This is a genomic window from Bacillus sp. 5w2, assembly GCF_054353775.1.
This window is the reverse complement of record NZ_JBTIWT010000021.1, coordinates 1-54,934: the sequence shown is the minus strand read 5'-3', so window position 1 is coordinate 54,934 and position 54,934 is coordinate 1. Positions and strand designations below refer to the sequence as shown.

The 54,934-nt window shown below is 36.5% G+C and carries 67 protein-coding genes and 1 pseudogene; 37 read left to right on the top strand and 31 right to left on the bottom strand.

What is annotated here, in order from left to right; genetic code table 11:
• Positions 1-2 precede the first annotated feature (2 nt).
• The gene (gene glpX / locus ACXY7N_RS25575) at positions 3-974 is read right to left on the bottom strand and encodes a class II fructose-bisphosphatase (protein WP_016085706.1); all 972 of its coding nucleotides are present in this window, start codon (positions 972-974) and stop codon (positions 3-5) included.
• A 147-nt stretch (positions 975-1,121) separates the two neighbouring features.
• On the opposite strand from glpX, the gene ACXY7N_RS25570 reads away from it, so the two are divergent.
• The 4 genes from ACXY7N_RS25570 (at position 1,122) to ACXY7N_RS25555 (ending at position 3,791) form a co-directional block, all read left to right on the top strand.
• Complete coding sequence (locus ACXY7N_RS25570) at positions 1,122-1,562, top strand: DUF86 domain-containing protein (RefSeq protein ID WP_016085707.1); 441 nt, start codon at positions 1,122-1,124, stop codon at positions 1,560-1,562.
• A 79-nt stretch (positions 1,563-1,641) separates the two neighbouring features.
• On the top strand, positions 1,642-2,274 hold the full coding sequence (locus ACXY7N_RS25565; protein ID WP_016085708.1) for a helix-turn-helix transcriptional regulator: 633 nt from the start codon (positions 1,642-1,644) through the stop codon (positions 2,272-2,274).
• A gap of 108 nt (positions 2,275-2,382) precedes the next feature.
• Positions 2,383-3,147 carry a TIGR01457 family HAD-type hydrolase gene (locus ACXY7N_RS25560; RefSeq protein WP_088084547.1) on the top strand — a complete coding sequence of 255 codons (765 nt, stop codon included), beginning with the start codon at positions 2,383-2,385 and terminating at the stop codon, positions 3,145-3,147.
• A 113-nt stretch (positions 3,148-3,260) separates the two neighbouring features.
• Positions 3,261-3,791 (top strand): DUF5673 domain-containing protein, encoded by a 531-nt coding sequence (locus tag ACXY7N_RS25555; protein WP_088084546.1) that lies wholly within the window; start codon positions 3,261-3,263, stop codon positions 3,789-3,791.
• A 34-nt stretch (positions 3,792-3,825) separates the two neighbouring features.
• On the opposite strand, the gene ACXY7N_RS25550 is transcribed toward ACXY7N_RS25555, so the two are convergent.
• Positions 3,826-4,407, bottom strand: a complete 582-nt coding sequence (locus ACXY7N_RS25550; RefSeq protein ID WP_000683428.1) for an NAD(P)H-dependent oxidoreductase — start codon at positions 4,405-4,407, stop codon at positions 3,826-3,828.
• Between the two features lie 617 nt (positions 4,408-5,024).
• On the opposite strand from ACXY7N_RS25550, the gene ACXY7N_RS25545 reads away from it, so the two are divergent.
• Entirely contained in the window at positions 5,025-5,504 is a 480-nt protein-coding gene (locus ACXY7N_RS25545; protein ID WP_016085711.1) for a GNAT family N-acetyltransferase, read from the top strand.
• Between the two features lie 20 nt (positions 5,505-5,524).
• Here ACXY7N_RS25545 and ACXY7N_RS25540 read toward each other — a convergent pair whose 3' ends face one another.
• Positions 5,525-6,016, bottom strand: a complete 492-nt coding sequence (locus ACXY7N_RS25540; RefSeq protein ID WP_000665100.1) for a phosphatidylglycerophosphatase A family protein — start codon at positions 6,014-6,016, stop codon at positions 5,525-5,527.
• 120 nt (positions 6,017-6,136) lie between these two features.
• Between ACXY7N_RS25540 and yutH the strand changes: the two genes are divergently transcribed.
• Positions 6,137-7,138 carry a spore coat putative kinase YutH gene (gene yutH / locus ACXY7N_RS25535; RefSeq protein ID WP_016085712.1) on the top strand — a complete coding sequence of 334 codons (1,002 nt, stop codon included), beginning with the start codon at positions 6,137-6,139 and terminating at the stop codon, positions 7,136-7,138.
• A gap of 58 nt (positions 7,139-7,196) precedes the next feature.
• Here yutH and ACXY7N_RS25530 read toward each other — a convergent pair whose 3' ends face one another.
• Positions 7,197-7,412 carry a hypothetical protein gene (locus ACXY7N_RS25530; RefSeq protein WP_016135939.1) on the bottom strand — a complete coding sequence of 72 codons (216 nt, stop codon included), beginning with the start codon at positions 7,410-7,412 and terminating at the stop codon, positions 7,197-7,199.
• Between the two features lie 194 nt (positions 7,413-7,606).
• Positions 7,607-7,843, bottom strand: a complete 237-nt coding sequence (locus ACXY7N_RS25525; RefSeq protein ID WP_000431159.1) for a NifU family protein — start codon at positions 7,841-7,843, stop codon at positions 7,607-7,609.
• Positions 7,844-8,038: 195 nt separating this feature from the next.
• Here ACXY7N_RS25525 and ACXY7N_RS25520 point away from each other — a divergent pair, with 195 nt between their 5' ends.
• The 4 genes from ACXY7N_RS25520 to ACXY7N_RS25505 all read left to right on the top strand — a co-directional run bounded on the left by ACXY7N_RS25520 (position 8,039) and on the right by ACXY7N_RS25505 (position 10,802).
• Positions 8,039-8,347, top strand: coding sequence for a YuzD family protein (locus ACXY7N_RS25520; RefSeq protein WP_000248590.1), 309 nt, complete (start codon positions 8,039-8,041; stop codon positions 8,345-8,347).
• A gap of 52 nt (positions 8,348-8,399) precedes the next feature.
• Entirely contained in the window at positions 8,400-9,197 is a 798-nt protein-coding gene (locus ACXY7N_RS25515; protein ID WP_141533937.1) for a nucleotidyltransferase domain-containing protein, read from the top strand.
• 121 nt (positions 9,198-9,318) lie between these two features.
• Entirely contained in the window at positions 9,319-9,987 is a 669-nt protein-coding gene (locus tag ACXY7N_RS25510) for a hypothetical protein (protein WP_016135937.1), read from the top strand.
• An 11-nt stretch (positions 9,988-9,998) separates the two neighbouring features.
• Positions 9,999-10,802: a leucine-rich repeat domain-containing protein gene (locus ACXY7N_RS25505; protein WP_488592681.1), complete on the top strand. Its 804-nt coding sequence runs from the start codon at positions 9,999-10,001 to the stop codon at positions 10,800-10,802.
• Positions 10,803-10,804: 2 nt separating this feature from the next.
• On the opposite strand, the pseudogene ACXY7N_RS25500 reads toward ACXY7N_RS25505, so the two are convergent.
• Positions 10,805-10,987, bottom strand: a pseudogene (locus ACXY7N_RS25500) (DUF4304 domain-containing protein); the annotation flags it as partial.
• 150 nt (positions 10,988-11,137) lie between these two features.
• Between ACXY7N_RS25500 and ACXY7N_RS25495 the strand changes: the two are divergent.
• The 3 genes from ACXY7N_RS25495 (at position 11,138) to phnA (ending at position 13,137) form a co-directional block, all read left to right on the top strand.
• Positions 11,138-11,512, top strand: a complete 375-nt coding sequence (locus ACXY7N_RS25495; protein ID WP_016135934.1) for a hypothetical protein — start codon at positions 11,138-11,140, stop codon at positions 11,510-11,512.
• A 254-nt stretch (positions 11,513-11,766) separates the two neighbouring features.
• The gene (locus tag ACXY7N_RS25490; protein WP_048894609.1) at positions 11,767-12,561 is read left to right on the top strand and encodes a DUF2628 domain-containing protein; all 795 of its coding nucleotides are present in this window, start codon (positions 11,767-11,769) and stop codon (positions 12,559-12,561) included.
• 234 nt (positions 12,562-12,795) lie between these two features.
• The gene (phnA, locus tag ACXY7N_RS25485; RefSeq protein ID WP_000212737.1) at positions 12,796-13,137 is read left to right on the top strand and encodes an alkylphosphonate utilization operon protein PhnA; all 342 of its coding nucleotides are present in this window, start codon (positions 12,796-12,798) and stop codon (positions 13,135-13,137) included.
• Positions 13,138-13,243: 106 nt separating this feature from the next.
• Here the strand turns inward: phnA and ACXY7N_RS25480 are convergent, their stop codons facing one another.
• The 4 genes from ACXY7N_RS25480 to ACXY7N_RS25465 all read right to left on the bottom strand — a co-directional run bounded on the left by ACXY7N_RS25480 (position 13,244) and on the right by ACXY7N_RS25465 (position 16,335).
• Positions 13,244-14,041, bottom strand: coding sequence for an ABC transporter permease (locus tag ACXY7N_RS25480; protein ID WP_016135932.1), 798 nt, complete (start codon positions 14,039-14,041; stop codon positions 13,244-13,246).
• Complete coding sequence (locus tag ACXY7N_RS25475; RefSeq protein WP_016085723.1) at positions 14,025-14,684, bottom strand: ABC transporter ATP-binding protein; 660 nt, start codon at positions 14,682-14,684, stop codon at positions 14,025-14,027. The genes ACXY7N_RS25480 and ACXY7N_RS25475 overlap by 17 nt, the downstream gene beginning before the upstream one ends.
• Positions 14,685-14,858: 174 nt before the next feature.
• A complete protein-coding gene (locus ACXY7N_RS25470) occupies positions 14,859-15,032 on the bottom strand; it encodes an aspartyl-phosphate phosphatase Spo0E family protein (protein WP_001054621.1) in 174 nt (57 codons plus the stop codon).
• A gap of 232 nt (positions 15,033-15,264) precedes the next feature.
• Positions 15,265-16,335, bottom strand: a complete 1,071-nt coding sequence (locus tag ACXY7N_RS25465) for an NAD(P)/FAD-dependent oxidoreductase (protein WP_016135931.1) — start codon at positions 16,333-16,335, stop codon at positions 15,265-15,267.
• A 352-nt stretch (positions 16,336-16,687) separates the two neighbouring features.
• On the opposite strand from ACXY7N_RS25465, the gene ACXY7N_RS25460 reads away from it, so the two are divergent.
• The 3 genes from ACXY7N_RS25460 to ACXY7N_RS25450 all read left to right on the top strand — a co-directional run bounded on the left by ACXY7N_RS25460 (position 16,688) and on the right by ACXY7N_RS25450 (position 18,431).
• The gene (locus ACXY7N_RS25460) at positions 16,688-16,927 is read left to right on the top strand and encodes a YuzB family protein (protein WP_000595027.1); all 240 of its coding nucleotides are present in this window, start codon (positions 16,688-16,690) and stop codon (positions 16,925-16,927) included.
• A 243-nt stretch (positions 16,928-17,170) separates the two neighbouring features.
• The gene (gene dapF, locus ACXY7N_RS25455; protein WP_016085725.1) at positions 17,171-18,037 is read left to right on the top strand and encodes a diaminopimelate epimerase; all 867 of its coding nucleotides are present in this window, start codon (positions 17,171-17,173) and stop codon (positions 18,035-18,037) included.
• 40 nt (positions 18,038-18,077) lie between these two features.
• Complete coding sequence (locus ACXY7N_RS25450) at positions 18,078-18,431, top strand: HesB/IscA family protein (RefSeq protein WP_000573830.1); 354 nt, start codon at positions 18,078-18,080, stop codon at positions 18,429-18,431.
• A gap of 106 nt (positions 18,432-18,537) precedes the next feature.
• On the opposite strand, the gene ACXY7N_RS25445 is transcribed toward ACXY7N_RS25450, so the two are convergent.
• Positions 18,538-19,101 carry a GNAT family N-acetyltransferase gene (locus ACXY7N_RS25445; RefSeq protein ID WP_016135930.1) on the bottom strand — a complete coding sequence of 188 codons (564 nt, stop codon included), beginning with the start codon at positions 19,099-19,101 and terminating at the stop codon, positions 18,538-18,540.
• A 167-nt stretch (positions 19,102-19,268) separates the two neighbouring features.
• Here ACXY7N_RS25445 and ACXY7N_RS25440 point away from each other — a divergent pair, with 167 nt between their 5' ends.
• Both ACXY7N_RS25440 and ACXY7N_RS25435 read left to right on the top strand, forming a co-directional pair.
• Positions 19,269-19,409 carry a methyltransferase gene (locus ACXY7N_RS25440; protein WP_088084560.1) on the top strand — a complete coding sequence of 47 codons (141 nt, stop codon included), beginning with the start codon at positions 19,269-19,271 and terminating at the stop codon, positions 19,407-19,409.
• A gap of 105 nt (positions 19,410-19,514) precedes the next feature.
• A complete protein-coding gene (locus ACXY7N_RS25435; RefSeq protein WP_016085727.1) occupies positions 19,515-19,868 on the top strand; it encodes a YxeA family protein in 354 nt (117 codons plus the stop codon).
• Between the two features lie 27 nt (positions 19,869-19,895).
• Here the strand turns inward: ACXY7N_RS25435 and ACXY7N_RS25430 are convergent, their stop codons facing one another.
• Entirely contained in the window at positions 19,896-20,357 is a 462-nt protein-coding gene (locus tag ACXY7N_RS25430; protein ID WP_016135929.1) for a 2-thiouracil desulfurase family protein, read from the bottom strand.
• A gap of 79 nt (positions 20,358-20,436) precedes the next feature.
• Between ACXY7N_RS25430 and ACXY7N_RS25425 the strand changes: the two genes are divergently transcribed.
• Positions 20,437-21,318 (top strand): helix-turn-helix domain-containing protein, encoded by an 882-nt coding sequence (locus ACXY7N_RS25425; RefSeq protein ID WP_016135928.1) that lies wholly within the window; start codon positions 20,437-20,439, stop codon positions 21,316-21,318.
• A 17-nt stretch (positions 21,319-21,335) separates the two neighbouring features.
• Here the strand turns inward: ACXY7N_RS25425 and ACXY7N_RS25420 are convergent, their stop codons facing one another.
• From ACXY7N_RS25420 to ACXY7N_RS25410, 3 genes are all read right to left on the bottom strand, one after another.
• Complete coding sequence (locus ACXY7N_RS25420) at positions 21,336-22,583, bottom strand: MFS transporter (protein ID WP_016085730.1); 1,248 nt, start codon at positions 22,581-22,583, stop codon at positions 21,336-21,338.
• A 328-nt stretch (positions 22,584-22,911) separates the two neighbouring features.
• The gene (locus ACXY7N_RS25415) at positions 22,912-23,388 is read right to left on the bottom strand and encodes a GyrI-like domain-containing protein (RefSeq protein WP_016135927.1); all 477 of its coding nucleotides are present in this window, start codon (positions 23,386-23,388) and stop codon (positions 22,912-22,914) included.
• A gap of 125 nt (positions 23,389-23,513) precedes the next feature.
• The gene (locus tag ACXY7N_RS25410; protein WP_367888565.1) at positions 23,514-24,503 is read right to left on the bottom strand and encodes an NAD(P)/FAD-dependent oxidoreductase; all 990 of its coding nucleotides are present in this window, start codon (positions 24,501-24,503) and stop codon (positions 23,514-23,516) included.
• 462 nt (positions 24,504-24,965) lie between these two features.
• Between ACXY7N_RS25410 and ACXY7N_RS25405 the strand changes: the two genes are divergently transcribed.
• The 5 genes from ACXY7N_RS25405 (at position 24,966) to pepA (ending at position 29,459) form a co-directional block, all read left to right on the top strand.
• Positions 24,966-26,174, top strand: a complete 1,209-nt coding sequence (locus ACXY7N_RS25405; RefSeq protein WP_016085732.1) for an NAD(P)/FAD-dependent oxidoreductase — start codon at positions 24,966-24,968, stop codon at positions 26,172-26,174.
• Positions 26,175-26,296: 122 nt separating this feature from the next.
• On the top strand, positions 26,297-26,803 hold the full coding sequence (locus tag ACXY7N_RS25400) for an NUDIX hydrolase (protein WP_488592680.1): 507 nt from the start codon (positions 26,297-26,299) through the stop codon (positions 26,801-26,803).
• A complete protein-coding gene (locus tag ACXY7N_RS25395) occupies positions 26,800-27,117 on the top strand; it encodes a YuiB family protein (protein WP_000027007.1) in 318 nt (105 codons plus the stop codon). The genes ACXY7N_RS25400 and ACXY7N_RS25395 overlap by 4 nt, the downstream gene beginning before the upstream one ends.
• An 85-nt stretch (positions 27,118-27,202) precedes the next feature.
• Positions 27,203-27,829 carry a 3D domain-containing protein gene (locus ACXY7N_RS25390; RefSeq protein ID WP_016135925.1) on the top strand — a complete coding sequence of 209 codons (627 nt, stop codon included), beginning with the start codon at positions 27,203-27,205 and terminating at the stop codon, positions 27,827-27,829.
• Positions 27,830-27,974: 145 nt separating this feature from the next.
• A complete protein-coding gene (gene pepA, locus ACXY7N_RS25385; protein ID WP_488592679.1) occupies positions 27,975-29,459 on the top strand; it encodes a cytosol aminopeptidase in 1,485 nt (494 codons plus the stop codon).
• Positions 29,460-29,510: 51 nt separating this feature from the next.
• Here pepA and ACXY7N_RS25380 read toward each other — a convergent pair whose 3' ends face one another.
• The 3 genes from ACXY7N_RS25380 to cdaS form a co-directional block, all read right to left on the bottom strand.
• On the bottom strand, positions 29,511-30,569 hold the full coding sequence (locus tag ACXY7N_RS25380; RefSeq protein WP_488592678.1) for an NADH-dependent flavin oxidoreductase: 1,059 nt from the start codon (positions 30,567-30,569) through the stop codon (positions 29,511-29,513).
• A 115-nt stretch (positions 30,570-30,684) separates the two neighbouring features.
• A complete protein-coding gene (locus ACXY7N_RS25375) occupies positions 30,685-30,996 on the bottom strand; it encodes an ArsR/SmtB family transcription factor (protein ID WP_033659982.1) in 312 nt (103 codons plus the stop codon).
• A 47-nt stretch (positions 30,997-31,043) separates the two neighbouring features.
• The gene (gene cdaS / locus ACXY7N_RS25370) at positions 31,044-31,649 is read right to left on the bottom strand and encodes a sporulation-specific diadenylate cyclase CdaS (protein WP_048894611.1); all 606 of its coding nucleotides are present in this window, start codon (positions 31,647-31,649) and stop codon (positions 31,044-31,046) included.
• 143 nt (positions 31,650-31,792) lie between these two features.
• Here cdaS and ACXY7N_RS25365 point away from each other — a divergent pair, with 143 nt between their 5' ends.
• On the top strand, positions 31,793-33,517 hold the full coding sequence (locus ACXY7N_RS25365) for a phospho-sugar mutase (protein WP_016085739.1): 1,725 nt from the start codon (positions 31,793-31,795) through the stop codon (positions 33,515-33,517).
• A gap of 108 nt (positions 33,518-33,625) precedes the next feature.
• A complete protein-coding gene (gene galU / locus ACXY7N_RS25360) occupies positions 33,626-34,513 on the top strand; it encodes a UTP--glucose-1-phosphate uridylyltransferase GalU (protein ID WP_016085740.1) in 888 nt (295 codons plus the stop codon).
• Between the two features lie 104 nt (positions 34,514-34,617).
• Here galU and ACXY7N_RS25355 read toward each other — a convergent pair whose 3' ends face one another.
• From ACXY7N_RS25355 to ACXY7N_RS25345, 3 genes are all read right to left on the bottom strand, one after another.
• Positions 34,618-35,454: a hypothetical protein gene (locus ACXY7N_RS25355; protein WP_016135920.1), complete on the bottom strand. Its 837-nt coding sequence runs from the start codon at positions 35,452-35,454 to the stop codon at positions 34,618-34,620.
• A 147-nt stretch (positions 35,455-35,601) separates the two neighbouring features.
• Positions 35,602-36,195 (bottom strand): biotin transporter BioY, encoded by a 594-nt coding sequence (locus ACXY7N_RS25350; RefSeq protein ID WP_016135919.1) that lies wholly within the window; start codon positions 36,193-36,195, stop codon positions 35,602-35,604.
• 50 nt (positions 36,196-36,245) lie between these two features.
• A complete protein-coding gene (locus tag ACXY7N_RS25345; RefSeq protein WP_098486569.1) occupies positions 36,246-36,989 on the bottom strand; it encodes a DUF3298 and DUF4163 domain-containing protein in 744 nt (247 codons plus the stop codon).
• Between the two features lie 96 nt (positions 36,990-37,085).
• On the opposite strand from ACXY7N_RS25345, the gene ACXY7N_RS25340 reads away from it, so the two are divergent.
• A complete protein-coding gene (locus tag ACXY7N_RS25340; RefSeq protein ID WP_016085744.1) occupies positions 37,086-37,469 on the top strand; it encodes a hotdog fold thioesterase in 384 nt (127 codons plus the stop codon).
• A gap of 40 nt (positions 37,470-37,509) precedes the next feature.
• On the opposite strand, the gene ACXY7N_RS25335 is transcribed toward ACXY7N_RS25340, so the two are convergent.
• Entirely contained in the window at positions 37,510-38,886 is a 1,377-nt protein-coding gene (locus tag ACXY7N_RS25335; RefSeq protein WP_000287155.1) for a glycine--tRNA ligase, read from the bottom strand.
• A gap of 346 nt (positions 38,887-39,232) precedes the next feature.
• Complete coding sequence (locus tag ACXY7N_RS25330) at positions 39,233-39,946, bottom strand: DNA alkylation repair protein (RefSeq protein WP_016135916.1); 714 nt, start codon at positions 39,944-39,946, stop codon at positions 39,233-39,235.
• Positions 39,947-40,064: 118 nt separating this feature from the next.
• Between ACXY7N_RS25330 and ACXY7N_RS25325 the strand changes: the two genes are divergently transcribed.
• Positions 40,065-40,532, top strand: coding sequence for a hypothetical protein (locus ACXY7N_RS25325; RefSeq protein WP_016085747.1), 468 nt, complete (start codon positions 40,065-40,067; stop codon positions 40,530-40,532).
• Positions 40,533-40,665: 133 nt separating this feature from the next.
• Here the strand turns inward: ACXY7N_RS25325 and ACXY7N_RS25320 are convergent, their stop codons facing one another.
• Positions 40,666-41,991, bottom strand: a complete 1,326-nt coding sequence (locus ACXY7N_RS25320; protein ID WP_016085748.1) for an ArsB/NhaD family transporter — start codon at positions 41,989-41,991, stop codon at positions 40,666-40,668.
• 290 nt (positions 41,992-42,281) lie between these two features.
• On the opposite strand from ACXY7N_RS25320, the gene kapD reads away from it, so the two are divergent.
• Entirely contained in the window at positions 42,282-42,905 is a 624-nt protein-coding gene (kapD, locus tag ACXY7N_RS25315; protein ID WP_016085749.1) for a 3'-5' exonuclease KapD, read from the top strand.
• Positions 42,906-42,946: 41 nt separating this feature from the next.
• Here the strand turns inward: kapD and kapB are convergent, their stop codons facing one another.
• Positions 42,947-43,330 (bottom strand): kinase-associated lipoprotein KapB, encoded by a 384-nt coding sequence (gene kapB / locus ACXY7N_RS25310; protein WP_016085750.1) that lies wholly within the window; start codon positions 43,328-43,330, stop codon positions 42,947-42,949.
• Between the two features lie 169 nt (positions 43,331-43,499).
• Here kapB and ACXY7N_RS25305 point away from each other — a divergent pair, with 169 nt between their 5' ends.
• Positions 43,500-43,676 (top strand): hypothetical protein, encoded by a 177-nt coding sequence (locus tag ACXY7N_RS25305; protein ID WP_000982763.1) that lies wholly within the window; start codon positions 43,500-43,502, stop codon positions 43,674-43,676.
• A 68-nt stretch (positions 43,677-43,744) separates the two neighbouring features.
• Complete coding sequence (sodC, locus tag ACXY7N_RS25300) at positions 43,745-44,284, top strand: superoxide dismutase [Cu-Zn] (protein WP_016085751.1); 540 nt, start codon at positions 43,745-43,747, stop codon at positions 44,282-44,284.
• Positions 44,285-44,411: 127 nt separating this feature from the next.
• Here the strand turns inward: sodC and ACXY7N_RS25295 are convergent, their stop codons facing one another.
• Complete coding sequence (locus ACXY7N_RS25295) at positions 44,412-45,563, bottom strand: MalY/PatB family protein (protein WP_088084539.1); 1,152 nt, start codon at positions 45,561-45,563, stop codon at positions 44,412-44,414.
• 117 nt (positions 45,564-45,680) lie between these two features.
• On the opposite strand from ACXY7N_RS25295, the gene ACXY7N_RS25290 reads away from it, so the two are divergent.
• Positions 45,681-45,932 carry a YugE family protein gene (locus tag ACXY7N_RS25290; RefSeq protein WP_000537644.1) on the top strand — a complete coding sequence of 84 codons (252 nt, stop codon included), beginning with the start codon at positions 45,681-45,683 and terminating at the stop codon, positions 45,930-45,932.
• 34 nt (positions 45,933-45,966) lie between these two features.
• Here ACXY7N_RS25290 and ACXY7N_RS25285 read toward each other — a convergent pair whose 3' ends face one another.
• Both ACXY7N_RS25285 and ACXY7N_RS25280 read right to left on the bottom strand, forming a co-directional pair.
• Positions 45,967-46,806, bottom strand: coding sequence for an alpha/beta fold hydrolase (locus ACXY7N_RS25285; RefSeq protein WP_016085753.1), 840 nt, complete (start codon positions 46,804-46,806; stop codon positions 45,967-45,969).
• Positions 46,807-46,915: 109 nt separating this feature from the next.
• Positions 46,916-47,908, bottom strand: a complete 993-nt coding sequence (locus ACXY7N_RS25280; RefSeq protein WP_016085754.1) for a 2-hydroxyacid dehydrogenase — start codon at positions 47,906-47,908, stop codon at positions 46,916-46,918.
• Between the two features lie 253 nt (positions 47,909-48,161).
• On the opposite strand from ACXY7N_RS25280, the gene ACXY7N_RS25275 reads away from it, so the two are divergent.
• The 3 genes from ACXY7N_RS25275 to yugI all read left to right on the top strand — a co-directional run bounded on the left by ACXY7N_RS25275 (position 48,162) and on the right by yugI (position 50,443).
• Positions 48,162-48,659, top strand: a complete 498-nt coding sequence (locus tag ACXY7N_RS25275) for an Lrp/AsnC family transcriptional regulator (protein WP_000255702.1) — start codon at positions 48,162-48,164, stop codon at positions 48,657-48,659.
• Positions 48,656-49,846, top strand: coding sequence for an aminotransferase (locus ACXY7N_RS25270; protein ID WP_016085755.1), 1,191 nt, complete (start codon positions 48,656-48,658; stop codon positions 49,844-49,846). The genes ACXY7N_RS25275 and ACXY7N_RS25270 overlap by 4 nt, the downstream gene beginning before the upstream one ends.
• 252 nt (positions 49,847-50,098) lie before the next feature.
• Positions 50,099-50,443, top strand: coding sequence for a S1 domain-containing post-transcriptional regulator GSP13 (gene yugI, locus ACXY7N_RS25265; RefSeq protein WP_000003765.1), 345 nt, complete (start codon positions 50,099-50,101; stop codon positions 50,441-50,443).
• Between the two features lie 112 nt (positions 50,444-50,555).
• On the opposite strand, the gene ACXY7N_RS25260 is transcribed toward yugI, so the two are convergent.
• Positions 50,556-50,789 (bottom strand): DUF378 domain-containing protein, encoded by a 234-nt coding sequence (locus ACXY7N_RS25260; protein WP_000105788.1) that lies wholly within the window; start codon positions 50,787-50,789, stop codon positions 50,556-50,558.
• 274 nt (positions 50,790-51,063) lie between these two features.
• On the opposite strand from ACXY7N_RS25260, the gene ACXY7N_RS25255 reads away from it, so the two are divergent.
• Together ACXY7N_RS25255 and ACXY7N_RS25250 are read left to right on the top strand one after the other, a co-directional pair.
• Positions 51,064-52,416, top strand: a complete 1,353-nt coding sequence (locus ACXY7N_RS25255; RefSeq protein ID WP_016085756.1) for a glucose-6-phosphate isomerase — start codon at positions 51,064-51,066, stop codon at positions 52,414-52,416.
• A 107-nt stretch (positions 52,417-52,523) separates the two neighbouring features.
• Entirely contained in the window at positions 52,524-52,937 is a 414-nt protein-coding gene (locus ACXY7N_RS25250) for a YugN-like family protein (RefSeq protein WP_016085757.1), read from the top strand.
• Here ACXY7N_RS25250 and ACXY7N_RS25245 read toward each other — a convergent pair.
• Together ACXY7N_RS25245 and ACXY7N_RS25240 are read right to left on the bottom strand one after the other, a co-directional pair.
• Positions 52,924-53,919 (bottom strand): potassium channel family protein, encoded by a 996-nt coding sequence (locus ACXY7N_RS25245; RefSeq protein ID WP_016085758.1) that lies wholly within the window; start codon positions 53,917-53,919, stop codon positions 52,924-52,926. The genes ACXY7N_RS25250 and ACXY7N_RS25245 overlap by 14 nt on opposite strands.
• 94 nt (positions 53,920-54,013) lie before the next feature.
• Entirely contained in the window at positions 54,014-54,694 is a 681-nt protein-coding gene (locus ACXY7N_RS25240; protein WP_016085759.1) for an MgtC/SapB family protein, read from the bottom strand.
• Positions 54,695-54,934: the final 240 nt, after the last annotated feature.

Genomic DNA, 54,934 nt, shown 5'->3' with positions numbered 1-54,934 from the left:
TATTAAATATCTAAGTTTAAGTGTGGTTTATGATCTAAATGGTGATGCGTTTTAATGAATCGTACCGTTCTTGTTTTGTAACGCATTACGATAGAGTATGTTTCAGCTAAATCTCCGCCAAGGAATTTAACACCGTCTAATAACTCACCAGCAGATACACCAGTTGCTGAGAAGATTGCATCATCCCCAGATACTAAGTCATCTAACATAAGAAGTTGACGAGGGTCTTCTAATCCCATTTCACGACAACGAGCTTCTTCTTCTTCGTTCATTGGAACTAAGCGAGCTTGCATTTCACCTTCAAGGCACTTTAATGCTGCTGCAGAAATAACACCTTCTGGAGCTCCGCCAATACCTACGAATAAGTCGATACCTGTTCCAGGTAGTGCTGTTGCAATTGACGCACCAACATCACCATCACCAAATAATTTTACGCGTGCACCTTTTGCACGAACACGGTCAATAATATCTTGATGACGTTCACGTTCTTGAATGATAACTGTTAGATCGCGAATCTTTTTATTGTTAGCTTCTGCTACAATTTCGATTGTTTTTTCAATTGGATCATCTAAGCTAATTTTGCCAGCTGCTTTTGGACCAACCGCGATTTTTTCCATGTACATATCAGGAGCATGAAGAAGGTTTCCTTTATCTGCGATTGCGATAACTGCCATTGCATTTGCAAGACCTTTTGCAACGATGTTTGTACCTTCTAATGGATCAACGGCGATATCTACTTCTGGACCGTTACCTGTTCCTAGTTCTTCACCAATATATAACATCGGTGCTTCATCAAGTTCTCCTTCACCAATTACAACTGTACCTGCCATGTTTACTGAATCGAACATATCACGCATTGCTGTAGTTGCTGCATCATCTGCTTCGTTTTTCTTTCCGCGGCCCATCCACTGTGCGGATGCTAATGCTGCTGCTTCTGTTACACGGACAATTTCTAGTGCGAGTTCACGTTCCAAGATTCCATTCCTCCAATTTCAAAAATCATACAAATATAACTATAACAAATAACGGAGAAAAGGTGAATTCGAAAAATTGTCGATTTTTTCAGAAGAAAGCGTTACAATTAAAATGTAAATGCTTTAATTTCCAGGTAGGTGACATTCATGTATTTTGTAGACAGAAAGAAAATAGAACAAATGCTAGTATGTTTAGAACGAGCAACAAGTACATTTCAAGAGAAAAAGATATATGAAACCGAGTTTGAATTTTACGCATTAGAACGTATAGCTCATCTAATTATTGATTGTGTATTAGATGTAGGGAATGCGATGATTGATGGATTTATTATGCGCGATCCGGGAAGCTATGAAGATATTATTGATATTTTAATGGACGAGCGAGTGATAAGTGCAGAAGATGGACAAGGGATGAAAGAAATTATCCTTCTTCGAAAAATGCTTACGCAAGATTATATTCAAATGAATCATGATGAATTATATAAGACGATTCAAAAATATATTGCAGTGGTAGAAAAATACCCAGCAAATATTCGCAGTTATTTAGAGAAGGAATTAGGACCTGTATCTGCATTTGTACCAGAATAATTATGCTTATAAGATCCCCAGGACTACTTTTTGGGGGTCTTATATTGTATGTGAGAAAGAAAAGGGAGAAGGGTGAAGCATGGGGGAAGCACGTACGACGAAAGATGAAATTGTGCAATTGTTGAAAGTAAAGGGAGAGCACACGGTAGCAGAACTAGCTGACGTTTTAGAGATTACAGAAATGGCGATCCGAAGACATTTAAGTAATCTTGAGAAAGATGGTTTCATTTATTCCAAGATGGTAAGGCAACATGTCGGAAGACCTACTTATTTGTATGGATTAAGCGAAAAGGGAGAAGATACATTCCCGAAGGAGTATAAGCAATTCGCGATTGATATGCTAGAAGATTTAGCTCGAATGGGCGATGAAAAAATACTTCGTCACGTTTTAAAAGAGAGAACGAAGCGAATGGAAGAACAGTTGCAAAAGCGAGTGAGTAATCAAAAGAATTTAGCATATAAAGTGCAAGAGATAGCGGCTATGCAAGAGAAAAATGGTTATATGGTTCAAATCAAGAGAGATGGAGAGAATTCTTTCGTAATTGAAAAACAAAACTGTCCGTTAAAGGAAATTGCAGAGAGATTCTCGCAAGTATGTGAAGATGAAAAAGAGATGTATGAGCGTTTATTTGCAGGTGCAGATGTGAAAGCGTTAGCAAACATGTGCGAGGGCGATTGTAGTTGTTCTTACCAAGTAAAAGAGAAAAAATGAACGTTATGGGGCGCTTTAAGGTAAAGCGTTTTTTTCTTTGGAAAAAGCGGGTAATATAAGAGTGGTATGATAGATGAGAACGTTAGCATAGAAGGAGAGACATAATCGATGTATAAAGGTTACTTAATTGACTTAGACGGTACAATGTATCGCGGAGAAGAACAAATTGAAGAAGCGAGCGACTTCGTAAAAGCGTTAGGAGAGCGCGGCATTCCATATTTATTCGTTACGAATAATTCAACACGTAAACCAGAACAGGTGGCAGAAAAACTTGTGCGTTTCGATATTCCAGCGAAAGCAGAGCAAGTATTCACAACGAGTATGGCAACAGCGAACTTCATTTATGAACGTAAACAAGACGCAACTGTATATATGATTGGTGAAGAAGGGTTACATGAGGCACTTGTGGAAAAAGGATTTGAACTTGTGGATGAAAATCCGGATTTCGTTGTTGTTGGTTTAGATCGTGACATCACATATGAAAAATTAGCAAAAGCTTGTCTTGCTGTGCGTAACGGCGCAACGTTTATTTCCACAAATGGAGACATTGCCATTCCGACTGAGCGCGGATTATTACCAGGTAACGGTTCATTAACATCAGTTGTAGCAGTTTCAACAGGTGTGGATCCAATCTTTATCGGAAAACCAGAATCAATCATTATGGAACAAGCTTTGAAAGTGCTTGGCATAGAAAAGAATGAAGCATTAATGGTTGGGGATAACTACGATACAGACATTTTAGCAGGAATAAATGCTGGTATGCATACGCTTCTTGTCCACACTGGAGTCACAACTGTGGAGAAGTTAACAGAATACGAAGTTCAACCAACGCAAGTTGTGCATAACTTGACGGAGTGGATTGAGAAGATGTAATGAAATGCAGGTAACCGGAAGAGGTTACCTGTTTTTTTATGCATAATTGCATATGTACTATAAGTATATAAAATGTAAAATTTAAATGTAATGATGTAAGGGGGAGAATAAGAATGTACTGGATGTCATGTATTATGTTTGTTTTTACATTATGTGTTTTGTTTTTTGTTCTACGGAAGATATATAAAATAAATGAAATGAAAAAAAGCGCAGGAAAACTCATTGCAATGTATCCTCGGGTGAAAAGACGTTGGATTGCATTACTTGGACCAGCATATTTCATTGGACAATGTATGTATATATATGCTCGGTACGTAAGTGGTGATATTGATACAGTTGAACAGTTTCTCGTTCAGCTAGGTATTCATGCTGTAGCAAGTTGTTTTATGACTTTAATAGCCATCCATCTTATTAAAAGTGTACAAATATATGAAAAAGGTGTAGTAGACGGATTAAACTTTTATTCATATGAAGAATTGAAAGGCTATAAAACATCAACATGGGAAAATCCAAAAGAAAATATATTTTTATATCGCGGGCGAGAAAAAATGAATGACAATGTGAATTTACTTATTAGACAGGAAGATATGAATGAATTAGAAAGCATTCTTCAAAGATATATTCCGAAATTAATGATGAAATAAAAAAACTCCGGTTTTAACAACCGGAGTTTTTTTATTAAAATGCACGATTCACAACATCTTTAACCTCTTCAAGATATTGTTTACGCACATTATCATCCACAGAAGGGACACTTGTATAGAATGTATGCTCAATTGTTTCAATTCCTGTAAATTCAAAAATACCAACATCAGCTGTTTTCTTCATTGCGTCAAACATACCGCCTGCTGTGTATGCTTCTTTTGTATTTCCCATTGTAGATAATAATAAGCCTTTTTTATCGCTTAATAACTTCTCGATACCATTTTCACCGTAAGCATAAGCGAAGCCGTGGCTAAATACACGGTCAACGTATCCTTTTAAAATAGCAGGAAGTCCCGCCCACCAAACTGGGTAAATGAATGTAATGCTATCAGCCCAAGAGATATGCTCTTGCTCTTCTTTAATATCTTCTGGTGTGTTTCCTTGAGAAAATGAAATGAAATCGGAAGCGCCTAATACTGGATTGAAGTTTAATTCGTATAGATCGCGAACGCGTACTTCATGACCTTTTTCTTCTAATTCACTTTTTACTGTTTCTAAAATTGCATGGTTGAAGCTTTCTGTATTTGGGTGTGCATAAACGATTACATGTTTCATTGTTCTTCCTCCTATTTGTGGATATGTGAATAGTTTTTTTATTTATGTAACTATTATGGTTACTTCTTTTGTGGAAGTCAAATAATACATATGTATGTATAAAAAGACGGCTAAAATCGTCTTTCTATACCCCGCTCATACAAAGAACAAAGAAAACAAATAAAATAATAACAATACCAATACCAAAGTTAAATACGAGAGTACTATCCATATATGTAACCTCCTTATTTGAATGTAAAAAGCACTCTAATCAAGAGTGCTTTTTATTTTGAATCTACTTCACAACTTTTAGAAAGGGGTTCATGTGTGTAAAGAGTTACATTATTTTATGTGTTTATATTTTGAAATGAGTAAGTCCTTGTGAGATATAAAAAAAAGACACTCTTTCGAGTGTCTTTCATGATGACAAAATGTGCCAATTGCTTGAGTTTGATAAGGCGCTAATATCCGTTTTAACGCCTTTTCTTTGATCAAGAAGTGTAGCAACAGCGATTCAATTAAATTGTACCATTTGTTTCATAGGCGCGCGTATGTAATTATGCATAATTCGATTGAAGGGAAATGAGGCACGAAAAATGAATGAGTATATATAGAATACTTGATTAGGAGAGAGAAGGATGGATATACATAAGTTAACGGTAGAAGAAGCAAATGAGATAAATACATGGACGTATGAAGAACCTTATAAATTGTATAGTTTTTCAGGTGAGGAAGAAGTAATAGAAGAATTATTAGATGGGACGTATTACGGCTGTTGTGACGATAAGGGAGAGTTTATCGGCTATTTTTGTTTTGGGGAAAATGCACAAGTGCCGGGGGGAAGAGATGCTCATTTATATGGTGGAGAAGATGTAATTGATATCGGACTTGGCATGAAGCCAGCGTTAACAGGGAAAGGGCTTGGAAAAATGTTTTTTCAAGCTGGGATAGCGTTTGCTGTTAAAGAATGTAAGCCGAAAACATTTCGACTTAGTGTAGCGACATTTAATACAAGGGCGATTACGCTATATAAAAAAATAGGTTTTCAACAAGGTCCTATTTTTTTGAGCCGCGGAAGAGAATTTATGCTCATGGAATACAAAAGACCGTCAGTATGAAACTGACGGTCTTTCATATTTCATTCCGAATGCTCAGCTCTATGCGCTAAACGGCTTGAAGCAGCGGCAGCAATTCCGCCAACGATATCATCAAGGAATGTGTGTACCTTTCCAGATGATTTATCATTTAAGAATTCTAAAATACCAGGTTTTAATTTATCGATATATCCAAAGTTCGTGAAACCGATAGAGCCGTACACATTAACGATAGAAAGTGCGATCACTTCATCAATTCCGTATAAGCCTTCATCACGTTTTACGATATCTTGTAACGGCTCACTTAACATTCCTTTTTCAGCAAGAACATCGAGTTCGATACCAGTAATCAGTGCGTTTTGTACTTCACGTTTTGATAATACACGCTCAACGTTATAACGGCATTCTGACATCTCTAAATTTGGATGATATTTTTTTTGGAGAAAATGAACAAGCTCAGCAATATCGTCAATTGTTACACCGCGCTCTTGTAATAGTTGTAATGCTCTTTCTTGTAGTTGATTTGATTCTTTCATGTTTATCACCTTTTTTTCTTTTTAGTATTTGTATACGTTTCGTTGCTTTATCATGTGCATAGGAATGAAAGGCGAGCACAAGCTCATATATATAAAGAAAAACCATAGGTGGCGACTGCGATGATTCATCATATTTATGAGCATTATCATATGCATGTTAAAGAATTAATCCCCCTTGGCCCCTATAAAAGCTTTTGGATTCGCAACAAGATTTATGTACTTATTCCAATTGGAGAAATGGCGGAAGAAGTACTTGTAGAGATGAAAAAGCTCAGTGATTACATGAACCAGCAAGGGGATCTAACTGTAGCGACTTTCGTTCCGACTATACACGGCTACTATGTAAGTGAGATAGAAGAACAAAATTACTGCTTATTAAAAGGTATGCGTGCGTTAGAACGACATGCTACATCATTAGGAAGTGAGCTTTCTATATTCCATAAACGAGGTGCATTCTTTCCAGAAGAAATCGAGCAATTAAGCCGCATTGGTGAATGGAAAGCATTATGGGAAAAAAGGCTCGATCAATTAGAAAAGTTTTGGCAATCACAAGTGATGAACCACCCTACAGACGTATTCGATCAATTGTTTATTGAATCCTTCCCGTATTACTTAGGAGTTGCAGAAAATGCAATTCAGTATGTTGTCGATACAGAGATGGATGATACGCCGCAAATGACTGATGCAGCAACAATTTGCCAAGAACGATTTACACCCTTATTATGGCATCAAACGAAGCGTCTCAAACTTCCTTTTGATTGGGTGTATGATCACCCAACTCGAGATATGGCAGAATTAATCCGTTATATGATGATAGAAAAAAAGAAAGACTGGGAGAAAACAATCGTTCAATTTGTTACAGATTACGAACGAAATTATTCGCTATCCTCATTTGGTTGGCGCCTATTATTTGCAAGGCTCCTGTTCCCGCTTCACTATTTTGAAACAGTCGAACGATATTATCAAACTGGAAACGAAGAACAAAAAAGCATATATAGAGATCGCTTAGAAGCCATTTTACACGATGTGAACCGTTCTGAGCAATTTATGAAGCATTTTTATGGCTCACTTCGTTTACCGGTCGATAAGTTAGGAATTAGGAAATTAGATTGGCTGTCTTAAAATAAAAAAAGAGACCGATTGAGGTCTCTTTTTTTATACTACAATTGTATGTAATACATTATGCCCCTACCTGTTGATCTGCACATATATTTAAAACGAATTGATGCTTTTCGAGTTTTTCATTTACTTTACTCAATAATTCTTGCTGGATTTCTTTAAATAAAAATTGATAGCTCACATTCCATGTCGGTATAACGGATGAAAGGTCTAATAAATACTCTTTTTTCTTTTCTAGTTCTTGAATTGTTAAAAAAGTGTTCCCCATTTTTAGCATGTGTCGTCCCCCTATGTTTTTTACTTTATATGTGTGAACGATTCACTATATAGTATCAATTATCGCATTTTTTGAGAAGGATTTCCAATTTTGTTTTATGATGTTAACGCATAAGTGATATTTGAATAAAAAAAGAGACCCAAATGGGTCTCTTTCTAGCAAGCGATTCTGAACGAGCCGCGTCTGCTTTTAGATTAAAATACTTGTTCTACTTCGATAACGCCTGGTACTTCTTCAAGTAACGCGCGTTCGATACCAGCTTTTAGTGTGATTGTAGAACTTGGGCAGCTTCCGCATGCACCCATAAGGCGTAATTTTACGATACCTTCTTCAATGTCTACTAATTCAACGTCTCCGCCATCGCGAAGTAAGAATGGACGTAATTTATCTAATACTTCTAGTACTTGTTCTTGCATATGTGGGTTTTCCATTTTTATCGACTCCTTTCATCAGTTTTATTATAATCAAGATAGAGGGGAAAATCTATTTTTTCTCTTCTTGTTTTATTGTCGAAATATTTTTTCGTGTTTTTTCAGTATAGGGGTATGGAATAAGTTTGTAAAATGATGTGCTTATGTAATAAGACATCTGAATATGCTGTTGAAACAAGAAGTGGGGGAGAAGAAATGGTTAATGTGCAAGTGTATGGGACGAAAGTAATTTGTGCGAGCTGCGTTGGAATGCCATCTTCAACAGAAACGTTTGAGTGGTTACAAGCGGCGATTGGTCGTAAATATGAAGGACAAGAAAATAAATTTAATTTCGAGTATATTGATTTTCAAGAAGAACAAGAAGATGAAGATAAAAAAGCATTTGCAGAACGCGTAGTGGAGGAAGATTTATTTTATCCGGTCGTTCTTGTAAATGGAGAAATTGTTGGAGAAGGAAATCCTCGTTTGAAGGATGTTTACGAAGAAATCGAGAAATATTTATAAAGTAGGAAGTCTTTGCGAATTTGCAAAGGCTTTTTTCATTGGAGGGATAGATGTGGAGAATGTAGTAAAGCATGCGTTACCAAAAGAAGTAGAGCAGTTGATGGAGCAGTACATAGTAGGGTTAAAAGAAATTTTCTTAGACGAAAAAATAGTCGGCGTATATATTTACGGATCTATCGCGCTCGGTGCATTTCATGTGGAAACGAGCGATGTTGATTTTGTTACGGTAATAAGTGATTCCGTGAATGAGGCTGAAAAACAACAACTTGTAGAACTACATAAGAAACTTAGTAGTAGTAGTACGTTAGGTAAAAGAATGGATGGTATGTATATTCCGCTTGCTGATTTAGGGAAATACAATGATGAAATGAATGAGTACGTGTATTGTGCAGATGGCAAGGCGGATATAGGACATTGGGACATTAATGCGGTCACATGGTGGACATTGAAAAATCAAGGCATTACAGTTACCGGGAAAGAAGCGGGAGACCTTTCGTTTCAAATAGGGTGGGATGATGTAGTCAATACGATGAAATACAACGTAGAACAGTACTGGAGTGGAAAGGCCAAGCAGCCATATTTATTCTTTATAGAAGAATGGGTAGAATCAGCGGTCGTTACGATGGGGCGTATTTTATATACACTAGATCATAAAACAATTGTTTCAAAAGATAGAGGGTTACAATACTTATTAGAACATTCAGCGGAAGAATGGGAGCTTTTATTAAAAGAAGTAGCGAGAATACGGAAAAACCCAAAAGAAAAGCGAATGCTCTCAAGGTGGAGAAGGGCAGATATGACGAAGAGGTATTTGCTGCACTTAATTGAGACGTGTAGAGAGAAATGGTAGATGAATGTAAAAGCATCCTTTATGCAAAGGGTGCTTTATTATTTTGAAATAATGAAAAATCACTTTACAAGAAATGAGAAATCGAAAGATAATAGACAAAATATGTGCATGGAGGAAGATGATGAGTAAATATAAATTACATATAAATAAAGAACAATTATGGAAAGGATGCATTTTAAAGTCGATTGCAGGCGCAATTTTTGCAGCGCATGCTCCTGATTTCTCACATGAAAGTTCATGGGATGGATGTAACTATAGTATGCAAGATACTCAAGGCGGACAAGGGACAATTACGTTTTATCCGAATTACACGATTGTATGTCTTCAAGACGTGAATAGTGAGCGAATTGATGAGTGGATTGATGCAGCAAATTATTTTGAAGGAGCACCTTCTGAAGTGATAGAAATTGCGAAAGAAGAAGCACTTCAATACGTATTAGAAGAAGTAGAAGGCGAAACAGTTCCTTTCATTACAACAGCTTTTTGGATTGAGGATAGCGGTGCGTATTCAATCGATTCATTTGAAGAAATGGAAGAGAACGGTGGATTTTTATTAGAAATTCCATTACTGGATAGGGGATCTGCAATAGAAAGATTGGAAGAAGAGTATGAGCTAACAGAGGAACAAATAGAGCTTTTACAACTCGTGTATGAGAGAAAAATCAAAAATCCAAATGAGGAAATTAAGTTATCTAAAGAAGAAGTAGCGATGATTGGAACGGATGATAGTGAAGGGTTAGAAGTTAGTAAAGCGTCGTTTGAAGAGATGAATATTATTTGGGAGTTGTAGGGGAGGATAAAATGTTTCCGATTGGTGATCAGCCGAAGATTACGAAAGACTTAGCAAGTATAGCTGGTGATTTAGAAGAAGTAGCGATTGAGGGGAAAACAAAAAATATAGAACGACTAGCATCTTTGCAAGTTAAAAAGTTATGGGTGTTCGCAGTAAATCAAAAGCAGTTTGATCATATTCTTACGTATGTTTGTCCCGATATATTATATGTTTACGAAATGAGGGTCGAGGATTTAAGTAGCCTTCAGAAATTGTCTAATTTACAACAGTTACATATGTGCTGGAATACAAAAGCGAAGACGTTATGGGATATTGATTATAATAAAAAACTCAAATCCTTACTAATTGATGATTTTTCTAAGTTAGAAGATTTAAGTGCTTTAAGTAAGTGCACACAACTCAATACCTTCTATATGGGTGGTGGGATAAATGCAGCGATGAAAGTACAAACTTTAAAACCACTCGCTGAATTACAGCAGTTGCAAAAGCTTACTTTGATGAATTTAAAGGTTAAAGATGATTCATTAGAACCGTTAATGCAATTGGAAACTTTAAAAGAGTTAAGCATATCTAATCAATTTAAGGTAGAAGAGTATGCAAAATTATCTGTAGCATTGCCATATACGGAATGTGAGTTTTTTAAACCTTATGTACATATGAACGATGCAATAGAGGGGAAAAATATAATGGTGACTGGGAGAAGAAGACCACTCCTTAATTCGAAGACGGATATCGTAAAGATGCAAAAATATGAAGAACAATTTAAAAAATTACAAGAGGAATATAAAGCACTAGTAGAAAGCACAATGTGAAATTACATTGCGCTTTCTACTAGTTTTTTCATATACATATCAACTTCATGAAAGAATACGGGCTCTTTTTCCTCGGTATTTATTTTTGTTAAATTTTCATAAGATGCCCACGTTTGAAACCAGTCGAAAATAGTAGAAAGGTAATTCGGAATGTCGATAGTTTCATGTGAAACATTATGTAATATGGAACGTAGTGAAGTTTTGTGAAAAAACATCTTCTGTCCAAGCTATACACTTCATATTTAATCACCTGAAATAGTAGTTTTATGAACTTTATTTTATATATTATAATATGACTAGAGCTAGATTTTTTAAGAGAGAATGGAGAAAGTCTTATGATAAACCACAATAAAATTAAACAACTTTTAGAATATGTAGATCGTGCTGAGGATAATGAAATTGAGTTAGAGTATGAATTTGAACCAATGACAATAGAACTATTTAATAGTGAAGAAATAGAAGAAGGCCAACTTGGCTATAGCTTTGATGATGAAGGGCAAAGTTTAATCGGGAATGAAGAAGGAGATTGGAAAGAAGGATGGATTGTAATTGGGATAGACTCGTATCTTGGAGATCCGATTTTTGTAGATAGTAATGATGAGAATTGTCCAGTTTATACGGCTATGCATGGTGAGGGAGATTGGGAGCTGGAATGTATAGCGGAACGTATAGAGGATGTTATTGAAAAAGTTAAAGGTAGTTTAAAATAGTGGAAAATTAAGAGGATGTTTCAAAATGATTTTGGAACATCTTTTTTTATGCCTATGTAAAATGCTTAACTTAGTGTATTAAACGTATCATTCATAAGTATTTTAATATATTAAAAAGAAAAATGGAATAAGAAACGGGGAATTGTCGGAATATATTCGATTTCTGTTCATTTTTATGAAATATATGTCCTTTTTGTTAGATTCCTTCTTTTTCTTTCTATAAAATACATGTATGTAGAAAGAAGAAAAGGATGATGTACGTGAATGACACTGTTTTACAAGAAACAATTTCTCCGCAAGAATTACATAAAGTTGTTCAAAAGAATACAGCTTATTATGACTTTAAATGGGGCAAAGTAGAAAATCCAGCGCAAGGGAATACGTGGAATTGGGTAGCCTTTTTCTTCCCAACTTTTTGGTTAGCTTATCGTAAAATGTATAAGTTGTTTATTATACTTACGTTATTGGCGATACCTAGTATCGTTGTAACTCCTTTTATAGATATTCCAGATGGGGTTTATTTAACATGTAGTTTAGTTCTTCAGTTAGGAACGATGATATTTACTGGATGGCAAGGAAACCGTTTATATTATAAGCATGCTGTTCGTGTTTTACATAAGGGAGAAAATATGCCAGATCATGAGAAGGCGTATTACCTACAATCAAAGGGGAGCGCTAGTTTTGCTGGTATGGTTGGTGTCCAGGTTATAGTTGGAATCGTGTTTGGTGGAGCTATGTTCGGACTCTCCCTTTTACAAACTGAGCCGAATATTAAAAATGTTGTTCGTTCAAGTAGTGAAGGTGTTACTTTAGAGATTATGACGGATAATCCAACTTGGAAGTTTGTGAAGAAAGAACAAGATTATGATGTAGTAGAATTTACTGGTTATGATTATACAGAGAAGAAAAACGTGAAAATTAAATTTGCTGTTTATTTTAGTGAAGACTATTTTGAATGGCAAGAAGTATATGAGAATAATAAGAAGTTAAGTGAAGATGAGCTAGAAGAGTATCAATTTTATATTGAGGAAAATGGATGGGGGCTCTAGTGAGAATTCGTTCATTTTGAAAATGAGAATCTTGTGAAGGTTCTTCTTTTTTATTGGAAACACCATACGAATTGAAATTTTGTAAAATACAATAAAAAATGAGAATTCCAGGTAGGCTTGTCAATAACGTGAGAATATGGCACTATAAAGAAATGCTATACAAATTTTATTTATCGAGATGTAAACATCAATTTTGATTTTTACGTATAAATAATGAACGGAGGAAATGAATTTATGGCTACTTTACCAAATTGTCCAAAATGTAATTCAGAATATACGTATGAGGATGGCGTTCTTTTCGTATGTCCAGAATGTGCTCATGAGTGGGGCCAAGAAGCAGAAGCTGAAAATAATGATGGTGCAAAAGTTGTAAAAGATGCGAACGGAAATGTTCTTCAAGACGGCGATGCTGTTACTGTCATTAAAGATTTAAAAGTAAAAGGAACTTCTTCAGTTGTGAAAATCGGTACGAAAGTAAAGAGTATCCGTCTAGTTGATGGCGATCACGATATTGATTGCAAAATCGACGGTTTCGGAGCGATGAAGTTAAAATCACAATTCGTTAAGAAGGCGTAAGTAAAAAGAGGAGGCGAGTAGCCTCCTCTTTTTTATTGTCATTTTTTTTTCGGTATAATTTCATTCAGCGCGAACAGTGCACCATTTACCGAGCAAGTAGTACGACTTACCGCGCACCATAGTCAACTTCTTTCAACTGACACCGCTTATTAAAGAAGGTCTTATATCCAAGCTGTAAGAAGATAATGACAGCGAAAGCGGTACTTCCTGAAATACCGAGTATGATGGCGATTTGATATTGAATGGCTGTAAATGGTGAAACACCAGCTAATATTTGACCGGTCATCATGCCCGGTAAGCTTATAATCCCCATTCCGACCATAGAATTGATTGTTGGCAAAATAGCAGAGTCAAAAGCGTCGCGTATGAGTGGAGCAGTTGCTTCTTTCGGTGTTGCACCGAGCATAAGTGCTCCTTCAATTTGACCTCTTTGCGATTTCATGTTGTTTAAGAATGTATTTGCACCGAGAGAAACACCTGTCATTGCATTTCCAACTAACATTCCCGTAATCGGAACGATATATTGCGGCGCATACCAAGGATCATGCCCGATAATAACAAAGATAAATAGTAGAAGTGGCCCAATTGATCCGGCAACCATGGAAAGAGCGGCTACTCGTTTTAAGTCTTTTGACATCGGGATATTGACTCGTTTATAAATATTAAAAATTGCAAAGGTAGTAATAGAAGTAATAAGAGCAATTGTATAAAATGGATTACTATTTTCAAATACGTATGTAAGGACATAGGCAACAAGTACAAGCTGAATCGTCATACGGAATGTTGCGAGTGCAATTTGTTTTTCACGCGGAATACCTTTTAATTTTACAAGTCCAATTAAAATAAGAATGAAAATATATGCAGCGGCAAGTTGCCAAATTTGGAGTTCAATAACGCCCTTCAACTGAGAGCACTTCCTTTCTAGTTGCACCGTTTGCTTTACTAATTTCAATAATGTCGTCTGCAATTTCTTCTGGAAGTTGTTGCGAGTGTGTGATGAAGATAACTGTTTTTTTCTTTTCTCTTGCCAGTATAGTGAATTGTTTCATAACGCGGCGTTCTGTATCACTATCTAGCGCCGAGGTTGGTTCATCTAATAAATAGACAGGTGGATCCATAAGTACGATACGTGCAAAAGCAAGTCGTTGTTTTTCCCCGCCTGATAATGAATCAGCGTTGTCTTCTAAATTTTTTTCTAAGCTAACAGTCGCTAATGCGCTTCGCAGGGCATCATCATTTGGAAATGGTTTTTCAGAAAGACGAAGTCCCATTAATAGATTGTCTTTAATGGTTCCATCGAAAATAGGTGGCGTTTGCCCAAGCATAACTACGTCACGTCGTAATTGAATAGGGGGATAATCAGAAATTAGTTTTCCGTTATATTCAATTGTGCCAGATGTTGGAGATTGTAGATCATTTAACATGCGGAGCAAGGTGCTTTTTCCACTCCCGCTTTCACCGATAATACATGTGATTTTTTCTTTTTGAATCTGTAAATAAGGAATGTGTAGTATATCTTTATAGGTAACGTCTTTTAATATAAACATAAATTGCTCCTTTCAGATTCTAGTTATCCCGCTATTTGCGGGCAGTAAGCCCCCACCTCAAAATTCAGCGAAAGCAAAGAAGTTAGGTGGGGGGCGGGCTGCCCGTAAAAGCCCGATTGGTGAGGGCTGATTAAAGTTTCACTTTATATCGTATCAAAAAAGAGAAGAGAACGGTTATAAAGAGCAACGTTTTTTCTTCGTCTTGAGTTTTATTAATAAGTTAAGTAAACGATCTAATTCTTGGCTGAAAGAAATTACTTTATCATGAGTGAATCCGTACTTTTCAACGAGATAGATCAATTCTTTCTTCTTCGCTTCTATTCGATCGTTTAGTTTCGTTAAGTTCATAAGTGAAATGAAATGCCTCCTGTAAAAGTATTTACAACATAAAAAATAAGACCGAATGACTTCGGTCTTAAAGGAAATAATAAACAACTTATAAATAGCATACACTGTTTATCACTAGTTTTTAATATAAAAATGAAAAATAAATCATTATCCATGTTGAGAAAGATGTGTCTGATAATTATATTGTAACTAATAAAAGAGGCTGTCTACATAGTAGACAGCCTGTAAAGTATTAACCCTTATGATATTTGTACATCCAAAGAAGACCTGATTTTAACAATCTCGGTACACGCCCCATTAATGGTTGGTTTGCTAGTAAACCGAAGCCGTGCTTCTTACCAAGAGAACCGAGAACACCTTTTAATTTAATTACAGGTAGTTCATCAGGAAGTGGCTCATTATTCCAACGTTTTAATAATATTTGGACAATTTGTTCTCCTTGACCTTCAGCAAGTTGAGCAGATGGTGCATGTGGAAGTGCTGCACAATCTCCTACAACGTAAACGTGCTCGTTATTTGGAATATTGTGATATTTTGTTAAAACAACCCGTCCGCTACCATCTTGTTCAACTGGAAGGTTTCGAACAACTTCATTTGCTTGAATACCAGCTGTCCAGACGATTGCATCACATTCAAGTGGCTCATCGTGGTTGTACACAATATTTGGTTCTACTTTTGTAATGTTAGAGTTTCGTATAATGTTAACTTTATGCTTTACAAACCATTCTTCTACATATCTACTTAATTTCTCTGGATATGGGAATAAAATTCTATCTTTTCGATCAAATAAATAGATTTTTAAATCAGAACGGCTTTCGCGAAGTTCACTTGCTACTTCAACGCCACTTAAGCCCGCACCAACAACAGCAACTGTTGCATTCGGTTCTAGACTATTTAATTGTTCATATGTCTTACGTGTTTGTTCAATCGATTGTAGACTGTGCGTATATTCCTTTGCTCCAGGAACGTTATGATATTTATCTTCACAGCCAAGTCCGATAATTAAATCATCATATTGGATTGCTTCGCCGCCATCAAGATGAACAGCTTTTTCTTCGAGATCAATATTTGTTATTGTGCCGTATTGAATATTAAGGCGTGGGTGCTCAGGAAACGGTATGCGAATATGCGTTTCTGAAATTGTACCCGCTACTAATGCATAATATTCAGTTTTGAAACAATGGTATGGTACTTTGTCGATTAATGTCACTTGTACATCATCCGGAAGTTGGTTGTTTGGAAGTAGCCGTTGCAGAATTCTCATTCCACCGTAGCCGCCACCTAGTATTACGAGGTGTTTCATGATGGATTACCCCTTTTCTGTTGAAATATCCCCTAATCACACAATTTTATATTAATAAAATATTTCGACTTTACTCAATCAAATTATATCGAATTTGTGAACAAATAACAATGCATGAATGAATACTCTGTTGTACAATAAGAAGAAAAGTAAAGTAAACTGTTTTCATTTTTTAGTTACTATTTCATTATGAATAGCATGTTATATAAAATAAAACCATCTACTTTGAAGTGAAATAGTGAAGTAACTAAATAGTTTAGAATGTATAACGAAAACAACAAGAGAAAACTTAGTTTTATTCTTATAGATAAGGTCAGAAAGTAATTTGTTTTGTAGTACAGGGGGGAGAATTTTGATTAAACCGTTAATTGAATTTTGTGTGGGTAACCTTGCGAGTGGCTCACAAGCAGCTTTAGAGAAATTAGAAAAAGATCCGAATTTAGATGTAATGGAGTATGGTTGTTTAGGATATTGTGGTATTTGTTTTGAAGGACCATTTGCACTTGTAAATGGTGAAGTAGTACAAGGTTCTACAGTAGAAGAACTTGTCAATAATGTATATGAGTATTTGGATGAAAATCCAATGTTTTAAGGTGTTGCAATCGGCAGCACCTTTTTCTTTTTCTATTAGATAAAATCCTATTTCGCAGGGGAGGATAATATTGTATATAAATAAAAAAGGCCCTTTTAGAAGGGCTTTTTTCTTACACAATTTGCGCAAGAATGGCTCATCGCCAAATGTTGTCAAATATGAGAAACGGGGGACATTCATATTGTGTTCTAAAAGCATGCATTTTATACTTAAAATAACAAATTATTTTTGGAGTGAATACAAATGAGCCAATTTTCTTTTACAAAAATGCATGGTCTTGGCAATAGTTATATATATGTAAATATGTTTGAAGAACAAATTCCCGAAGAAGATTTAGCTCTTGTGGCGGAAAAGGTTTCAAATATTAATACTGGTATTGGAGCAGATGGAATGATTTTAATTTGTCCATCTGACGTAGCTCCGGTGAAAATGCGCATGTTTAATAATGATGGTTCAGAAGGAAAGAGCTGTGGTAACGGTTTACGCTGCGTAGCGAAATATGCGTATGAGCATAAACTAGTAGAAGATACAGTTTTCGCAATTGAAACGTTAGCTGGCATTGTAACGGCGGAAGTAACGGTAGTAGAAGGGAAAGTTACATTAGCGAAAATCGATATGGGAGCGCCTCGTTTAACACGTGCAGAAATACCGATGCTTGGTGAAGGTGAAACGCCATTTATTCGTGAAAACTTCTTATACAATAATCATCGTTATGCATTTACAGCTGTTTCAATGGGGAATCCGCATGCAGTTATTTTTGTTGATGATGTAGAACAAGCACCTCTTACAACACTTGGACCAGTTCTTGAGACACATGAAATGTTCCCAGAGCGAGTAAATGTTGAATTCATCGAGATTTTGAATGAAGAAGAGATGAACTTCCGCGTTTGGGAACGTGGATCTGGCGTAACACAGGCTTGCGGAACAGGGGCGTGTGCTGCGGTTGTAGCCTCTATTTTAAATGGAAAGATGGAACGTGGTAAGGAAATTACAGTTCATTTAGCTGGTGGCGATTTAATGATTGCATGGACAGAAGAAGGCAATGTGTTAATGAAAGGACCAGCGGAAGTAATTTGCCGCGGAGTGTATGAGTACAAGATAGAAGCGTAAAGATGTATAATAGAATGAGAACAGAAAGGATGTGTATTTCATGATTGAAGTAACAGAACAAGCAGCTTTTCAAATTAAAGATATGTTAAAAGATGCTGAAGATGGAGAGAAGTACGTGCGCCTTGCTGTACATGGCGGCGGATGTACGGGCCTTTCTTACGGCTTAGGATTTGAAGTAGAACCAAAAGAAGACGACACAGTTCTTGAGTTTTTCGGTGTTGAATTTGTTATCGATACAGAAAGTGCTCCAATTGTTAAAGGAGTAAAAATTGATTATAAACAATCTATGCTTGGCGGTGGATTCACAATCGACAATCCAAACGCAATCGCATCATGTGGATGTGGATCATCTTTCCGTACAGCGACGAATGCTGGTAAGCCAGAAGAGTGCTAAGTTTTTAGTAGAAATAGAGAAAGACCTTTTTAGCGATGAAATAAAATCGTTAAGGAGGTCTTTTCTTTTGCCATAAAAGCCTAATTGGCGAGGGCTGATTAAAATTTCACTTTATCTTTGCATAGATGCAAGTATCAGTTAGTTGTTTGCCGTCAGCTGAAAGATCTTCATTACGTAATATCCCTTCAAGCTCAAAACCTAATTTTTCAGGAATCGCACGACTTTTCGTGTTATTACGTTCACATCGTATTTCAATCCTTCTAAATTTGAATAACTGAAATCCAAGGTTTATTAACGCATTTACTACTTCTGTCATATATCCATTGCCACTAAATTGCGTGTTAATCCAATATCCAATTTCACATTTAGAAACCTTCCAATCAATGCCGTGAAGGCTAGCGGTTCCAATAAAATCATTCGTCTCTTTATGATAGATAAGATAGCGAAAGCTTTCTCTTTTCAAAAAATCTATATGCGCATTTCTCAGGAGAATTTCCGTTTCTTCAACAGTAGGAATGGACTGGAATAAAGACAACCACTGCTTTAATTCACTGATTGAATCTTTAATAGCTTCATGTACTACATTCCCTTCACCTGCTTGAAGGGGGGCTCGAAGAATGAGTCTGTCTGTTTCTATTTGTAACGGAACATCTAATAAAATAGGATTCATATTATTTCTCCTCTCGAAACCTTTAAATTAGGACAGAGTGAAACTTATGTAAAAAACTTTCGCTCAAAAGCTAGAAAATAATAAATACATATTCAATTCATCATTTAGAAATCCCTTTTTACATATTGAAAATGAAACGGTTAGTTGAATAAGGAATGATTATTTTTTTGATTTTTTTCTTTTGCATAATTAGAAGTTGGTTTATGTGTATGAAGAAGTTTAATGAAGTGGTAGCAACTCATCTAAATTTAAAATCTGTACTCATTCCAATTGGTGACGGAATGATGGTTTCTAAAGTGAAGAAATAACTATTATCTTACAAAAGTGTAATGTTCATGTCATGTTTTTGAATTTCTTCTTTAAGCTCTGAGATTTAAGATAACAATATAAGAAAAAAACATGAGGTGAAGGAAATGAAAAGATATATTGCACTGTTTAGTATTTTAGTTGTATTCGCAAGTTTGTTAGTTGGTTGTGATATTAACCGTATGGGGAAAGATGAGTATTACGTTCAAATCACAGTAGATGGAAAAGAGTATAATGGTAAGTCTGATAATGGTGAGCCGTATAAAAATTACGAATATAAGTTAACTGGTTTTGATAAAGAGGGAAAAGAAAAAGAATTAGAATTCACAGCTCAAAAAAACTTACGTAAAGATGCATTCTTACGTGTATATCATTCAGATAAAAAAGGTGTATCGGCTTGGGAAGAAGTAAAGAAAGATGAGCTTCCTGCGAAAGTGAAAGAAAAGCTAGGTGCAAAATAAGAATAAAAAAGGAATTGACGAACAAGGTCAATTCCTTTTTATATTCTCAAAATCCTCTTCTGAAATGACTTTCAATCCATGTCTTTTGAATAAAGCAGCTGTTACTCCGTAACCAGTTTGTTTATTTCCGTTAAATTCTCCAGTGTAAATCGTAGAACTACCACAAGATGGACTGCGTTCTTTTAAAATAATATATTCTGGATGTAAATTCTTAATTTGTTCTAGAGCTTTATAAGCACCACTCACGAAAGATTCTGTGACATCTTCACCATCTTTTGTCATCACTTTCGCTTTTCCATCCAAAACATCATCGCCATTCCCGCCAATAATTTCAGCTGAGGGACGAGGCGTTGGCAATCCTCCTAGTACTTCAGGACAAATGAGGACTGTATCTTCTTGTTGCAGCAGCTCCTCTATTTTTGAAACGAGATTGTCATTTCCATCATACCGACAAGCGATACCACCTAAACAAGCGCTAATTACGATCATATTTTCATCTCCAATAAAAAATATTCAATGTCACGCCAATTTCTCTTCCTGCCTCTTACTTATATATGAGGTGATATAAATGGGAAGCTTATATAATTTAATGAAACCATATAGTGAATTTCGAAGTAAAGAAGAGTTTAATACATATCAAAAACAAGTTTTGAAGTGCTACCGATTCCAATTAAATAAAACGGATGCTATCATTATTCATTTTTTAGGAAAGTATGCGGTGAATGAGAAACAAAAAACAGTAGGAGTTGCTTGTCCGTTAATGGAGACGATTGCAACGAATGTTGGAAAAAGTATTCGTACAGTACGCCGCTCCATTGCAAAGTTAGAGGAACTAGGAATTATAAAGCGTGTTGCAACAAAAGAAAGACATAGACGCGGCGGGTATAGTGCGAACTTATATGTATTTCTTACATCTGCGATTGACCGCATGGATGACCGTATGAAAATGTCCGCTTGTAAAAATGAGGATAATGCAGCTAGCTGTAGTAAAAATGAGCAAAAAAGCGCAGGGGAAACAATTCTTTTTAAAAACATTCCACAAATAAAAGAGAATAGAAAAGGAACGTATGAGCTTGATGAGACGTATTGTCGTCATGATATACCGAAGCCTTTTATATACGCACTTGTGCCGATGACGAGTAATCCGAAGAAGATTAATATATTTTGGAGTAAGGTGGAACTTGCGTATAAAAAGAGCGGATTACTAGAGCAAGGTGTGTTACTGGAGCAAATATTAGCTGATGAAGAAGTGTATGGAAATTTCATTTGGCGAGTGAAGAGTGTTGTGAGAGCGTATAAATACGGGGAAATCCGTAAAAATGTTAAGGCTCTTTTATACAGTACAGTGCGGGATCTATTTTTAGAGGTTGGATTAGAATGGGGAGCAGCTGTGAGAAGAAGTAAGGGAGTACCGTTATTTGATCCGTTTAAAAAAGAGCCATGCGTATAACACATGACTCTAATTAGCTAATCGAACTTTCTTACAACTGGAACACGAATCGCTACAAATAGTACGAAGACGATAACGGCGATTGCACCGCTTTTCATAACGGTTACGATTGGAATTCCTATTGCAAGCGCGATTGATGTGAATGCATAAGAAAGCGGGATAAAGCCCATTGATGATAGCATAAGTAAACTCATTACGCGTCCCATCATTTCTTCTTTTACTGTTGATTGAATCATCGCCATAAGCGGAACGATCGCCATTGCGATTGTAATACCGTAAAACATGCCGGCTAATAATGCTTGCCAAAGTACGGTGCTAAAGTTGATGGATAAGAAGAATACACCAGACAGTAACATCATGATAATGCAAAATAGACCGCGTCTACGATTAATATTTTTTAAACCGACAATGACAGCGCCTATTGCCATTCCGCCGCCGACAGATGCTTCTAAGTAACTGAACTGGAGCGAGTCACCGTGCAGAACATTTTTAATGAAAAGCGGGAAGCCGACTTGCATCGGACCAATTAAAAATAGGTTTAAAAAGGCGCTACAAAGAAGGAAAGTCGAAAGGAATGGTGATTCCTTTACGTATAAAATTCCTTCTTTAATAGAAGTGAACATGCCTTTGTCTGTATTTTGCTGTTCTGGCATCGTAAATTGTATTTTTTGAACGAGTATGGCTGCGACGATTAGTAATAAAATCGTGATTGAAAAGATCGTTTCATAGTTCGTAAATTTGATAAGAATGCCGCCAAGTACAGGACCTAAGATAACCGATGCTTGGTTTGTCATTTGTGTAAGTGAGTTTGCTTGTGTTAAACGGCTTTTTTCTACAAGTTCAGGTAAGATAGATCCGTCAGCTGACCAGAAAAAAGCATCAGCAAGTCCGAAGAATAAAGCGAATAAAGCAAATGTATATAGTGTTACATCACCTACGATGAACCATGTAAGGATGGTTGCGACAAGAATAGCACGAATAATATTAGAATAAAACATAATGTTTTTTTTCGGGAATTTATCAGCTACAGCACCGCCGATAATCATAAAAATAAGCCTTGGAACACTAAGAGCTACGAAAACAACACCGAGTGAAGCTTCAAGGTTTAATGTTTTTGCTATGTACCACGTTTGTGAAAAAGTAAAAAAGGCTAAAGCAAAGCTTGAAAAGAGAGTAGCTGCCCAAAGAAAAAGGAAATTTGTATTTTTTAATAACGGTTTTCCGCGTCCCTCTAAAGCAGATTTATTTTGTTGTAGTTCCTCCATATTGCTTCCTTTCTATGTGACAAATTTAAACTAAAAAACCTGTTAACAATAGTTTTGTTCCGCGTTAACGGGCAGTAAAACTCCCACCTCAAAATTCGGCTCGAGTAAAGAAGTTAGGTGGGAGACCAACTGACCGTAAACGTCCGATTGGTGAGGGCTAATACTCAGTGGGGGATGGACAAAACCCCCACTGAGTATAGTTTCACTTTATACAGTTTCTAATATTTCTATACTGCACTTTCTCATTGTAGACAATAATAATGAATTTGCACAGTGGCTATTTAACGACAAAAAAGAAGATACCAAATGGTATCTTCTTTTTTGTCGTTCAGGCTAAAGCAATATAAATATCCAGTTGTACGTTGGTTGGATCTAACGCTCTTTCATCATAAAGCTCAAAGTCTGTTGTAAAAGCACGTTTGTTTTCTTTTGACCATTGCCAAATATATTCCCAAGCCTCACAAACGACTTCAGCGACGGGTCCCTTTCTCGTCGTAAATACCGCATACGTAGCGGCAGGTATTGTTAAAGTTGTCATATTTTCAGGTACGTCTTCTAATGAAGAAACGGGCATACCGATTGTAAATTGATATGTACCAGTTTCATTTGATTCGTAATTTGAGTAGAAAGCGAATGTTTCTTTCGTTTGTTGATTTGGGATGTGATGCATGATTTGTTCTTGGAAGTAGCGGTTCCAAAGTTGTGGGATTTTTCCTTCAGTAGATGCCTCTTTTTCATTTGTCGTCGTGATCGAAACGCCGATTGCTTGGAAAGCTTCTTTTTTTACGATCTTAGGTTCTTTCATTTTAAAATATCCCCCTTATCATATAGAACGTTTGTTCTTATTTATTGTAACATATTTTGGAAGGATACGGTAGCACAATAATAAAAGAACTCCTTCACGTAAAAGGAGTTCTTTTCATTTCTATATTAAAACATACTCGAGCTATGCATCGGTTGAAGTTTTGCGCTTGGATCGAAGTAAGCTTTTGCATTGTTTACTGCTGTCGGTGCTTCACCGAAGCCGCAAGCGATGAGTTTTACTTTTCCTTCATATGTACAAATGTCACCAGCAGCGTAAATGCCAGGAATATTTGTTTCCATTTTCGAATTCACGAGAATGCTGTTTTTTTGTATATCTAAGTCCCAGTTTTTAATTGGGCCAAGGGAAGAAACGAAGCCGTAGTTTACGATTACATCATCAACATCGATGATAATTTTTTCTTCCGTTTTTACATGCTGAAGAACGACTTGTTCAATGTTGTCATCACCAATGAGTTCTACTGGAACGTACGGTGTGCTTACTTCTGCACGAGAATTCATTAAGCTTTCTACGCTATGTTCATGCGCACGGAATTTATCACGGCGATGAACGATTGTAACTTTGTCAGCGATTGGCTCTAACATCATTGTCCAATCAACCGCTGAGTCGCCGCCGCCAAATACTACGACGCGCTTACCAGCAAATTTATTCATATCATCAACGAAATAATGTAAGTTTTTCTTTTCATACTTTGCTGTACCTTCTAATTCTAAACGGCGTGGTTGGAAAGCACCATTGCCGGCAGTAATAATAACTGATTTAGAATAGTGAGTCTGCTTATTCGTAACAAGTTTAAATATACCGTCAGCTTGTTTCTCAAGCGTATCAACAGCTTCTTCTAAACAAACCGTTGGATCAAATTTCTTCATTTGCTCTTTTAAGTTATCAACTAATTCTTGTGCGCGCACTTTTGGAAATCCAGCTACATCATAAATGTATTTTTCAGGGTAGAGTGCGGATAATTGTCCTCCAAGCTGAGGTAAGCTTTCAATGATTTTTACACTTGCTTGTCTCATACCGCCATAAAATGCTGTGAATAGTCCTGTTGGACCACCACCAATAATTGTTATGTCGTAAACTTTTTGATTTTCTGCCACTTTCATTCCCCCTATAGATGGAATTTTGATATTGATTTCATATATTGTTCATATGTACACGAAAATCCTGCAAATGATGACACTTTCAAATAAATGATAGCATATTTGAGTTCATAATACTTCTGAAAACGACTGAATTGTGTGTAAGTTTTCGCATAGATGCTTTTTAAATTGTATAAAATATGGGGAAAGGAAAATACATGAAAAAAAGGCTGAAAAACCCTTGAAAACGCTATGTTATTTTAAAATATTGATAATTCTCCAGACGCTTGAATTCTGTAATAAAACCGACTAATATAGGGAAGTATTATGTTAAATTTCTATGACAAAATTCGTACGATTTTTTGACTGCGTTTTGTTATGATATAGAATGTGATAAATTCCACATTCTTGACAAATAGAGTTTTTAGTACTTGGTATTATTTTTCATTACTATTATATAAAGAAAAGGGTTGTGATTTGGTGAAGACTCCAAAAATCGTAGTTTTAGGTGCAGGTTATGGCGGGATGATTACGACTGTTCGTCTGCAAAAAGCATTATCTGTAAATGAAGCTGAAATTACGTTAGTAAACAACAACAGCTATCACTACCAAGCGACTTGGTTACACGAGAGCGCAGCTGGTACATTACAAGATGAAAAAATCTGTCTAGATATTCAAGACGTTATTGATACAAATAAAGTGAACTTTGTACAAGATACAGTAGTAGAAATTAAAGCTGCTGAAAAACGCATTATCTTAAAAGACGGTGAGTTAGAGTATGACTACTTAGTAATCGGTCTTGGTTTCGAATCAGAAACATTCGGAATTACAGGATTAAAAGAGCATGCATTCTCAATCGCTAACATTAATGCAACTCGTCAAATTCGTGAGCATATGGAAGCTAGTTTCGCTAAATATGCAACTGAACAACGCGATGAGTTAGTAACAATCGTTGTTGGTGGTGCTGGATTTACTGGTATCGAGTACGTAGGTGAGCTTGCGAACCGTGTTCCTGAACTTTGCAAACAGTACAATGTACCACGTGAAAAAGCACGTATCATCTGTGTAGAAGCTGCTCCAACAGCACTTCCAGGTTTCGATCCTGCATTAGTAGAATACGCTGTGAAACAACTTGAGAAAAAAGGCGTAGAATTCCGCATCGGTACAGCGATTAAAGAAGCAACTGAAGAAGGTATTATCGTTGCAAATGGCGATGATACTGAATTAATTAAGTCTGAAACAGTAGTTTGGGCTGCAGGTGTTCGTGGTAACGGTATTGTGGAAGAGTCTGGCTTTGAAGCAATGCGCGGACGTGTAAAAGTTGATGAGTACATGCACGCTCCAGGATACGAAGATGTATTCATGGTTGGTGACGCAGCGTTAATCATTAACGAAGAAATTAATCGTCCATACCCACCAACAGCACAAATCGCAATTCAACAAGGTTACAACATTGCACATAACTTAACTGTGTTAGTTCGTGGCAAAGGTGAAATGAAAACATTCGCATTCGACAATAAAGGGTCTGTATGTTCTTTAGGTCATGACGATGCAATGGGCGTTGTTATGGGCAAAAAGTTAACAGGTTGGAAAGCTTCCTTCATGAAGAAAGTTATCGATAACCGTTACCTATTCTTATTAGGTGGACCTTTATTAGTTCTTAAAAAAGGTAAATTAAAGTTCTTTTAATATATAGTAGAAGAAGCAGAAACGGCTAAGAGCTGTTTCTGCTTTTTTCATGTGAAAAATATAGTATAATATATAAAAAGAAAGAATATTCTGTTCGTTCTGGTAGAGGAGGGTATTACATCATGGAGAAGCGAGGGAAAGTGTGGTTAGCTGTCAGTGGCCTAGTAGCTACAAAAGATGGCAGGTGGCTATTCGTTAAGAAAAAATACAGTGGATTAAAGGGGAAATGGTCTTTACCGGCTGGTTTTGTAAATGAAGGTGAGACGGTTGATGAAGCTGTGAAACGTGAAGTGTTAGAAGAGACAGGTATTGTCGCTCATGTGAAGGGGATCATTGGTGTTCGATCGGGCGTGATTCGCAATGAGATTAGTGATAACATGATTATTTTCCTTTTGGAGCCTGAAGGAGAAAACATTATTGTACAGGAGAAGGAATTGTCTGAAGTAGCATTTTTACATCCAGAGACGATTGAGGACGATCCTAATACGTCGCTGCTTATTAAATATTTGCTAGAAGGAAGATCAGAGCTGCATCTTGAGATGAATAAAACATTAGATCCAGGAGAGCAATTTGGTTATACAGCCTATCACGTATTTACGGCGCAGACGAAGGAGGGGGAGAAAGAGTGAGTATACCGGTACTACTTATTTCAATGATGTTATTTTTTATTTTGTTTTTTGGAATTGGATTTTTACTCAACATGATATTGCGAGCGACATGGGTAATGGTTATTGTGTATCCGATTGTTTGTATACTTATTATTAATAAGGCGAGTGTGTGGGATTATTTTTCAAAGCCGAAAGAAACATTCTCTTCATTTGGGACAAGTGTATCGCATTTAGGACAAGCAGATGTGTTTATTCTATCTACTGGATTAGTAGGCGCTGCTTTAGCCGGAATTGTAATTAAGAAGCTTCGGAAAAGCGGATATCAAATGTTTTAATCTCCAATTCATATGGAGATTATTTTTTGCATATTCCTTCATCGTATAGGGAATGATTAACGATGAAGGAGTGTGGAATATAAAAATGTTAAAACGATATTGTATTCGCATTATGATGACTTGTTTACTTGCAATCGCATTATGCGTAACATGGAAGGCTTTCACAGGAGTTTCTTTATTAGAGATTGTAAAGACATATGAGGGAACGAGTGCAAAAGAAGTACATGCAGCAGAAGTTAAGAGAAACGTTGCTCCGAGTAAAGAAGTGATAAATGCTTTAGAGCAGGCAAACGACTGGTCTAAATATCGTTCAATTGAAATGACTGCAACAGGTTATACGTCGGGAATTGAGTCAACTGGTAAGAGGCCAGGACATCCAGAGTATGGTATTACATATTCAGGTGTTAAAGTGAAAAGGGATTTATATTCCACAATCGCTGCGGATTTACGCGTATTCCCGATCGGAACGATTCTATTCGTGCCAGATTACGGGTACGGGGTTGTTGCTGATAAGGGTGGTGCTATAAAAGGAAACCGTCTTGATCTATATTATGATACGGTGAAAGATGTTTATAGCCAATGGGGTAAGAAAAAAGTAAATGTATACGTAGTAAAAATAGGAAATGGTAAGTTTACAGAAGAAGAGTTAACGATGTTAAATGAAGACGAAACGATGCAAGTGTTTCGTGGTCAATATTTAAAACAAAGATAGTCTAGTGGGAATTACGCTAGACTTTTTTATTTTATAATAGAAGAAATATGGATTATATAGGATGCAATAGAAGTTAGAATTGTCGCATTTTATCGAAAATAAAGTTATAATAAAGGTAGAGTAGAGAAATTTAGGGGGTCTGAACATGTTTCAAGTACAAAAAGAATTAGCAAGCCATGAAGCGGTGATTGTTGCCTTATTTGAAGAAGAGAAAACGAGTAGTTTTGTACAAGAACTGGACAAAGCTTTTGAAGGACAATTACAAGTTTTATTAGAAGAAAAAGAACTTTCTACTAAGAAGAAAGCTATTTCAAAAGTACATAGTTTAGGAAAAACAAATGTGAAACGTTATTATTTCGTTGGTTTAGGTAAGAAAGAATCTTATACGACGGAAACATTACGTGCGGCTCTTGGTAAGACGTTTAAAACGTTACAGGCAGCAAAAGTACAAGATGCAGCAATCTTACTTGATTCTTTCGTAACAGAGAAATTAGATGCGATTGATGTAGCTCACATTGCAGCAGAAGTACAAGGTCTTGGTACATATGAGTTACAAACGTATAAATCAGATAAAAAGGATCGTGTGGAGCTAGAGAAATTCACGGCTATTACAGCGGAAGATGCACAAGAAATTGAAGCTGCATTAACAGTTGGTTACGTACATGGACGTGCAACAAATTCAGCTCGTACACTTGTAAATATGCCGCCAAACGTATTAACAGCGACGAAGCTTGCTGAGTATGCTGTTGAATTAGCGGAAAAGTATGATATGGATTATAAAGTTCTTGAGAAAGAAGAGATGGAAGATCTTGGTATGGGTGCATTACTTGCAGTAAACCAAGGTTCTACTGAGCCACCGAAAATGATTGCTCTTATTTATAAAGGAAAAGAAGAGTGGACAGATGTAATTGGATTGGTTGGAAAAGGAATTACATACGATACAGGTGGTTATTCTTTAAAACCGCGTGAAGGCATGGTTGGTATGAAGGGTGATATGGGCGGCGCAGCTTCTGTTTTAGGCGCAATGGAAATTATCGGAGAACTTCGCCCAGAGCAAAATGTGATCGCTGTTATTCCGTCAACGGATAACGTTGTAAGTGGTACAGCATTTAAGCCGGACGATGTGATTACGTCTATGAGCGGAAAAACAATTGAAGTATTAAATACAGATGCAGAAGGTCGCTTAGCATTAGCTGACGGTATTACGTATGCGAAAAAATTAGGTGCAAACTATCTGATTGATGTTGCGACATTAACAGGTGGTGTAATTGTTGCACTTGGAAATCATACGACAGGCGCAATGACAAACAATGAAGAGTTGTTTGAGCAAGTGCTAGAGGCATCTATGGAAACAGATGAATCAATTTGGCAATTACCGATTTTTGATCGTGATAAGGAACGCGTGAGAAACAGTAAATTTGCTGATTTAAATAACTCACCAGGCCGCGAAGGACATGCGGTTATGGCAGGTACATTCTTAGGTGAATTCGCTGAAGATACACCTTGGGTACACTTAGACATCGCTGGAACATCTGAATCATCAGGAGCGCATGATTTAGGGCCAGCTGGAGCAACAGGTGCAATGGTACGTACACTTGCAACACTTGTTGAACGTTTCGGAGAAGAATAAAAGAAAAAAAGCAGTTCCGAAATGGAAGACATCCATTTCGGAACTGCTTTTTTATAACCAAGATTCCCATAATTTTTTCCACATAGGATCTGGAATAACTAATCGATTCTGGTCTTCAGGTGATATTCTTAGTGCAATATTCTGTTCTTCATCACGTTCGATTTTCTTAATCCACTCTGGTTCTATAAGAAGTTCTTTCCCAAGTGCAAGGAGTGGAATGCCCGATTGTAATGCTTTCAGTGCATCATCAGCTGTTTGAATAGCACCAACGCCAATTAATGGAATACGTTCTCCAACTTTTTTCATAATCCATTCCATACGGGTATGATGTTTTTCCACACCTCTTCTCGGAAGTGACCAAAAATCACCATTTGATATGTGGAGATAACTTAATTCTGTATTTGCAAGTTGGTCCATTAATTGTAACGAATCAGCCATTGTAAATCCTTGTTCACCAGCTTCTTCGGGAGAAATTCGATATCCGACAATAAAAGATTTATTTGCATATTGTCTTGCCGTTTCTAAAACAGTTTCTACGACAGCTAATGGGAATGTAGTACGATTTGTAAAAGAACCACCGAATTGATCTTTACGGTTATTTGTTTGCTGGGAGAAAAACTGGTGGATTAAAAATCCATTGGCACCATGAATTTCAACACCATCAAACCCTGCTTTAATCGCGCGGAGAGTTGCTTGGCTGAAAGCATGAATGAGCTGCATGATCTCATTTTCGGTTAATTTTTGAATGTAATCTGAATGTGAGCTAGCATGTAAGCTTTTATGACCAGCATGAAAAATTTGTAAAATAGCTTTTGCACCTTGCTTTTTTATTGCAGTAGCAAGCTGCGTTAAATCATGAATAGTTGCATCTGAATCTGCTGCAAATCCTCTTTCCCAGGCTTGTCCATCAGCTTTAATATGGGCACAACCCGTTATGACCATACCAATACCATTAGCGCGATGGGCATAATACGAGAGTTCTTCTGCAGATACTCCTCCATCTTCTGTTGCGGATATTGTTGTCATTGGAGCCATAGAAATTCTATTTTTAATTGTTGCTCCATTTTGGAAAGTAAATGGCTGGAAAAGTAGATCGTATTTTGCGTTCATAGTTGAAAAGCTCCTTTAACGTATATGTAATTAGATTTCTATATATCTATTATTTTAGATTAACTTATGGTTAATTTAATCAGTGAAGACTATCTCCACTGATTAAATAGTGACTTTAAAGTTCATTTTGGACATATTCAGTAAATTGGCGAATGGTTTCTTCATTTCGTTGATAATATGTCCACTGTCCTACTCTCTCGGATTGTAACAATCCAGCTTTTTGCATGTTCACCAAGTAACTAGAAATTACGGATTGTGCCATGCCAGCTTTTTTTTGAATTGAACCTACACAAACACCAGTTTTAAAATCGTCATTTTCAGGTAGATGACATTGTACTTCAAAATGTTTCTTAGGATCTTTTAACCATGACAAGATTTGCCGACGAGTTTCATTGGATAATGATTTATATATTAATAAAGGTTCCATGTTTGTTATTATATCTATTTTTACAGATATGTCAAAGAGGAAGGTTTTCATAAAGAAATCGTATATAAAGTCCCGTTTAAAGCAAATGAAGTGCGCCCCGTTTCTTCAGAGACAACTAATATAAGTGCATCGCTTTGTTCTGATAAGCCAATTGCAGCTCTGTGACGTGTTCCTAGCTCAGAATCAACTTCGGTACTTTTCGTTAATGGAAGAATATTAGCTGCTGAGACAATATGATTATTTTTAACGAGAACGGCTCCGTCATGAAGAGGGTTACCTGGATAAAAAATGGATTCGAGCAATGGTGCGGTTAAATGGGCATTTAAAGTTGTTCCGGTTTGAATGAAAGGATGGAGTGTCTCGTTTCGTTCCACAACAATAAGAGCACCATGTTTTCGGGCGCTTAAATGCTGGATAGCTGTTGTGATGAACTGCGAGCTTTCCGTATAAGGTGATAAATACGCTTGAATATAGTATGTAGCTGCCAATGTTTGTACATTTGCTAACATATGATGAATATCTTCCATTTTGCACAAAATACATTCATCTTCTTTATCGATTGCTTGCCTCATAATTGATAATTCTTTTTCAGCAATTTCAATCATTTGCTTTGTTTGTATTTTGAGCTCTTCTGACAAGCCCCATTCTTGCATAATCCTCATTCCCTTTAGTGGAGTATTTAACCATAGTGTATACAAATATTCCTAGTAAAATCCTGTTAGATTGTAAAAAATATTGAGATACAGGTTGTTTTTTTCATATAATAAAGATATGACAAGCGAGAGGAGATAAAAGTATGAACTGGAAACAAGAATTTAGTCGCTGGCTTTCATATGCAGAGTTAGACGCAGAACTAAAAGAACAGCTAGAAAACATGAAGCAAGATGAGAAGAAAATCGAGGACAGTTTTTATAAAAATCTAGAGTTTGGCACAGGTGGTATGCGTGGTGAACTTGGTGCTGGTACGAACCGTTTAAATGTATATACAGTTCGTAAAGCAACACAAGGATTAGCAAAGTTTATTGAAAAATTAGGTGAAGAAGCGAAGAAGCGCGGTGTTGTTGTTGCGTACGATTCTCGTCATAAATCACCTGAATTTGCTATGGAAGTAGCTGCTACACTTGGTGCGCACGGCATTACAACATATGTGTTTGAAAGCTTACGTCCAACGCCAGTACTTTCTTTCGCAGTTCGTCATTTACATACAGTAAGTGGAATCGTTCTTACGGCAAGCCATAATCCGCCTGAATATAACGGTTATAAAGTATACGGTGAAGATGGTGGGCAGTTGCCTCCAAAAGAAGCTGATGAGTTAATTAGCTACGTAAACGCAGTAGAAGATGAATTAACAGTTGAGGTTGCTGATGTGGAGCAATTAAAAGCTGACGGTTTATTACATATTATTGGACAAGAAGTAGATGATGCATATGCTGCAGAATTGAACAATGTTATCATTAATAAAGAAATGGTACAAAAGGTTGGGAAAGATTTAAAAATCGTCTTTACACCACTACACGGAACATCAAATATTTCTGTACGCCGTGGTTTAGAGGAAGTTGGATTTACAGATGTAACAGTTGTAAAAGAGCAAGAGTTACCAGATCCAAACTTCTCTACAGTGAAATCACCGAACCCAGAAGAGCATGCAGCGTTTGAGTATGCAATTCGTGACGGTGAGAAGGTAGGCGCAGATGTGTTAATCGCAACAGATCCTGACGCGGACCGCCTAGGTGTAGCAGTTCGTAATCATGAGGGTGAGTTCCAAGTATTAACTGGTAACCAAACAGGTGCACTAATGCTTGATTACTTATTATCTCAAAAGAAAGAAAACGGAACGCTTCCAGAGAATGGTGTTGTATTAAAAACAATCGTAACGTCTGAAATTGGCCGTACAATCGCGAAAGCATACGGTTTAGATACAGTTGATACGTTAACTGGATTTAAATTTATTGGTGAGAAAATTAAACAGTATGAAGAAAGCGGACAATACGAATTCCAATTCGGTTATGAGGAAAGCTATGGTTATTTAATCCGTCCATTCTGCCGCGATAAAGATGCAGTACAATCTGTTCTATTTGCATGTGAAGTAGCTGCATACTACAAATCACAAGGTAAAACGTTATACGACGGTCTATTAGAAGTATTTGAGAAGTACGGATTCTTCCGTGAAGATCTTGTATCGTTAACGCTAAAAGGAAAAGATGGAGCGGAACAAATCCAAGAGATGATGGCAACATTCCGTGAGAATCCTCCGAAAGAAGTAGCGGGCTTAACAGTTGTAGCAGTTGAAGACTATAAAGCGAGCATCGTTACATCTTTACAAGATGGACATAAAGAAGAGATTCACTTACCGAAATCAAATGTGTTAAAATATCAATTAGAAGATGGTTCTTGGTTCTGCCTACGTCCATCTGGAACTGAACCGAAGATCAAGTTCTACTTCGGTGTTCAAGATAATTCTTTACAAAATAGTGAACAAAAGTTACTTACTATTAAAGAAGATATTATGAATCGTTTATAATATAAAGTAATTTTAAGTAGTAGGGAACAAAAGGGAGCGAAACCTCCCTTTTGTTCTATGTAAGGAAATAATCGTTATTGATTCTGACAGAAGAGAGGGTATTTTGTGATGAAAAAAGTAAGAAAAGCCATAATCCCAGCAGCTGGATTAGGAACACGTTTTTTACCAGCAACAAAAGCAATGCCAAAAGAAATGTTACCGATAGTAGATAAACCAACTATCCAATACATTGTAGAAGAAGCAATAAAATCAGGAATCGAAGATATTATTATCGTTACTGGTAAAACAAAGCGCTCTATTGAAGATCATTTTGATAATGCATTTGAGTTAGAGCAAAACTTATTAGAAAAGAAAAAGTATGAGTTACTTGAAAAAGTACAGGCTTCTTCAAAAATGGTAGATATTCACTATATCCGTCAAAAAGAACCAAAAGGATTAGGGCATGCAGTTTGGTGTGCACGTAAATTCATCGGTGATGAGCCATTTGCTGTTTTATTAGGTGATGATATCGTTCAAGCTGAAAAACCATGTTTACGTCAATTAATTGAAGAATATGATAAAACGCTTTCTTCTGTTATTGGTGTACAAACGGTTCCAGAAGATGAAACACACCGCTACGGAATTATTGATCCGTTAGAGCAAGAAGGACGCCGTTACCAAGTTCGTAATTTCGTTGAGAAACCAGCAGCAGGTACAGCACCTTCAAACTTAGCAATTATGGGACGTTACGTCTTAACACCTGAAATCTTCATGTTCTTAGAACAGCAACATGTTGGTGCTGGTGGTGAAATTCAGTTAACAGATGCAATCCAAAACTTAAATGAAATTCAACGTGTATTCGCTTACGATTTCGAAGGAAAGCGCTACGACGTAGGTGAAAAGTTAGGATTCGTTCAAACGACAATCGAAATGGCCCTGCAACACCCAGAATTACGTGATGACATGGTTCCGATGATGCAGAGAATTTTAGAAGAATACACGAATCAAGATTCTTAATATAGTGATATAATCCCCTGTTGGATGAGCGATAAAGAAACGTATGTATTGCTTAATCTAAAGGGGTTTTTTTGGAAAAAAAAGACACTCAGGAGAGAGTGTCTTTAATTTTGATCAGTAGGCTTTAGCTCATCAGCTTTGGATTTAATTTCATCAGTAATAGCGATATTAATATTACCAGCTGCTTTTTTGTATTCCTGAATTAATGAATTAACGTTTTGGTTAAATGAAATTAAGCTGCCACTTGGAGATTGGGCTTGTTCGTTAAGAGCAGTGATAATCCCGTATATTTTTTTATATTCTTCATAGGTTTCTTTATATTTATTAGGCTGTTCTTTTGCAGCTTCAGAGACTAACTTTAAATCATTTCCCATATTGCTATAAAACGTATCAACGGTTGTAATCATTCCGTCAATTTCTGTTCTCTTAGAACTTAGTGCATGATTGAAGTCATGTCTTTTATCTATTGCATTTGACCATGTAGTGGAATACTCGGATAATACGTAAGATGCTGCATATTTAAAGGTGTTTATATTATTATAAAAAGATGCTGCGGCAATTAAGTAATTATCTTCTTTTTTCTTTTGTGCTTGAAGAGCTTGATACTCCTCTTCTATATTTGTTACTTTTGTTATCGTAAAGAGAAGAACGATGACGGATATAACTGATGTAAGAAATAGTATTATAGATGTTATTAAAGATTTTTTGGCTGGTAATTTTCGTACTTTCTTAATGAATCCAATAACAATAAAGATTAAAGCTGCGCATAAACTAACTATAGTAAGAATTAAAAAGAAAAATGCTAGGCCGTTTCCGATGGTATATGGCATTCCTAACTCGCTATTTCCATATAATTTGTAACTGATGCTCATGCCTAGTATGAAAAATAAAGATAGTACTCCGACACTTACTTTAATAAGTGTATTTTTTGATAGATTCACTGATTTTCCTCCAAAACATTGTTCTAATTAGATGTGCAAAATATAAGATTTGCTGAATTAGCATAACAAAAATCATTTTCAATATGTGTCGTATATTGTCGAAAAATAAAAAAGAGTTATCTTAACATAGTAAGATAACTCTTTTTATTATGAAATCGTCGAATGAGAATGCTGATAAGCGGAACGACGTACAGCATAGTATATACGAGGTGCGATAATAGCACCGATAATTGTAAATACAATATCTTTTACTGCGAACCACATCATAATCATCCAAGCAGCTTTATAGCTCATATTACCACCCATGAAGAGATTGACTGCCCCGTACATATAAGTAGTACCGATAATATAAGTTAAAATAATTCCTGTGAAAGAGGCAATTGTAAAAGTAATAAATGTTGGTTTTTCCTTTTGTTCTACGAGTTTTCCTGATACGTAAGCAACGATAATAAATGCGATAATAAAACCACCAGTAGGATCTAAAAGTGCTCCAAATCCAGCTTTGAAGTTAGCGAAGATTGGCGCACCTGCTACTCCAACAAGCATATACACAGTCATTGATAATGCACCAAGTCTACTTCCAAGAAGAAGCCCTGCTAAAATTGCGAAAAATGGTTGCATAGATAATGGGATGCCCGCCACTTGTAGGAATGGGGCCCAAGATACAATATTTGCACCAATAGCCATAAGAGCAACGAACATGGCAGCTAATGCTAAATCTAAAACATGAAATCTTCTCATAATGTTAACCTCCTGTTGTTATTAGGTTAACATTATCGTAGCGAAAATGTTTACTTGTTGTCAATCAAAATATTTTGATAAGAAGGCTTCAAATAGTCTCTTAGCAACGTATACGGAATGCGAAATTGCGGAATTCCACTTGAATAAGGAGCAATCTCATATAAAGAGAAATAAATGACAAGATTGTCCGGTTCTAAAAAGAAGTGGAACTTTTTCGTGCTCATGACCTTTTCAGTTGCATCAGGAAAATAAATGCTTTCATTTTGTTTAATTTGTCTTACAATCTCAGCACGGATTACTTCTTTATATGTATCTTCTTTTTGAAATAAATCGTCTAAGTGTAGTAACTTTTTTTCGTTTAAATCAAATGTGTTTGCCTTCCACGTATAAAGACCATGTGCCCCGCCTGTATATTGATAGTAATTCACATATAGGCTAAGAAAAGGTGGTTTATTTAAGGAGACTTTATAATCAACATTCGCCACGTACGGATGAAATGGTGTACTAGATTCTTCTGTTTCTGTATAATATTTTTTTGCGTCTTTTTCTAATTTGGTTTTAAATTTGTCAGTAGATTTTTTGTAATAGAAATTGAGCTTATTTTGAAATTTAGAATCGGAAAAATTGTGAAACGAAGGTCTGCTAATTTGATATTCTATATAAGGTTTCTTACCTTTTTGCGTTACAGTCTTCACATCGATTGTCAGGTTAGATGTTTTGGCTGCTAGTGCACAATTTGGTACAATAGTCAGCAAGGAGAACATAAGCAGTAATATACAAAATTTCTGTTTCATTTAGGTGAAACCTCCTTATATAAGTGTTATAGGTAGTTTGAAAATAAATAGGTAAAATTATACATTTTAATTAAAGTTAGAGAAGGGGGAAGCGATATGGCAAAAACTTTAATGGATTCACTTGGAATTGAGTTGTTAGAGATGACAGAAGATAAGGTGGTTGCTACGATGCCTGTTGATGGGCGTACGCATCAGCCATTTGGATTTTTACACGGTGGTGCTTCTGTTGCGTTAGCAGAAACAGTAGCAAGTGTCGGTTCATACAATTTAATTGATCAAGAGAAATGCATCTGTTTCGGTCTAGAAATTAATGCAAATCATATTCGCTCAAAGAAAGATGGAATTGTAACAGCAATCGGGACACCGATACATAGAGGACATTCAACGATGGTTTGGGATATTCGTATCATTGATGAGAATGATGAATTACTATGCATATCAAGATGTACAGTAGCAATTAAAGAAAAACGTGAAAAATAGAAAAGAGGTTGCTCCTTAGAGCAACCTCTTTTTCTTATAATTAGAACTGGATTTTCTTCTCTAAGAAACCTTTTAGTTCGCTGATTGGCATACGAACTTGTTCCATTGTGTCACGGTCACGTACTGTAACAGCTTTGTCTTCAACAGAGTCAAAGTCATAAGTGATACAGAATGGTGTACCGATTTCGTCTTGACGACGGTAACGTTTACCGATAGAACCAGTTTCGTCAAAGTCTACCATGAAGTCTTTAGCTAGTTCTGCGAATACTTCAGTAGCACCTTCAGATAGCTTTTTAGATAATGGTAAGATAGCTGCTTTGTATGGTGCTAAAGCAGGGTGGAAACGAAGAACTGTACGAGAATCATTTTCTAATTGCTCTTCTTCATATGCATCACATAAGAATGCTAATGTTACGCGGTCAGCACCTAAAGATGGCTCGATGCAGTACGGTACGTAACGCTCATTCGTTTGTGGATCGATATAGTTAAAGTCTTCATTAGAGTGTTCCATGTGACGTTTTAAATCGAAGTCTGTACGAGATGCAACGCCCCATAGTTCGCCCCAACCGAATGGGAATCGGAATTCAATATCAGTTGTTGCGTTACTGTAGTGAGATAATTCCTCTTCACCGTGGTCACGAAGACGCATGCTTTCTTCAGTCATACCAAGTGAAAGTAACCAGTTCTTACAAGTTTCACGCCAGAATGCGAACCACTCTAAATCTTCACCAGGCTTACAGAAGAATTCAAGTTCCATTTGTTCGAATTCACGTGTACGGAATGTGAAGTTACCAGGCGTGATTTCGTTACGGAAGCTCTTACCGATTTGGCCGATACCAAATGGAAGCTTTTTACGCATAGAGCGTTGTACGTTTTTAAAGTTTACGAAAATACCTTGTGCTGTTTCAGGACGAAGGAAGATTTCGTTCGTGCTAGACTCTGTAACACCTTGGAATGTTTTGAACATTAAGTTGAACTGACGGATTTCAGTGAACTCTTCACTACCGCAATCAGGACATTTTACTTCATGTTCTTTCATTAAGTCAGCCATTTGGTCGAAAGTAAGACCATCAACAACCATTTCGATGCCTTTTGCATCTAATGCATCTTCAATTAATTTGTCAGCACGGTGACGCGCTTTACATTTTTTACAGTCGATCATTGGATCGTTGAAGTTACCAACGTGACCAGAAGCGATCCAAGTTTTTGGGTTCATTAAAATAGCTGCGTCTAAACCAACGTTGTATGGAGATTCTTGAATGAATTTTTTCCACCAAGCTTTTTTAACGTTATTTTTTAATTCGATTCCAAGTGGACCGTAATCCCAAGTGTTTGCAAGACCACCGTAAATTTCAGAACCAGGGAAAACAAAACCGCGATGTTTTGCTAAGTTTACAACTTGTTCCATTGAATACATAATAAAATCCTCCTTTTGAAAGTTAACGTATTGGCGATGACGTGCTCTGGTACTTGTGAAACGAGCAGTATATGCTTTAAAAAACATAAAAAAACGCTCATCCCAAGGCTTAATTGCCTAGGGACGAGCGTTTGCCCGCGGTTCCACCCTAGTTGATACACAACAGGTGCATCCACTTTATCACGTATTGCTCGAGACTGCCGTTTCCTTGCGGTTTCAGGCTTTCACTATCCCTGAATCGCTTTTTGTGCAAGTACTTATAAGTCCGTCATCGCTACTTATATTAATAATAATGAACATATTCTAACACGTTCTTTTTTAAATCTCAATAGAGGAACGCGTCTATCTATGATAGAGTCTCGCCTATTTTTTCGTTATTTATTCCGTAATTTTGTTTAATATGCTTAATTGCTTCACGTTTACTAAGGGGAGCAAGCTCGTTATTTTGCACGTATTCCCAAACGACATCGGGCTTTGTTTTTGCATATTCGCGAAGGACCCAGCCAATCGCTTTTTGAATGAAAAATTCTTTTGAAGAATGTAGTTGTCCAATAATCCAGAAAAGAAGTTCTTCATCCATTTTTTGTTTATATTTTAGCTGGAATAAAATAGCGGCGCGTTGTAACCATATGTTATCTGATGCAATCCATTTTGGAATATAGGCGGAAATTAATTCTGGGTGTTTTAAAAAGATATTCCCTAAAAATGTAGGAACGATGCTATCGACAGAATCCCACCAAGATTTTGTTACAATCAGTTCTTCTAAAAACGGGATATGCGTTTCGTTTATATACTTTTTATATTTTTGCATAATATCGAGTGCGGCCGCTTGAAATTCACGTTCTGGTAAATCCCAAAGTTCACGTACGATAACTTGGAAATCCTTTTGATCTGGGAGAGTATGTATTTGAATAACGTCTTTTAATAACTGTCTTCTTTCAGGTGTTTGAATACCGAGAAATGGAAAATGATTTTTCATATAACGTGCCATCGGTTCTGCTTTTTCAAGGTTTTTATGAGCTATGAAATGCTCTTGTAACGCTTTTACAAATGGATGCATAAATCCGTTCTCCTCTCTAACTAACTTACTCCTATTATTATACAGAGAGTTTGGTTAAATTTTAAAACATAACTTGCAGAGTAATGAAATATGTTGAGAGTAGAGAGGAGAGGATAAGATGGAAGATCAAGGCGTACTAGCAGGTTTCTTTGCTCTTAGTTTTGCGTTTATTCTTGTTATATTGATTTGGGCAATTATTTCGTATTTGTTAACGGCTTTTGCACTGTATACGATGGCGAAAAATGATGGTGCAACGGATGGTGTTCTTGCTTTTATTCCTTTTATAAATAGTAAGACATGGGGGGATTTAGCAAAAGACAAATTGCCAGATTTCTTGAAAGAAGAAGCAGGATGGAAAGTATTCGGCATATATGTCGCGTGTTTCATCTTTAACTTCGTACCAATAATAAGTTTACTAGCAACAGCTGTATCGATTGTGCTGTCTATTTATCTTATCTACGCTATTTTAGACAGGTACGGAACGAACTCTATATTATTTACGATTATTCATACCATCACATTTTCGGTTTTCTTACCGATTCACTTGTTCATTATTCGGAATGAGCCGGTAAGGTATAACGAGTAGATATATGCGGGGAGCTGTTTCGAAGATATTTTGGAACAGCTTTTTGTCGGTAAATTGATATTTCGTGTAGAATCGTTGATATAAATTCGTTGACCAAGAAAAAAGGGCTGCCACATAGGACAGCCCTTTTCTACTACATAAGGTAGCGTAAATAAATATAAATATGAGAAATGATTAATGAAACGATCATAATTGGGAAACCGACTTTTAAGAAGTCCATGTAGCTAAACTTATGTCCTTCGCGGCTTGCAATACCTGCAACAATTACGTTAGCTGAAGCTCCGATTAATGTTCCGTTTCCACCTAGACAAGCACCTAATGCTAATGCCCACCATAATACGTCGATTTGTGCGTCAGAAGGTGATAAACCTAGCCCAACTGCCATATCGTTAATAAGTGGAATCATTGTTGCAACGAATGGAATGTTATCAATTGTTGCAGAGGCGATACCAGATACCCATAGAATAAGGATAGATGCTTGAGAAATATCTCCGCCTGTTATTCCAATTACTTTTTGAGCTAACGTTTTGATAAGCCCGATATCAATAAGTCCTCCAACGAGTACGAATAGTCCTGCGAAGAAGAAGATTGTTACCCACTCTACACTTGCGAATACCTCTTCAATTTCATGTTCTTTCACACCAATTAGCATAAGTACAGTTGCACCAGTTAAGGCAATGATAGCTGCATCAACATGGAAGATGGAGTGAGTCATGAAACCTACGATTGTAAGTCCAAGTACTGTTAAAGATTTTTTCATTAATACAGGGTCTTTAATGTATTGCTTTTCATCTAAACTCATTAATTTCTTAACTTGTACAGGATCAGCAATTAATTGTTTGCGGTACATGAAGTAAAGTATTACTGCTGTAACACCAATAATAATAATTACGATTGGCGCTAAGTTTAGCAAGAATGCATTGAAGTCTAAATGCTTATTTGCAGAACCAATCATAATATTTGGCGGATCACCAATTAATGTAGCTGTTCCTCCGATGTTTGAAAAAATAATTTCAGAAAGTAAATAAGGAACAGGATTTACTTGCAGTATGCGCGTAATAGATAAAGTAACTGGAACAACAAGAAGTACAGTTGTAACGTTATCTAAAAATGCGGAACCAAGCGCAGTAAGTAAGGAAAGCGAAATTAAAATTTTAATTGGATTTCCTTGCGCCCCTTTTGCTGCTTTAATGGCAACGTATTGGAAGACACCCGATTTACTCGTAATGTTCACCAAAATCATCATACCGATGAGTAGCGTAATCGTCCCCCATTCAATATGTTTCGTAAAGGCGTTGTGTAAATCAACGACTCCCATAATTACCATGAGTGCTGCACCAAGAAGTGCGATGACAGCGCGATTAATTTTTTCTGAAATAATAATGGCATATGTAATTAAAAAGACTGCGATAGCAAAATAATACTGCCAGTTTGCGAGCTCTTGCGTTGTTTCGTGCAAAAATCTCATCTCCTTTCATTCACTTTTCTTAGTGTGTCAAAAAATTAACTAGATGAAACACACATAAAGTCATTATAAAGTAGAAAAAAGGGGGATGTAAATGAAAGGACTTATTTTGTCATATTTTCTGCATCGGTCATTTTTTCTTATTTTTAAAAATATTTGTGGGCATTTGACATATATATAAGATACATCCAATCTGAATATTTAAAATGGAATTAGCATTCGAGCTTGTTCGTGTAGGAGTGTCAAATAGAAAGGAATGACAAAGATGATAAGGAAGGGATCGTATGGATGAACAACAATTTTTATTTTTGGATTTTGAGTTTACGATGCCCCAACACAGAAAAAAACCAAAAGGATTTTTCCCGGAAATTATTGAGGTAGGACTCGTTTCGGTTGTTGGCTGTAAGGTAGAAGACACGTATTCTGCTCATGTTAGGCCGAAAACTTTTCCTTCTTTAACGGATCGATGTAAGAAATTTTTAGGAATTAAACAAGAAGTCGTAGATAAAGGAATTTCGTTTCCAGAACTCGTTGAAAAACTTGCAGAATATGAAAAGAGATGTAAACCGACCATTGTTACGTGGGGAAATATGGATATGAAAGTGTTGAAGCATAATTGTGAAATGGCGGGAGTAGACTTTCCATTCTTAGGACAGTGTCGTGACTTATCACTTGAGTATAAGAAGTTTTTTGGGGAGAGAAATCAAACAGGATTGTGGAAAGCAATTGAGGCGTATGGAAAAGCAGGAACAGGAAAGCATCATTGTGCGCTAGATGATGCGATGACGACGTATAATATTTTTAAATTAGTAGAAAAAGATAAAGAGTATTTAGTGAAACCAGCACCTCCAACATTAGGGGAACTCGTTGATTTTTCAAAAGTGTTAAAGAAAGTGAGTACACAGTAACGACCAAATTGCACAGTATGTAATTTGGTCGTTTTGTTTTTTTAAAGTTTGTAGTCTTTTTTTAACTGCTCTAATGTTTCTAGACTACGAACCGCAAAAGGTGAATCATCTTCAGAAAATGAATTCATTTGAGTTTCTAATGCTAATTTGAGTGACTCTGTATAATCTGGAATTTCTCCTTCATATTTCTTCACCATTTGCTCTGGAATATTCGTCTGTTCCCGGAAAGCTAAAGCACGTCTTTCATGGAAAAATGGTACGTCAGCTTGTTTTACGTTATGTAAGTCACCTTGTACCGGATGTTTTAAAACAGCTAATACTTTTACGACGTAACTGCCAGGACGGCTATTTGTAACTTCGCCGATATATTTGCCAGTTTTATAAATACCAGTAACGATTTCACCAATTTCAAATGTTTCTCTCATATTTTTCACCTCAAGTTTATAGTAAGGAAAGTGCGCGAAGGAGTCAAAGAAATCATTCGCTTTCGGAATGCCCCCTTGAGAATATGGCTAGGTTCCACTATAATTTTATATTATATAACAGAAAATTCTGATGTTTTATAAATCCTCTAATAAGGAGTGTTCTATTTATATGATGCCTTTATATTTTCCGGAAGATAAAACAGAATATATTATTCCAGGGATTGTTTGCGTTCTATTTATTATTGGTGCCGTTGCTACGTGGCGTATGTTCATTCGTGTATCCAAACGAGAAGCGGAGCGGTTACAGAAAGTTGAAGAAAAACTTTTAGCGGAAAAGAAACAGTAACTCATTTTTGTATGTTTCCCTCCATGCTCGGACAATCTAAGGGCAGAATATATTTTGGAGGGAATAGAATGAAAAAACGGCTTTTTTTCAGTTGTTGTTTATTATTTCTGATGGCAGGTTGTGACCAAGGAAAGCCGAAAGAAATTGACGTGAAATTACATAATGCTTCAGGCGATGAAGTGGGGACTGCGAAAGTAGTGCAGCAAACAAGCGGAGTGAAAATCACGATTAAAGGGGAAGGGTTCGCACCTGGCCCGCACGGCATACATGTACACGAAATTGGTGAGTGTAAAGCACCACGTTTTGAATCATCTGGTAATCATTTTAATCCTGATGATAAAAAGCATGGACTTCTTAATCCGAAGGGTGCAGAAAACGGTGATTTACCGAACGTAATTGCAGACGGTTCTGGAAAGATTAAAGCGGAAATCAATGCACCACATATAACGCTGGGAGAAGGAAAAACGACGATTCATAGAAAAGATGGAGCGTCTATTATTATTACAGAAAATGCTGATGATGGCATGACACAACCGACAGGTAAATCCGGCGATCGAATTGCTTGTGGTGTCATGGTAAAAAAAGCGTCGGATATGAAGAAAAAGTAAAAGCTACCGTGCATGGTAGCTTTTTTTGTGAAACGTAATTGAAAATATATCAGCGGTTATTGGGATATATAAATTTACCAACAAGAATTGAGAAAGGAGGCTGTCCACGATGCAGCCTCCTTTCTTATCATGAAAACGTATGGCGCAGTCTGTTTAAAATTTCTTCTAAAACAGATCTTGGACAGCCGATGTTAATTCGAATATGATCTTCGCCGCCTAATCCGTATTTTTCACCGGGCTCAACGATGATTTTCCCTTTTTCCTCAAGTAATGTGGTGCGCTCATTTTGAGAAAGCTGTAGGTGAGAGCAATCAATCCATAATAAAAAACTACCTTCTGGCTTCGTTACGGAAAGAGTAGGTATGTGATCTTTAATATATTTACAAGCGAATTGAGCGTTATCTTCTATATATAATCGAATTTCATTTAGCCAATCGTTACATTCTGTATAGGCACTTTGCATCGCTGTATAGGCGAATATATTTAATCCGTGGAAGCCTTGTCTATATTGGATAGCTGTAAAGGCTTGACGGAGTTTTTCATTTGGAATGATAATAATCGATGCTTGTAATCCAGCGATATTAAATGTTTTACTCGGAGCCATGCAAGTAATTGTGCGCTCTGCTAATTCATCTGATAAGGAAGCGAACGGTGTATGTGTATGATCTGCATAAATAATATCGGAATGAATTTCATCTGCGACAACGATTACATTATATGTTGTACATAGCGCGCCAAGTTGTGTGAGTTCCTCTTTTGACCAAACACGTCCGATTGGATTGTGCGGACTACAAAGAAGCATGAGTTTGACACCTTGTTGAAATTGCTTTTCTAAATGCTCAAAGTCTATCGCATATGTATCATTTTGTTTCTGTAATGGACTTACGCATAATTGTCTATTGTTGGTTGTGACCATTTCGAAAAATGGGGGATAAATAGGTGGTTGTACGAGAACGGATTCGTTTTCTTTTGTGAAGGCCTGTATGCTCGTACTAAGAGCTGGAACGATCCCCGGGCTAAAGACAATCCATTCTTTTTGTATATCCCAGTTGTACTGTTTTTTTGTCCAGTTACAAATAATATCACCAATATTTTCGGGAGGAAGTGTATAGCCAAAAATAGGATGCTCGATACGTTTCTTTAAAGCAGTTTGAATTGGTTGTGGTACTTCAAAATCCATATCAGCAATCCAGGCATGGAGAAGCTCTTCGTTTTTATATGTATCCCATTTTGTACTATGAGTTCCACGTCGATTGACTGTTTTATGAAATAGTTGCATAAGTTTGCCCCCTTCTTCTGTAAAACCGTTAAGTTATGAAAGTTCTCTCTCTTCTTATAGAATAGCTGATGTGATAGGATAAAGAAAAGTATTAAAAAGTGAAAAGGCGGGAAGCGAATGGGTACATATGAAAAGATGATAGAGGTTGTGAAGAATTGGGATCCGTTTCAAATGGGACCGGAATTTTATGAAACAGAAGCGAGCGATGTTGTGAACGTCGTAAGTGTGTTTGATGATTCAAAATACATCGCAAAGAAGATTCAACATATATACTTTATGTCTTTTGAGGAAGTACCTGCGCTTGAAAAATGTGAGAAGTTGGCTGTGGAATTACTTGTAATAAAAGAAGGCGGAAGTTGTTCATTATAGGCTGTCGGAATGTCCGACAGCCTTTTTTTATATATTATTGCGCAGAAAAAGCGATAATTTCTTCATAAACATGTTCAGGCTTTTCTTCAGGTAGTAAATGTCCTGTGTTTTCGTAAGAAATAAACTTCGAATTCGGTAAATCTTTGTGTAGACGGTGACCTACATGTACAGGGACGACGCGATCTTTTTCGCCCCAAATGAGTAGCGTAGGTGTTTCGATTTTTTGTAATTCAGTTGAAGGCAAGTCACCTTCACGGTCTCGTATCATCCGAGTTAAAGCGGGGAATATACGGTTGTCATAAAAAGGAGCGGAGTAACCTTCCTTCATTTCATCGTCAATTAATGAGTGATCATGAACGACATTCATTAAGTTATGAACAATGCCGCGCCGGATAATCCAGTTCTTTACGTATAAATGAAAGAACGGTAAATAAGAAGAGTACAGTAAAGGCAAAGTTGCACGTGCTAAATAGCTAGAGCTGCATAGTAAAATCGTCTTTGAGATTAATTCAGGGCGTATACGGTTTACATAGAGAGAAATTTGTCCACCCATAGAATGCCCAACTAACACAATATTTGAGAGAGATAAATGTTCAATTAAATCGATAATAACCGTTGCTAAATTGTGATAAGAATACTTAAAAAGATGAGACTTATCACTTTTTCCGAAGGGCGGTAAATCAAGAGCAATTACTGTACCTGCTTTCGATAGTAAAGGAATGAGGCGGCGGTAACTGAATGAGGAAGATAAAAAGCCGTGAACGAGTACGAAAGTAGGACGTTCCGTTTTGTTGTCATGTTCATACAATTCATAATGAATAGTAGTGCCGCGAGTGGAAAAAGTGAAATAAGGACAAGTATATTCGTGATTCATTTTTTGTCACTCCATTGATTTTTGTTCATATCATTTCCAGGTAAGAAAAAAATATGTTAACAAAAAAAGGCAAGATGACGATGTCATCTTGCCTTTCGCTTATTAATCATTACCCGCGAACAATATTAGGCGGTGTTTTTCCTTGTAACCCTGCAACTAAATTTTCAGCAGCTGTCATAGCCATTTGCTGCCTAGTTTTTAATGTTGCAGATCCGATGTGTGGTAAAGTCACGACATTTTGTAGTGATAAGAGCGGATTATCCTTTTGAACCGGCTCTTGTGTAAACGTATCGATGCCTGCTGCAAAGATTTTCTTTTCGGTTAACGCATGGATTAACGCTTCTTCATCTACTGTTTTCCCGCGAGAAGCATTAATAAAGATTGCTGTTTCTTTCATTAATGAAAATTCCTTTTTTCCGATAAGATGATACGTTTCATCTGTTAATGGAGTAAGAAGAACAATAAAGTCAGACTGTTTGAGTAGCGTCTGTAAATCACAATATGTAGCATCGAATTTTTGTTCAGCTTCTTCTTTACGGCGACGGTTATAATACAGAACATTCATATCAAATCCGAATTTCGCTCGTTTTGCGACAGCTTCACCAATTCGTCCCATTCCGATAATACCGATTGTACTATGGTGTACATCCAGTCCGAAGTGCTCTTTTCCAATTTCGGCATTCCATTCACCATTTTTTACGTAGGAGTCGAGTTCGCAAACACGGCGACCAGCAGATAGCATAAGAGCGAAAACAAGGTCAGCTACTGTATCATCTAGTACGTATGGTGTATTCGTTCCGATTACATTTCGCTTTTCCATCACTTGTAAATCAAAATTATCGTAACCGACAGAAATGTTGCTCACTATTTTTAAGTTAGGAGCCGCCTTCAATAATTCTTCATTAATAGCAGATCCAAAATTTAATAAACCATCTTTATCTTGTATTTTTTCCAATAGAACATCACGAGGTACCTTCTCATTTTGCTCCCATTTTTCATAATCACAGTGTTCTGATAAATAGTTTTCTACAAATGTTGGAACTGGTTCAGCAATATAAACTTTTGGTTTCACGGTTCCATCCCCTTTCGCTTTATCACGCATTTTTCCACTGATTAAAGTTTCACTTTACCCCGCTTTAACGGACAGTAAGCCTCCCAGCTCAAAAAGCAGCTTAGGTGGGAAAGCAACTGTCCGTAAAAGCCCGATTGGTGCGGGCTAATAATCAGCGGGGTGAAGCATTCCGCTGATTAAAGTTTCACTTTATTTTGACATAATTCACTAAAAAAATCTTCTTTTCAAACTGGAAAGGGTATTTGTATAATTTAGACACAAACGAAAAGGAAGGATGATTTATATGGTGACAGAAAAAGAATTAGAATTATTAGCTTGTCTTGAAAAAAGTAGTCGATTATCTGTAGATACATTAGCGAAGCTGTTAAATATAGAAGTAGAAGAAGTAAAGAAAATGGTTGGAAAATTAGAAGCGGAAAAGATTATTGTGGATTATGTAACACATATCGATTGGACGAAGGTGAAAGAACATACAGGTTTAACGGCGATGATCGATGTGAAAGTTACGCCAAAGCACGGCGTTGGATTCGATGCGGTTGCTGAGCAAATTTATCGTTATTCAGAAGTGAAATCTGTGTATTTAATGTCAGGGACATATGATCTTTCTATTACATTAGAAGGAAAGACGATGGGCGAAGTAGCGATGTTTGTTTCAGAGAAATTAGCAACAATTGAATCTGTCGTTTCTACAACAACGCATTTCATTTTGAAGAAGTATAAACATGAGGGAATTATTTATGAAAAAAACGATGATGATAAGCGAATTGTGGTGACACCATGAAGCAATTTGAACTATCTAGAGCGGCAGAATCTTTACAACCATCTGGTATTCGAAAGTTTTTCGATTTAGCAGCGAATATGAAAGGTGTTATTTCTCTTGGAGTAGGAGAGCCTGACTTTGTTACACCTTGGAATGTAAGGCAAGCATGTATCCGTTCTTTAGAACAAGGATATACGTCATATACAGCAAATGCAGGATTATTGGAGCTCCGTCAAGAAATAGCAAAGTATCTAAAAAAACAATTTGCAGTATCTTATGATCCAAATGAAGAAATCATTGTTACAGTTGGAGCGAGTCAGGCGTTAGATGTAGCGATGCGCGCCATTATAAATCCTGATGATGAAGTACTCATTATTGAACCAAGTTTCGTTTCGTATGCACCACTTGTGACATTGGCTGGAGGAGTTCCAGTTCCTGTGGCAACTACTTTAGAAAACGAGTTTAAAGTACAATCAGAACAAATTGAAGCAGCTATTACAGCAAAAACAAAGGCAATTTTGCTTTGTTCACCAAATAACCCAACAGGTGCAATGTTAAATAAATCCGAACTTGAAGAGATAGCAGTGATTGTTGAGAAGTACAATTTAATTGTATTATCTGATGAAATTTACGCAGAGCTTGTATACGACGAAATATATACAAGTTTCGCGAGTATTAAAAATATGCGCGAGCATACGATTTTAATTTCAGGATTTTCAAAAGGATTTGCGATGACAGGATGGCGCCTCGGTATGATTGCAGCTCCTGTTCATTTTTCAGAATTAATGCTCAAAATCCATCAATATTCCATGATGTGTGCACCGACGATGTCTCAGTTCGCAGCACTTGAAGCGTTACGCGCGGGGAATGATGAAGTAATTCGGATGAGAGATAGCTATAAGAAACGCCGTAATTTTATGGCGACATCTTTCAATGAAATAGGATTAACATGTCATGTTCCGGGCGGAGCATTTTATGTCTTTCCTTCTATTTCTTCAACTGGACTATCTTCGGTAGAATTTGCAGAACAGTTATTGTTAGAAGAAAAAGTGGCTGTTGTACCTGGAAGTGTATTTGGCGAAAGTGGTGAAGGATTTATTCGTTGCTCGTATGCAACATCGCTTGAACAACTGATGGAAGCAATGAAGAGAATGGAACGGTTCGTAGAAAATAAAAAAAGGACAAAACACAATACGTTTTGTCCATAAAAGGGGGGGAATACTAGAAAGCCATGTGTTAGTATTCTATCCCAATATTGGAGAATTATACATACTACAGGAAATTTTTCGTTAATTTTGAATGAGTTCTGTCATAGTGGTATAATTTACTAATATAAGGTATGCGTATCCTGAGTAGCTTTACTTAGGATACGTACTAACCAATCGGATATTTAACAATAAATCATCTGCTTTGCTATCTACAATTGTAGAGAAAATGGTAAACGTATGGGAGTGTTTCATATGTCAGAACAATATACAACAGGAGTGGTTGTAACAGGGAAAGTGACTGGGATTCAAGATTACGGTGCATTTGTAGCGTTAGATGCAGAAACACAAGGACTTGTGCATATATCTGAAATTACAAATGGATATGTAAAGGATATTCATGACTTTTTAAAAGTCGGCGATACAGTAGAAGTAAAGGTACTTTCAATTGATGAAGAACACAGAAAAATGAGTTTATCGTTAAAAGCGGCGAAAAGAAAACAAGGACGGATTCTTATACCCAATCCATCTGAGAACGGATTTAATACGCTGCGAGAAAAGCTAACAGAATGGATTGAAGAGTCCGAGTTAACAAAGTAAAAGAGGAGCGCATATGAGCGTTCCTCTTTTACTTTATCTTATGATATATATTTGCAAATATGATTGCATGCAATCATATTCGTATGTCGGAGGTGAAGTAAAGACATACTGACTAGCGAATTTCGTTCGTTTCTGGGTGAGTGCCAAGATTTTCTGATGGTTTAAAGAGTAAACCGAGATTGATAAGCCCAGAAATACCAACGATGCCGTAAATAATGCGTGCAAGAGCTGAGTTTTGTCCACCGAAAATGGCTGCCACTAAGTCAAACTGGAAGAACCCGATTAGTCCCCAGTTCACAGCGCCAATTACAGTAAAGACTAATGCGATACGTTGCAGAGTACTCATGAAAAAGCCCCCCTTAATTGTGAAGCGTAAGCAAGCGATGAGTTAATTAACTCTTTTATAGAATGGTGCAGTTATGTTGTTTTTATACATAAAAAATGTTTGAAAGGAGATGTATATACATCTATACCGAAAAATGCGAATTTTTATGCAAAAAATGAACTTTTTCTAAAAAATATATTTTGGTTACGTTTACAATGGTTGAATCGCTTGATTTACAACTTCAGTTTCGCTAAAGTGAATACAGAAATACATATCCATAATTGGAGGGAAAAAGATGAGTACACATGTAACGTTCGACTATTCCAAAGCGTTATCCTTCATCAGTGAACATGAAATCACTTATTTACGTGATGCAGTGAAAGTAACACATCACGCAATCCACGAAAAAACTGGAGCTGGGAACGATTTCCTTGGGTGGGTAGACCTTCCGCTTCAATATGACAAAGAAGAATTTACTCGCATTCAAAAATGCGCAGAAAAAATTAAAAATGACTCTGACATTTTACTTGTTGTAGGTATCGGTGGTTCTTATCTAGGAGCACGTGCAGCAATCGAAATGTTAAACCATTCTTTCTACAACACGCTTTCTAAAGAACAACGTAAAACTCCACAAGTGCTATTTGTTGGACAAAACATTAGCTCCACTTACATGAAAGATTTAATGGACGTATTAGAAGGTAAAGACTTCTCTATTAACGTTATTTCCAAATCAGGTACAACAACAGAGCCGGCACTAGCATTCCGTATTTTCCGTAAGTTATTAGAAGAAAAGTATGGAAAAGAAGAAGCTCGCAAACGTATTTATGCAACTACAGATAAAGCGCGTGGTGCATTAAAAACATTAGCTGATAACGAAGGTTACGAAACATTCGTTATTCCGGATGATGTTGGAGGACGTTTCTCTGTATTAACGCCAGTTGGTTTATTACCAATCGCAGTAAGCGGCTTAAATATTGAAGAGATGATGAAAGGTGCAGCTGCTGGTCATGATGACTTCGGAACATCAGAGCTAGAAGAAAACCCAGCTTACCAATATGCAGTAGTTCGTAACGCTTTATACAATAAAGGAAAAACAATTGAAATGCTTGTTAACTATGAGCCAGCACTTCAATACTTCGCTGAGTGGTGGAAACAGTTATTTGGTGAAAGTGAAGGAAAAGATCAAAAAGGTATTTTCCCATCTTCAGCAAACTTCTCAACTGACTTACACTCATTAGGTCAATACGTTCAAGAAGGTCGTCGTGACTTATTTGAAACAGTTCTAAAAGTAGGTAAATCTACACATGAACTAAAAATCGAATTAGAAGACAACGATTTAGATGGATTAAACTACCTTGCTGGTGAAACTGTAGACTTCGTAAACACAAAAGCATACGAAGGTACATTACTTGCACATAGCGATGGTGGAGTACCAAACTTAATCGTAAATATCCCTGAATTAAATGAGTACACATTCGGTTACCTTGTATACTTCTTCGAAAAAGCATGTGCGATGAGCGGCTACTTATTAGGCGTAAATCCATTTGACCAACCAGGAGTAGAAGCATACAAGAAAAACATGTTTGCTTTACTTGGTAAACCAGGATTTGAAGAGTTAAAAGCAGAATTAGAAGAGCGTTTAAAATAATAAAAAGCGACCGGAATCCGGTCGCTTTTTATTATTTCAACGAAAAGTCCATCAGTATATTCAAACTAGAGTGGGTATGCTAAAGAAAAAGTCTAGGAGGGATGGGCTTGATTCCGATTCAATCAAATTTAGAAGGACGTACCTATGCGTTATATAAGTTAGAAGAGATAATGAAGCCACTTGGATATAGTATTGGTGGCAATTGGGATTATGATAAAGGATGCTTTGATTACAAAATCGATGAAGAAGATGGCTATCAATTTTTACGAGTGCCATTTACAGCGGTGAATGGAGAACTAGATGTGTCGGGCGTAATAGTCCGTCTTGAAACGCCTTATATTCTTTCGCACGTATATCAAAACGAACTAGATGATCATGTGAATACTTTAACTGCTGGAACAAGTGGTATGGATCAATTTGCTGAACCGAAAGATCCAGATGGAGATGTGAAAAGAAAATATATCAATATTGGAAAAGTGCTCATACAGGAACTAGAAAAACATTTTCTTAATGGTGAATAACAATGAGTATGTCGCTTTCAATGAGAAGAAAGGAATGGACTGGATTAATTATATATTGTTCGTCACGCTTTATACCTAGTAAGAGGATGTTTTGCTTTAAAAGAGTATAGCTGCAATTTGCAAAAGTTTGTCCGGTGCAGGACGGAAAAAGCTCCATCAGTTGTAATTTGTTATCAGAGATTTCATCGTAAAGTGAAAATAGTACGCCTGAAATGGAAGGGAATAAAAGAGAAGCGGTAAATACATAGCTCGTTAATTTATTTCCTTCTATAATTTCTGATACACCAGCTCTCGTTGCATTTTGTATTTGTTCAGAAGTAAGAAGTTCAGCGATACAGTGAATGTTTGGATTGAGCCCTTTTGCAGTTAAAATATTTAAAATGGATTGTGTATCTGCTAAGCTTTCATTTTTTTCTTTATCAGCTGTTATTAATATAGTGTGAGCCGTTGTAATGTTAGCTTTTAATAAAGTTTGATCATGATGGGGGCAACCCTTTATAAATTCTAAATGATGAAATGGTTTTGGAAGTAAAGAAAGTGTTTCATCAATTAAAACGATATCAAGGTTCGGTTGTAAAACGTGCATTTGTTTTACAACATGTTTTGCGCGCTCATTCCAGCCGACAATAATCATATGCCCGTTAGAAGTTGCAGCTTCTTCTCCTTTAATTTTCATATATTGTTTATTAATCATATCAGTGGCGAACAGAACCATATAATAAGAACAAAAACCGGTCCCAAATAAAATAATACCCATACCGATAAGTTTGCCTATTAGTGTATGGGGGGCAAAGTCACCATAGCCAACAGTGAAAATGGTAACGATTGACCACCAAATTCCATCAAACCATGTGGTGAAGTGCGATGGCTCTAGTCTATGTATAAGAAAGCCGGAAAAAGCAGTAAGTACAACAATAAAGCAAATTAAACGAAAAATAATGGAATCACGAAATGTATCTACTAAATTCGGACGGGATTTCAAATTCTTATTCCTCCTTACTTTGCAGGACTACATTCATTGTTACCATTATAGAAAAAAGAAAAACTCTCTAATTTAAAAGAGAGTTTGTTTTACATTACATACTTTCCACTTCAGTTTGTTGAACACTTTCAAGATGTTGAAGAGCATAATATACATCAGCGGTATGTCTTTTTTGATCGATAGATAATTTCAAATGCAAATAGTGCGAGCCACTCTCCAATGTTTTGAGCTTCATGTTCTTAACTTTTATATCCATTTCTTTTATTTCTTCAATTACAATTGGGATATTGTCCATATTTCGCACAACAAGTTTTACTGCGATATCACGTTGACGAAAGGATCTAGGTCCTACAAATTTCATTGTTAATGGTATAAGTTCAACACTAATCATAAGGAAACACATTCCGAAAATGGCTTCGATATAGAATCCAGCCCCAACAGCAATACCGATACCAGAAGCACCCCAAATCATAGCAGCGGTCGTTAATCCTGCAATACTATCGTTTCCTCTTCTTAAAATAACACCAGCACCTAAAAAACCGATTCCTGATACAATTTGGGCGGCAAGTCGAAGTGGATCCATATTCATATGATCGGTATGTGGTAAATTGTAAGCTGCTTTAATAGAAACAATCGTCAGGAGGCAACTAATGATAGAAATAACTAAACAAGTTTTTAAACCGAGTGGTTTCCGTTTTAATTCGCGTTCTAAACCGATAGCGAACCCTAAAATGGCCGAGAGACCTAGTTTGATTAATAAGTCGGCATAGTCCATATATATTCCTCCTTGTATGATATGGTATATGAATAAAACATTTATTATAGAAAGATACGTTTTTTGATAGGGTGACTTTATATAGAATATATGTAGGAATTACTTATACATGAAAGAGATATTTCGTTTAAGTATATGATATAAAAAAAGAAATGTGGGTGACTTTAAAAAAAGTTTATAAAAGGTGTTGCATTTCATTTTTCTGCATGATATATTAATAACCGTCGCTGATGCGGAAAC

Excerpts from the sequence above, each read along its gene's own strand:
- ACXY7N_RS25570 (WP_016085707.1), top strand. The coding sequence starts at position 1,122 with ATGTATTTTGTAGACAGAAAGAAAATAGAACAAATGCTAGTATGTTTA.
- ACXY7N_RS25565 (WP_016085708.1), top strand. The coding sequence starts at position 1,642 with ATGGGGGAAGCACGTACGACGAAAGATGAAATTGTGCAATTGTTGAAA.
- ACXY7N_RS25560 (WP_088084547.1), top strand. The coding sequence starts at position 2,383 with ATGTATAAAGGTTACTTAATTGACTTAGACGGTACAATGTATCGCGGA.
- ACXY7N_RS25555 (WP_088084546.1), top strand. The coding sequence starts at position 3,261 with ATGTACTGGATGTCATGTATTATGTTTGTTTTTACATTATGTGTTTTG.
- ACXY7N_RS25550 (WP_000683428.1), bottom strand. The coding sequence starts at position 4,407 with ATGAAACATGTAATCGTTTATGCACACCCAAATACAGAAAGCTTCAAC.
- ACXY7N_RS25545 (WP_016085711.1), top strand. The coding sequence starts at position 5,025 with ATGGATATACATAAGTTAACGGTAGAAGAAGCAAATGAGATAAATACA.
- ACXY7N_RS25540 (WP_000665100.1), bottom strand. The coding sequence starts at position 6,016 with ATGAAAGAATCAAATCAACTACAAGAAAGAGCATTACAACTATTACAA.
- yutH (WP_016085712.1), top strand. The coding sequence starts at position 6,137 with ATGATTCATCATATTTATGAGCATTATCATATGCATGTTAAAGAATTA.
- ACXY7N_RS25530 (WP_016135939.1), bottom strand. The coding sequence starts at position 7,412 with ATGCTAAAAATGGGGAACACTTTTTTAACAATTCAAGAACTAGAAAAG.
- ACXY7N_RS25525 (WP_000431159.1), bottom strand. The coding sequence starts at position 7,843 with ATGGAAAACCCACATATGCAAGAACAAGTACTAGAAGTATTAGATAAA.
- ACXY7N_RS25520 (WP_000248590.1), top strand. The coding sequence starts at position 8,039 with ATGGTTAATGTGCAAGTGTATGGGACGAAAGTAATTTGTGCGAGCTGC.
- ACXY7N_RS25510 (WP_016135937.1), top strand. The coding sequence starts at position 9,319 with ATGAGTAAATATAAATTACATATAAATAAAGAACAATTATGGAAAGGA.
- ACXY7N_RS25505 (WP_488592681.1), top strand. The coding sequence starts at position 9,999 with ATGTTTCCGATTGGTGATCAGCCGAAGATTACGAAAGACTTAGCAAGT.
- ACXY7N_RS25495 (WP_016135934.1), top strand. The coding sequence starts at position 11,138 with ATGATAAACCACAATAAAATTAAACAACTTTTAGAATATGTAGATCGT.
- ACXY7N_RS25490 (WP_048894609.1), top strand. The coding sequence starts at position 11,767 with ATGTACGTGAATGACACTGTTTTACAAGAAACAATTTCTCCGCAAGAA.
- phnA (WP_000212737.1), top strand. The coding sequence starts at position 12,796 with ATGGCTACTTTACCAAATTGTCCAAAATGTAATTCAGAATATACGTAT.
- ACXY7N_RS25475 (WP_016085723.1), bottom strand. The coding sequence starts at position 14,684 with ATGTTTATATTAAAAGACGTTACCTATAAAGATATACTACACATTCCT.
- ACXY7N_RS25470 (WP_001054621.1), bottom strand. The coding sequence starts at position 15,032 with ATGAACTTAACGAAACTAAACGATCGAATAGAAGCGAAGAAGAAAGAA.
- ACXY7N_RS25465 (WP_016135931.1), bottom strand. The coding sequence starts at position 16,335 with ATGAAACACCTCGTAATACTAGGTGGCGGCTACGGTGGAATGAGAATT.
- dapF (WP_016085725.1), top strand. The coding sequence starts at position 17,171 with ATGAGCCAATTTTCTTTTACAAAAATGCATGGTCTTGGCAATAGTTAT.
- ACXY7N_RS25450 (WP_000573830.1), top strand. The coding sequence starts at position 18,078 with ATGATTGAAGTAACAGAACAAGCAGCTTTTCAAATTAAAGATATGTTA.
- ACXY7N_RS25445 (WP_016135930.1), bottom strand. The coding sequence starts at position 19,101 with ATGAATCCTATTTTATTAGATGTTCCGTTACAAATAGAAACAGACAGA.
- ACXY7N_RS25435 (WP_016085727.1), top strand. The coding sequence starts at position 19,515 with ATGAAAAGATATATTGCACTGTTTAGTATTTTAGTTGTATTCGCAAGT.
- ACXY7N_RS25430 (WP_016135929.1), bottom strand. The coding sequence starts at position 20,357 with ATGATCGTAATTAGCGCTTGTTTAGGTGGTATCGCTTGTCGGTATGAT.
- ACXY7N_RS25425 (WP_016135928.1), top strand. The coding sequence starts at position 20,437 with ATGGGAAGCTTATATAATTTAATGAAACCATATAGTGAATTTCGAAGT.
- ACXY7N_RS25420 (WP_016085730.1), bottom strand. The coding sequence starts at position 22,583 with ATGGAGGAACTACAACAAAATAAATCTGCTTTAGAGGGACGCGGAAAA.
- ACXY7N_RS25415 (WP_016135927.1), bottom strand. The coding sequence starts at position 23,388 with ATGAAAGAACCTAAGATCGTAAAAAAAGAAGCTTTCCAAGCAATCGGC.
- ACXY7N_RS25400 (WP_488592680.1), top strand. The coding sequence starts at position 26,297 with ATGGAGAAGCGAGGGAAAGTGTGGTTAGCTGTCAGTGGCCTAGTAGCT.
- ACXY7N_RS25390 (WP_016135925.1), top strand. The coding sequence starts at position 27,203 with ATGTTAAAACGATATTGTATTCGCATTATGATGACTTGTTTACTTGCA.
- pepA (WP_488592679.1), top strand. The coding sequence starts at position 27,975 with ATGTTTCAAGTACAAAAAGAATTAGCAAGCCATGAAGCGGTGATTGTT.
- ACXY7N_RS25380 (WP_488592678.1), bottom strand. The coding sequence starts at position 30,569 with ATGAACGCAAAATACGATCTACTTTTCCAGCCATTTACTTTCCAAAAT.
- ACXY7N_RS25375 (WP_033659982.1), bottom strand. The coding sequence starts at position 30,996 with ATGGAACCTTTATTAATATATAAATCATTATCCAATGAAACTCGTCGG.
- cdaS (WP_048894611.1), bottom strand. The coding sequence starts at position 31,649 with ATGCAAGAATGGGGCTTGTCAGAAGAGCTCAAAATACAAACAAAGCAA.
- ACXY7N_RS25365 (WP_016085739.1), top strand. The coding sequence starts at position 31,793 with ATGAACTGGAAACAAGAATTTAGTCGCTGGCTTTCATATGCAGAGTTA.
- galU (WP_016085740.1), top strand. The coding sequence starts at position 33,626 with ATGAAAAAAGTAAGAAAAGCCATAATCCCAGCAGCTGGATTAGGAACA.
- ACXY7N_RS25350 (WP_016135919.1), bottom strand. The coding sequence starts at position 36,195 with ATGAGAAGATTTCATGTTTTAGATTTAGCATTAGCTGCCATGTTCGTT.
- ACXY7N_RS25345 (WP_098486569.1), bottom strand. The coding sequence starts at position 36,989 with ATGAAACAGAAATTTTGTATATTACTGCTTATGTTCTCCTTGCTGACT.
- ACXY7N_RS25340 (WP_016085744.1), top strand. The coding sequence starts at position 37,086 with ATGGCAAAAACTTTAATGGATTCACTTGGAATTGAGTTGTTAGAGATG.
- ACXY7N_RS25335 (WP_000287155.1), bottom strand. The coding sequence starts at position 38,886 with ATGTATTCAATGGAACAAGTTGTAAACTTAGCAAAACATCGCGGTTTT.
- ACXY7N_RS25330 (WP_016135916.1), bottom strand. The coding sequence starts at position 39,946 with ATGCATCCATTTGTAAAAGCGTTACAAGAGCATTTCATAGCTCATAAA.
- ACXY7N_RS25325 (WP_016085747.1), top strand. The coding sequence starts at position 40,065 with ATGGAAGATCAAGGCGTACTAGCAGGTTTCTTTGCTCTTAGTTTTGCG.
- kapD (WP_016085749.1), top strand. The coding sequence starts at position 42,282 with ATGGATGAACAACAATTTTTATTTTTGGATTTTGAGTTTACGATGCCC.
- kapB (WP_016085750.1), bottom strand. The coding sequence starts at position 43,330 with ATGAGAGAAACATTTGAAATTGGTGAAATCGTTACTGGTATTTATAAA.
- ACXY7N_RS25305 (WP_000982763.1), top strand. The coding sequence starts at position 43,500 with ATGATGCCTTTATATTTTCCGGAAGATAAAACAGAATATATTATTCCA.
- sodC (WP_016085751.1), top strand. The coding sequence starts at position 43,745 with ATGAAAAAACGGCTTTTTTTCAGTTGTTGTTTATTATTTCTGATGGCA.
- ACXY7N_RS25295 (WP_088084539.1), bottom strand. The coding sequence starts at position 45,563 with ATGCAACTATTTCATAAAACAGTCAATCGACGTGGAACTCATAGTACA.
- ACXY7N_RS25290 (WP_000537644.1), top strand. The coding sequence starts at position 45,681 with ATGGGTACATATGAAAAGATGATAGAGGTTGTGAAGAATTGGGATCCG.
- ACXY7N_RS25285 (WP_016085753.1), bottom strand. The coding sequence starts at position 46,806 with ATGAATCACGAATATACTTGTCCTTATTTCACTTTTTCCACTCGCGGC.
- ACXY7N_RS25280 (WP_016085754.1), bottom strand. The coding sequence starts at position 47,908 with ATGCGTGATAAAGCGAAAGGGGATGGAACCGTGAAACCAAAAGTTTAT.
- ACXY7N_RS25275 (WP_000255702.1), top strand. The coding sequence starts at position 48,162 with ATGGTGACAGAAAAAGAATTAGAATTATTAGCTTGTCTTGAAAAAAGT.
- ACXY7N_RS25270 (WP_016085755.1), top strand. The coding sequence starts at position 48,656 with ATGAAGCAATTTGAACTATCTAGAGCGGCAGAATCTTTACAACCATCT.
- yugI (WP_000003765.1), top strand. The coding sequence starts at position 50,099 with ATGTCAGAACAATATACAACAGGAGTGGTTGTAACAGGGAAAGTGACT.
- ACXY7N_RS25260 (WP_000105788.1), bottom strand. The coding sequence starts at position 50,789 with ATGAGTACTCTGCAACGTATCGCATTAGTCTTTACTGTAATTGGCGCT.
- ACXY7N_RS25255 (WP_016085756.1), top strand. The coding sequence starts at position 51,064 with ATGAGTACACATGTAACGTTCGACTATTCCAAAGCGTTATCCTTCATC.
- ACXY7N_RS25240 (WP_016085759.1), bottom strand. The coding sequence starts at position 54,694 with ATGGACTATGCCGACTTATTAATCAAACTAGGTCTCTCGGCCATTTTA.